Annotated in this window: 47 protein-coding genes and 1 pseudogene (1 of these 48 only partly in view); 20 read left to right on the top strand and 28 right to left on the bottom strand. The window is 61.1% G+C overall.

What is annotated here, in order from left to right; genetic code table 11:
* Positions 1-122: pseudogene (locus tag ACQ4WL_RS07665) on the top strand (IS481 family transposase); the annotation flags it as partial.
* A gap of 671 nt (positions 123-793) precedes the next feature.
* On the opposite strand, the gene ACQ4WL_RS07660 reads toward ACQ4WL_RS07665, so the two are convergent.
* The 10 genes from ACQ4WL_RS07660 to ACQ4WL_RS07615 form a co-directional block, all read right to left on the bottom strand.
* Positions 794-1,261: a phage virion morphogenesis protein gene (locus tag ACQ4WL_RS07660; protein ID WP_436509087.1), complete on the bottom strand. Its 468-nt coding sequence runs from the start codon at positions 1,259-1,261 to the stop codon at positions 794-796.
* A complete protein-coding gene (locus ACQ4WL_RS07655) occupies positions 1,258-1,746 on the bottom strand; it encodes a phage tail protein (protein WP_436509085.1) in 489 nt (162 codons plus the stop codon). Before ACQ4WL_RS07655 ends, ACQ4WL_RS07660 begins: the two co-directional genes overlap by 4 nt.
* Positions 1,730-2,242, bottom strand: coding sequence for a lysis system i-spanin subunit Rz (locus ACQ4WL_RS07650; protein WP_436509083.1), 513 nt, complete (start codon positions 2,240-2,242; stop codon positions 1,730-1,732). The genes ACQ4WL_RS07655 and ACQ4WL_RS07650 overlap by 17 nt, the downstream gene beginning before the upstream one ends.
* Positions 2,239-2,799: a glycoside hydrolase family 108 protein gene (locus ACQ4WL_RS07645; protein ID WP_436509081.1), complete on the bottom strand. Its 561-nt coding sequence runs from the start codon at positions 2,797-2,799 to the stop codon at positions 2,239-2,241. The genes ACQ4WL_RS07650 and ACQ4WL_RS07645 overlap by 4 nt, the downstream gene beginning before the upstream one ends.
* The gene (locus ACQ4WL_RS07640) at positions 2,799-3,170 is read right to left on the bottom strand and encodes a hypothetical protein (protein ID WP_070224671.1); all 372 of its coding nucleotides are present in this window, start codon (positions 3,168-3,170) and stop codon (positions 2,799-2,801) included. Before ACQ4WL_RS07640 ends, ACQ4WL_RS07645 begins: the two co-directional genes overlap by 1 nt.
* A gap of 47 nt (positions 3,171-3,217) precedes the next feature.
* On the bottom strand, positions 3,218-3,427 hold the full coding sequence (locus ACQ4WL_RS07635; RefSeq protein WP_436509079.1) for a tail protein X: 210 nt from the start codon (positions 3,425-3,427) through the stop codon (positions 3,218-3,220).
* On the bottom strand, positions 3,427-3,930 hold the full coding sequence (locus tag ACQ4WL_RS07630; protein WP_436509077.1) for a head completion/stabilization protein: 504 nt from the start codon (positions 3,928-3,930) through the stop codon (positions 3,427-3,429). The genes ACQ4WL_RS07635 and ACQ4WL_RS07630 overlap by 1 nt, the downstream gene beginning before the upstream one ends.
* 107 nt (positions 3,931-4,037) lie before the next feature.
* Entirely contained in the window at positions 4,038-4,754 is a 717-nt protein-coding gene (gpM, locus tag ACQ4WL_RS07625) for a phage terminase small subunit (protein ID WP_436509076.1), read from the bottom strand.
* Positions 4,754-5,773 (bottom strand): phage major capsid protein, P2 family, encoded by a 1,020-nt coding sequence (locus ACQ4WL_RS07620; protein WP_436509075.1) that lies wholly within the window; start codon positions 5,771-5,773, stop codon positions 4,754-4,756. Before ACQ4WL_RS07620 ends, gpM begins: the two co-directional genes overlap by 1 nt.
* Positions 5,774-5,820: 47 nt before the next feature.
* Complete coding sequence (locus ACQ4WL_RS07615; RefSeq protein WP_436509074.1) at positions 5,821-6,609, bottom strand: GPO family capsid scaffolding protein; 789 nt, start codon at positions 6,607-6,609, stop codon at positions 5,821-5,823.
* A 181-nt stretch (positions 6,610-6,790) separates the two neighbouring features.
* On the opposite strand from ACQ4WL_RS07615, the gene ACQ4WL_RS07610 reads away from it, so the two are divergent.
* The 5 genes from ACQ4WL_RS07610 to ACQ4WL_RS07590 all read left to right on the top strand — a co-directional run bounded on the left by ACQ4WL_RS07610 (position 6,791) and on the right by ACQ4WL_RS07590 (position 13,664).
* Positions 6,791-8,557 (top strand): terminase ATPase subunit family protein, encoded by a 1,767-nt coding sequence (locus ACQ4WL_RS07610; protein ID WP_436509114.1) that lies wholly within the window; start codon positions 6,791-6,793, stop codon positions 8,555-8,557.
* Positions 8,554-9,609, top strand: a complete 1,056-nt coding sequence (locus tag ACQ4WL_RS07605; RefSeq protein ID WP_436509072.1) for a phage portal protein — start codon at positions 8,554-8,556, stop codon at positions 9,607-9,609. The genes ACQ4WL_RS07610 and ACQ4WL_RS07605 overlap by 4 nt, the downstream gene beginning before the upstream one ends.
* Complete coding sequence (locus tag ACQ4WL_RS07600) at positions 9,606-9,821, top strand: hypothetical protein (RefSeq protein WP_436509071.1); 216 nt, start codon at positions 9,606-9,608, stop codon at positions 9,819-9,821. The genes ACQ4WL_RS07605 and ACQ4WL_RS07600 overlap by 4 nt, the downstream gene beginning before the upstream one ends.
* 553 nt (positions 9,822-10,374) lie before the next feature.
* Entirely contained in the window at positions 10,375-12,747 is a 2,373-nt protein-coding gene (locus ACQ4WL_RS07595; RefSeq protein ID WP_436509070.1) for an ATP-binding protein, read from the top strand.
* The gene (locus ACQ4WL_RS07590; RefSeq protein ID WP_436509069.1) at positions 12,744-13,664 is read left to right on the top strand and encodes a hypothetical protein; all 921 of its coding nucleotides are present in this window, start codon (positions 12,744-12,746) and stop codon (positions 13,662-13,664) included. The genes ACQ4WL_RS07595 and ACQ4WL_RS07590 overlap by 4 nt, the downstream gene beginning before the upstream one ends.
* Here ACQ4WL_RS07590 and ACQ4WL_RS07585 read toward each other — a convergent pair.
* A complete protein-coding gene (locus ACQ4WL_RS07585; RefSeq protein ID WP_436509068.1) occupies positions 13,661-14,929 on the bottom strand; it encodes a DNA cytosine methyltransferase in 1,269 nt (422 codons plus the stop codon). The genes ACQ4WL_RS07590 and ACQ4WL_RS07585 overlap by 4 nt on opposite strands.
* 460 nt (positions 14,930-15,389) lie before the next feature.
* On the opposite strand from ACQ4WL_RS07585, the gene trmB reads away from it, so the two are divergent.
* Entirely contained in the window at positions 15,390-16,070 is a 681-nt protein-coding gene (trmB, locus tag ACQ4WL_RS07580) for a tRNA (guanosine(46)-N7)-methyltransferase TrmB (RefSeq protein ID WP_436509113.1), read from the top strand.
* A gap of 150 nt (positions 16,071-16,220) precedes the next feature.
* Positions 16,221-17,240 carry a UDP-glucose 4-epimerase GalE gene (gene galE, locus ACQ4WL_RS07575; protein WP_436509066.1) on the top strand — a complete coding sequence of 340 codons (1,020 nt, stop codon included), beginning with the start codon at positions 16,221-16,223 and terminating at the stop codon, positions 17,238-17,240.
* Positions 17,241-17,435: 195 nt separating this feature from the next.
* On the opposite strand, the gene ACQ4WL_RS07570 is transcribed toward galE, so the two are convergent.
* From ACQ4WL_RS07570 to ACQ4WL_RS07535, 8 genes are all read right to left on the bottom strand, one after another.
* Complete coding sequence (locus ACQ4WL_RS07570) at positions 17,436-18,722, bottom strand: Glu/Leu/Phe/Val family dehydrogenase (protein ID WP_436509065.1); 1,287 nt, start codon at positions 18,720-18,722, stop codon at positions 17,436-17,438.
* A gap of 147 nt (positions 18,723-18,869) precedes the next feature.
* The gene (locus ACQ4WL_RS07565) at positions 18,870-19,850 is read right to left on the bottom strand and encodes a LysR family transcriptional regulator (protein ID WP_436509064.1); all 981 of its coding nucleotides are present in this window, start codon (positions 19,848-19,850) and stop codon (positions 18,870-18,872) included.
* Between the two features lie 44 nt (positions 19,851-19,894).
* Positions 19,895-20,377: a hypothetical protein gene (locus tag ACQ4WL_RS07560; RefSeq protein WP_436509062.1), complete on the bottom strand. Its 483-nt coding sequence runs from the start codon at positions 20,375-20,377 to the stop codon at positions 19,895-19,897.
* Complete coding sequence (recQ, locus tag ACQ4WL_RS07555; RefSeq protein WP_436509060.1) at positions 20,377-22,200, bottom strand: DNA helicase RecQ; 1,824 nt, start codon at positions 22,198-22,200, stop codon at positions 20,377-20,379. The genes ACQ4WL_RS07560 and recQ overlap by 1 nt, the downstream gene beginning before the upstream one ends.
* A 6-nt stretch (positions 22,201-22,206) precedes the next feature.
* Positions 22,207-23,052 carry an undecaprenyl-diphosphate phosphatase gene (locus ACQ4WL_RS07550; protein WP_436509059.1) on the bottom strand — a complete coding sequence of 282 codons (846 nt, stop codon included), beginning with the start codon at positions 23,050-23,052 and terminating at the stop codon, positions 22,207-22,209.
* A 167-nt stretch (positions 23,053-23,219) separates the two neighbouring features.
* The gene (locus ACQ4WL_RS07545) at positions 23,220-24,368 is read right to left on the bottom strand and encodes an MFS transporter (RefSeq protein WP_436509058.1); all 1,149 of its coding nucleotides are present in this window, start codon (positions 24,366-24,368) and stop codon (positions 23,220-23,222) included.
* A 33-nt stretch (positions 24,369-24,401) separates the two neighbouring features.
* Positions 24,402-25,172 (bottom strand): DeoR/GlpR family DNA-binding transcription regulator, encoded by a 771-nt coding sequence (locus tag ACQ4WL_RS07540; RefSeq protein WP_436509057.1) that lies wholly within the window; start codon positions 25,170-25,172, stop codon positions 24,402-24,404.
* 58 nt (positions 25,173-25,230) lie between these two features.
* On the bottom strand, positions 25,231-25,362 hold the full coding sequence (locus tag ACQ4WL_RS07535; protein ID WP_436509055.1) for a hypothetical protein: 132 nt from the start codon (positions 25,360-25,362) through the stop codon (positions 25,231-25,233).
* Positions 25,363-25,401: 39 nt separating this feature from the next.
* Between ACQ4WL_RS07535 and ACQ4WL_RS07530 the strand changes: the two genes are divergently transcribed.
* Positions 25,402-26,385: a DUF5655 domain-containing protein gene (locus tag ACQ4WL_RS07530; protein WP_436509054.1), complete on the top strand. Its 984-nt coding sequence runs from the start codon at positions 25,402-25,404 to the stop codon at positions 26,383-26,385.
* Between the two features lie 22 nt (positions 26,386-26,407).
* Here ACQ4WL_RS07530 and ACQ4WL_RS07525 read toward each other — a convergent pair whose 3' ends face one another.
* The 4 genes from ACQ4WL_RS07525 to ACQ4WL_RS07510 form a co-directional block, all read right to left on the bottom strand.
* On the bottom strand, positions 26,408-26,689 hold the full coding sequence (locus tag ACQ4WL_RS07525; protein ID WP_436509053.1) for a YkgJ family cysteine cluster protein: 282 nt from the start codon (positions 26,687-26,689) through the stop codon (positions 26,408-26,410).
* A gap of 69 nt (positions 26,690-26,758) precedes the next feature.
* Complete coding sequence (locus ACQ4WL_RS07520; RefSeq protein ID WP_436509051.1) at positions 26,759-27,631, bottom strand: head GIN domain-containing protein; 873 nt, start codon at positions 27,629-27,631, stop codon at positions 26,759-26,761.
* 180 nt (positions 27,632-27,811) lie between these two features.
* Complete coding sequence (locus ACQ4WL_RS07515) at positions 27,812-29,059, bottom strand: sensor histidine kinase (RefSeq protein ID WP_436509050.1); 1,248 nt, start codon at positions 29,057-29,059, stop codon at positions 27,812-27,814.
* Positions 29,049-30,401 (bottom strand): sigma-54-dependent transcriptional regulator, encoded by a 1,353-nt coding sequence (locus ACQ4WL_RS07510; RefSeq protein WP_436509049.1) that lies wholly within the window; start codon positions 30,399-30,401, stop codon positions 29,049-29,051. Before ACQ4WL_RS07510 ends, ACQ4WL_RS07515 begins: the two co-directional genes overlap by 11 nt.
* Before the next feature lie 257 nt (positions 30,402-30,658).
* Here ACQ4WL_RS07510 and ACQ4WL_RS07505 point away from each other — a divergent pair, with 257 nt between their 5' ends.
* The 8 genes from ACQ4WL_RS07505 to ACQ4WL_RS07470 all read left to right on the top strand — a co-directional run bounded on the left by ACQ4WL_RS07505 (position 30,659) and on the right by ACQ4WL_RS07470 (position 41,019).
* Positions 30,659-31,954, top strand: a complete 1,296-nt coding sequence (locus tag ACQ4WL_RS07505; RefSeq protein ID WP_436509048.1) for an efflux RND transporter periplasmic adaptor subunit — start codon at positions 30,659-30,661, stop codon at positions 31,952-31,954.
* Positions 31,955-31,985: 31 nt separating this feature from the next.
* Complete coding sequence (locus ACQ4WL_RS07500) at positions 31,986-32,666, top strand: ABC transporter ATP-binding protein (RefSeq protein WP_141170895.1); 681 nt, start codon at positions 31,986-31,988, stop codon at positions 32,664-32,666.
* Entirely contained in the window at positions 32,663-35,056 is a 2,394-nt protein-coding gene (locus ACQ4WL_RS07495; RefSeq protein WP_436509046.1) for an ABC transporter permease, read from the top strand. The genes ACQ4WL_RS07500 and ACQ4WL_RS07495 overlap by 4 nt, the downstream gene beginning before the upstream one ends.
* A gap of 16 nt (positions 35,057-35,072) precedes the next feature.
* Positions 35,073-37,481, top strand: a complete 2,409-nt coding sequence (locus tag ACQ4WL_RS07490; protein WP_436509045.1) for an ABC transporter permease — start codon at positions 35,073-35,075, stop codon at positions 37,479-37,481.
* A 247-nt stretch (positions 37,482-37,728) separates the two neighbouring features.
* Complete coding sequence (locus tag ACQ4WL_RS07485; protein ID WP_436509044.1) at positions 37,729-38,379, top strand: TetR/AcrR family transcriptional regulator; 651 nt, start codon at positions 37,729-37,731, stop codon at positions 38,377-38,379.
* Between the two features lie 170 nt (positions 38,380-38,549).
* On the top strand, positions 38,550-39,200 hold the full coding sequence (locus ACQ4WL_RS07480) for a protein-L-isoaspartate O-methyltransferase family protein (protein ID WP_436509043.1): 651 nt from the start codon (positions 38,550-38,552) through the stop codon (positions 39,198-39,200).
* 13 nt (positions 39,201-39,213) lie between these two features.
* Positions 39,214-39,537 (top strand): rhodanese-like domain-containing protein, encoded by a 324-nt coding sequence (locus tag ACQ4WL_RS07475; protein WP_034745954.1) that lies wholly within the window; start codon positions 39,214-39,216, stop codon positions 39,535-39,537.
* Between the two features lie 141 nt (positions 39,538-39,678).
* Positions 39,679-41,019, top strand: a complete 1,341-nt coding sequence (locus ACQ4WL_RS07470; protein WP_436509041.1) for a TolC family outer membrane protein — start codon at positions 39,679-39,681, stop codon at positions 41,017-41,019.
* Between the two features lie 69 nt (positions 41,020-41,088).
* Here the strand turns inward: ACQ4WL_RS07470 and ACQ4WL_RS07465 are convergent, their stop codons facing one another.
* Positions 41,089-41,556, bottom strand: coding sequence for a DMT family transporter (locus tag ACQ4WL_RS07465; RefSeq protein WP_436509040.1), 468 nt, complete (start codon positions 41,554-41,556; stop codon positions 41,089-41,091).
* Between the two features lie 92 nt (positions 41,557-41,648).
* Between ACQ4WL_RS07465 and ACQ4WL_RS07460 the strand changes: the two genes are divergently transcribed.
* Entirely contained in the window at positions 41,649-42,554 is a 906-nt protein-coding gene (locus tag ACQ4WL_RS07460) for a LysR substrate-binding domain-containing protein (RefSeq protein WP_436509112.1), read from the top strand.
* A gap of 4 nt (positions 42,555-42,558) precedes the next feature.
* Here ACQ4WL_RS07460 and gloA read toward each other — a convergent pair whose 3' ends face one another.
* The 4 genes from gloA to ACQ4WL_RS07440 form a co-directional block, all read right to left on the bottom strand.
* Positions 42,559-42,966, bottom strand: coding sequence for a lactoylglutathione lyase (gene gloA, locus ACQ4WL_RS07455; RefSeq protein WP_010401713.1), 408 nt, complete (start codon positions 42,964-42,966; stop codon positions 42,559-42,561).
* Between the two features lie 124 nt (positions 42,967-43,090).
* Positions 43,091-43,513 (bottom strand): OsmC family protein, encoded by a 423-nt coding sequence (locus ACQ4WL_RS07450; protein ID WP_436509039.1) that lies wholly within the window; start codon positions 43,511-43,513, stop codon positions 43,091-43,093.
* A gap of 113 nt (positions 43,514-43,626) precedes the next feature.
* Positions 43,627-44,937: a PQQ-dependent sugar dehydrogenase gene (locus tag ACQ4WL_RS07445; RefSeq protein WP_436509038.1), complete on the bottom strand. Its 1,311-nt coding sequence runs from the start codon at positions 44,935-44,937 to the stop codon at positions 43,627-43,629.
* Positions 44,938-44,976: 39 nt separating this feature from the next.
* On the bottom strand, positions 44,977-45,243 hold the full coding sequence (locus tag ACQ4WL_RS07440) for a hypothetical protein (protein ID WP_436509037.1): 267 nt from the start codon (positions 45,241-45,243) through the stop codon (positions 44,977-44,979).
* 262 nt (positions 45,244-45,505) lie between these two features.
* Here ACQ4WL_RS07440 and ACQ4WL_RS07435 point away from each other — a divergent pair, with 262 nt between their 5' ends.
* Both ACQ4WL_RS07435 and recN read left to right on the top strand, forming a co-directional pair.
* Positions 45,506-46,477 carry an NAD kinase gene (locus ACQ4WL_RS07435; protein ID WP_232730743.1) on the top strand — a complete coding sequence of 324 codons (972 nt, stop codon included), beginning with the start codon at positions 45,506-45,508 and terminating at the stop codon, positions 46,475-46,477.
* Positions 46,478-46,524: 47 nt separating this feature from the next.
* A protein-coding gene (gene recN / locus ACQ4WL_RS07430) for a DNA repair protein RecN (protein ID WP_436509036.1) crosses the window boundary here: on the top strand, positions 46,525-46,594 show its 5' end (the start). Its footprint extends 1,598 nt past the window's final position; the window shows 70 of its 1,668 coding nt (coding positions 1-70); the start codon lies at positions 46,525-46,527; the stop codon falls past the right edge of the window.

Below are 46,594 nucleotides of genomic sequence, written 5' to 3'. Positions count from 1 at the left end.
ACAACATCCCACAGCGTGCTCTCAACAACGAAACGCCGATTCAGGCAATGAAGAAATGGCAGGCAAAAAAGCCACAATTATTCGTTAAACGTGTTTATAACCAGGCGGGTCTTGACACGTAGCAGGCACCACCCGGAGAGGTTAGACAGGAACCAGCTACTTGGGTTGTAGTGCAGCCAGAAACAGCAACAGCGAAAAGAAATGCCAGTGGCGACTTCAGTAGTATCATCAGATGCCTCGTTTGTGAGTTGCGAATTAAAAACTAAAACTCTGTCTGTGAGATAGATTTATTCTTCTCGAATGTCTGCTTGTGGCCGTTTGCTGACGATTGAAGCAACACCATACTAGTCGTGTTGGCTTCCGTCCTTGGCCAAGCTTACACACGCGTGTTCTGGGGTAATTCGCCGCCATTGCTACTAACTCTCTTTCGGATGCTTTTGCCCAGCAGCACCCCTATAAAACCGATGAAGGTGTACAAGATTGTTAGACCGATAAGATGCAGACTAACAAACAGCATGCTTGTCGATGGGAAGCCTAACCCTGCAAGGGATAGTACAGCGGGCGCTATCGCTATAAGACAAACCGCAGGCCAGACTCTTGTGTTCCGGAAACCTAGGAACACAGACAATGTGAATGCACCCGCAATAAAGAAGTAAGCTTTGTCCAATGGAGAACTCCTGAGTTAATTAATATGTGTTTAAGCGCCCGAGCGCTCTTGGTCAGTCGCGGTCGGCATTATGCGACTCTAACTCATTTGATAACTAATGTCAGTTGAAGATCGCATTGAAGCATCTTAGTTTTTTTCCATGTGACGCAGCAACGATTCGCGTATCAAGGTCCGATCCGGTTCACCCAAGCCCAGCAGCAACCGCTCCGGGTACTTGTACAGTGGCCCTTTTTTCGACAAGCGGTCTTGCTGGCCAAACTGATGCACCCGCGCCACGCGCGCCACCCAGCCAAAGAAACCGACCTCGATCTGGTCGCCGGTCGCCTTCACTTTCAGGTGTTTGGCGGTGCGAATCTTGGCGAACATGGCCGCCTTCTGCCGCTTGATCCGTCCATTCTTCCCCTTGAATTCCTTGCGCCGCTTGCGCGCCGGATAGGCCGTGCCGTCCGGTCCCTGCTGCGCCTTGATGCGCTGCGCCTGGCTGCGGCGCAGGTCGATGGCCACTTTGTGATTGATGGCGCGGCGCTGGGCTGGCTGCAGCTTGGCCAGTAGGGCGCCGGCCCAGGCTTCCAGCGCGTGCAGGTTGTCGCTCATGGCGTGGCCTCGGGCGTGCGCCATTCGGCCAGCAGGGTCTCGCCTGCGTACAGCTTCCAGAACTCGTCAGCATAGGCGGGCATGTGCTGTATCTCGGCCAGGTGCTTGATGTCCAGGCGGCCCGATTCGCCGGTCTTGACGGCCACGCGTTCGGTCAGGTCCAGCTTGATCGAAATATCCACCGTTTCATGGTTGTTGAAGTCCACCTCGAAGGCGATGCCATGCTTGCGCGTTTCCTCGTTGGCCATCATGTCGAGCTGGTGGATTTTCAGCCAGGCGATCAGGGCCACCATGATGGCGTCGGCGTCGCCCGCGTAGTCGGTGACGATCAGGTTGAGCTTGAAGCGGTATTCGAAGGAGAGGGAGGCGGTGGCCGACGCCACCACGTTGCCCTCGTCGGCGAAGACCAGCAGGCGGTCGGGGTCGCGCTGCAGGTCGGGGATGGCGGCGGCCAGGTGCTGGCGCAGGCTATTCGGTTTGTACATGGTAGGTGTCTCGCACGGTGTTGTAGGCGTCGATGCAGGCGTTCAGCTGGCGGGTGGCGTCGTCGCCGTCGCCGGCAATGGCATCAAGAGCTGCCGCAGTCGCTGCGTCAAGTTCGGCGCGCGCTTGATGCCGATCGCCTGCGGCAGCGGTGGAATCTGCAGTGGCGGCGCAGTGGCCGCTGGCGACGGTGATTGACAGGCGCACAGCGCCGCTGCGCACGTCAGCATTGAAATGGTCACGTTCGGTTTTCGCATGGGTTTGTTCCTGGGTGAGGTGGTCGGCGCGCTGCGCCAGGGCGCCGCCGGCGGCGCGCTCCAAGGTGAGCACGCGAGCGGTGGCCTGGGCCACTGCGGTGGCGGCATTGGTCTTGCTGGTGGCGGCCGCTCGCTGCAGTTCGGCGATGCTGGCGTCCTTGCGCCAGCCCTGCGTCGTCCAGCCCGCGATGGCGCCGCACAGCAGGCAGGCGGCCAGCGGACGCCAGGTGGTCGCGGTCACATGGCCACCCGTTCCTTGATCCAGCCGAACAGGAAACGGCGCTGGGTCTTGTTGGCCTCGGTGATTTCCAGGTAACGCGCCGCCTGCAGACCGTTCAAGGCGCGCAGTAGCACGGTGGCGCCGTCCTGGCCGCGCCATTTCAGGAAGGATGCAAGGGCGCCCAGCGACTGCGCGCCCAGGCGACCGTCGACGAACAGGGCGGGATAGCGGGCGCCCGTGTCATTGAAGCCGTTCAGCCAGCGCTGCAGGAACTCGGCCGCGCGGTGCGGCCCCATGTTCACGCCCGTGTCGATCACTTCGGTGCCGATGCCGGCATGCAGGGCCAGCACCTGGTCGAACTTCGGTTCCGTGATGTAGCGGGCCGTGTAGATGGCGCGCGCCACCGTCACGGGAAGGTCGCGCATCGGTCCCGTGTAGCCGTTGGCGCGCGCCACGGCGACAGTGATGCCGTAATTGGTTTCGCCGCCCTTGTCTTGCGGGTCGTTCACGTAGCCACCTTCGGCGCGCAGGATGGCGTCAATGGTGCGCGCGATCAGGAGATTTTCCGTGGTGGCCATCAATGCTCCTTCGCGTCTTTGACCAGTTCGGCGATGTCCTTGTCGCTGCGGCGCTGGAACCACAGGGCCACGGCACGCGATACCCACCAGCCGGGGGCGCCGACAATCAAGTCGATGGCGCTGGCGTTGACCATGGCGCCGATGGCGGGGAGCTGGGCGCACAGCAGTTGATACACAGTGCCGCCCAGCAGGCAGGAGAACACGCCGGCGCAGGCCAGGCGGGCGACGAATTCGCCCTTGTTAAAGGTGCCATCGGCATTCAATGGAGGCAGCACGATGTACAGCATGGCGGCGCCGACCATGCCCAGCGCCGCCTTGAAGCCGTACAGTTTGACCAGGGTGGCGAAACCACCAAACGATTCTGCGGACATTGCTTGTTTCTCCATGATGAGGATAAGTAGAGGTGTTGTTAAAAAAGTTAGTCCCATAACTGCACAAGATCGGCAACGGCGGCCACGTTGGCGGCAGGTTCCGGCAGGGTGACGACCAGGCCGGCCGGCAGCACGGCGCCGTGGCGCGCCAGCGCGGGATTCATTTCCAGGGTTTGCTCGACGTATCCCGCGCCGTCGCCCAGGTAGCGCCAGACCAGGGCGTCCACCGTGTCGTGCTGCTGCGTGCGCACCTGCATCAGATCAATTCCACGGTCAGGTGCGTGCGGCCGACGATATCGGCGATGGCCCATTGCGCATTGCGCCGCTGCGCGCCTGGGGCGTCGTCGAGCCACTCCATGCTTTTCTTGTCGCTCACGGACGTGGCGGTGCTGTCGTAATCGCGGTAACGCTCGATCAGATCCGCTTTCGCCGTGCTGTAGACGGCGCGCCGGTACTGCGCCAGCAGGCGGGATTCGCGGTTGATGCGCGCGGCAGGCACGTCCACCAGGGCGGCGATACCTGCAGCCGCCTGCTTGCCCTGCCAGTCGGTCAGCTCGCGGTTGACCTGCAGGATGGCATCGACCACGGCTTGCACCAGGCGCGCGTCGGTGACGGTGCCGTCCAGGCGCATGGCGTCGCGCATATCGGTGAGAAGGATGTCAGGAAACCAGCCGTCGTTCTCGATGACGCCGGCGGCCGGTGCTGGCGGCGCGGGCGTGGTGCCGGGCGGGATGGACGGGGGCAGGGCCATGAAGGACATACGGGGCGCTTTCAAAATGGGGCGGTGGACGGGGTTCATCAGGTCAGCATCGTTGACTATGCGTTGGCCAGAATCCCCCCGTGCCGCCGTGCTGCGGGGGATGCTCTTTACGTGGAACCGGCCGCGCGCTTGAGGCGCCGCTCCAGCCGTTCCATATCTTTCTTGACGCCGCACGACTCGGACAGGGCGCGCGCACGTTTCAGCTGGGCCATGGCCGTTTCCGCCTGCGCCACCAGCGCCGGGGCGATCTCCGTGTCATCGGCTTGATCCAGCACGGCGATCATGGCCAGGCCAATCGCCTTGTACAGTTTGGCGCGCGCCTGGTCGGGCGCGTCGCTGGCGGCCGTCAACTGTTCGACGGTGCCCAGCACGGCCACGGCATGCTGCGAATTGTCGCCCAGCTTGCCTTGCAGGTAGGCGGCGGAAAATTCGTCCAGCATCATGGTCGGAATGTCGCGGCTGTAGCCATCGGGCAAGGTAAACTTGTGTTCCATGCAGTAGGCGGCAATGACCAGGGCGCGGTCATATTCGCCCGTGTCGATGTGCCATACCAGCAAGGTGGCCACGACATCGTCTTGCGCGCCCTTGCCGCCGGCCAGCACGCCGTCGATCCACTGCGCATAGGTCGCCAGCATGGTGGCCTTGACCTCGATCTTGCGCTGGACCGACTGAATGGATTTCAGCTGGCGTCGATCATCGGACAGCTTGTAGAGCATCAGCTCATAAGCACTGCCGGTGGTCACGCCCAGCGGCGCGGCGGCGCCGGCCGTGCGCTCGGCCAGCATTCGCGCGCGGTGGCGGAGGGCAGGGGAAAGATTGCCCATCACTTGTCTTTCAGCTCGATGTTTTCCACCAGCGCGGCCAGGCCCAGGTCTTCGATCACGTAGGCGTCATTCGACGACTCGTAGTTTTCGATGCGGTCGCGTTTGGGCACGTCCTCCACGCGGCGACGGCGCGCGCCTTCCTGGAAGTAGATCGACAGATTGTCGAAGCGCGTAATCAGGATGGCGTTGTCCGGGAAGAACGGCACGCGCGCCGCCGGCAAGCCGCCGATGCGCTTCTGGCTGATGATGATGTCGGCCGCCAGGGTTTCCGTGGGCGCCTGTTTGGTGTTGACCAATGGAAAATACTTGTCGTTCAACAGCTTGCGCCCGACGATGGCCACCAGGTTGGTGTCTTCCTGATACCACGGGTCCAGCAGGTTGACGGCATCCGTGACGGCCGCGTCGAGGTTGGCATAGTCCGCATCGGCCGCGTCGCCGATGATGACCTTGCCCGGCATGCCGCTGGCCACCAGGCCCAGCACGCGCTCAGGCGCCAGTTCGCGCAGGTGCTGCAGCCAGCCTTTATTCACGTCCTGCAGCAGCGGGTTGGCGTCCAGATCGGTGTCGGCCATGGCTTTCACGCCATTGAATCCGATGACGATGCGGTCCAGCGCCTGGCGCGTCAGGATGGCATTGGCCACGCGCGACTGAAAATCGGCGAACTTGGCCCAGGCGTCCAGCTTGGCATAGTTCAAATGCGTGTCGAAGTTGGTTTGCTCGCAGCGGTACTTGGTGCCGTCCAGGGTGGACAGGTCGCGCGTCTTGCGTTCCTTGTCCTTGGTGTTGGTGCGGCCGGCAATCGGGCCGGACACGCCCAGGCCCAGTTTTTCGCCTTCCTGCTCGGTCACGCCGATGATGTTCACCTTCGACAGAAACTCGCTCGATTCCTGCATCTTCGTTTCCAGCTTTTGCTGCACGCTGGGCGTGACGCTGAACGTCTTGGCCACGTTGTCCGTGTCGTTCAGTTGGCCCAGGCGGGTTTCATACTGGGAAAATACCTGGCGCGTTTGCTTTTTCATAAATCATTGCTCCGTTGTTGAATGGGGTGTTGGTGGATGGCGCGCGCTTAAAACTCGGTCTGCACGGCGCCGTCGTTGCCGGTGGCGGCCGGGCGGCGCGGGCCGTTGCCGGGCGCCTCGTCCATTTGCGCCTTGAAGGCGGCCAGCTCTTCCTGCGTTGCCTTCAAGGCTGTTTCGGTTTTTTCCAGGCGGGTCACGGTGCCCGCGTAGTTGTCGTTGACGGTGACGACGTGGCCGGCCAGCGCCTGCACGGCTTCGCTGACGTCGGCGAATTGCGCGGCGTCGGCGCCGGATTTATTCGAAAAGCGCGACAGCAGGTTTTTCACGGCGTCGGCCAGCTTGATGCCCTGCGGCTCTTCAAATTCCAGCGTCACCTCGACGGCGGAGGTGAACAGGTTGGTGCTTTGCTGCTTGCGGCTGGCCGAGAATTGCAGCGCCTCGGTGCCCAGGCTGGCAGGGCTGTCCGTGACGCCCAGGCCGACCAGGTAGGGCTGCGACGAGTCGGCAAAGTCGGGCTGAATTTCCAGGCTGGTGTACAGCTTCTGTTTCGCCTTGTTGATGGCCACCAGTTCCGGCGTGGGTTCGATCTGCGCGAACAGGGCCAGTTTCTTGCCGCTGTCGGTGTCCACTTCCTCGGCCTTGACGGCGATCACGTCGCCGTAAGCCTTGAACTGGCTGTCGGGCAGGATGCCGCGAATGTGCTCGAGCCAGATGCGCGCGCCGTAGGTCTTCGGGTTGTAGGTGGCGGCGATCTGCTCGATGGTGGCGCGGTCGATGTTGCGGCCGTCCGTGGTGGCGCCTTCGGTGGCGACGCGGAAAAATTTCGATTTGGACATGGTGGGCGTTCTCGGTTGATCGGATAACGCCATGGTCAACGTCTTGGCGCCGCGATTCAATGCGGTGCGGGTTGCTATGGGCCATAGCGACTTTTGCCTTCCCCCGCTCCGCGCGCGCGCGGCCTACGCTGGCGGCATGCTGACAATCGAGAAAACAAGCGAACAAACCGTCGATGGAATCATCGGCGAACTGACCGTGCCCGAATCCGAGCCGCGCCGTGCCGCGCGCGCCCTGTACTGGAAGGGCTGGCGCATTTCCTCCATCGCCCGCCACCTGGGGATCAAGCGCAGCACCATCAATAGCTGGAAAGAGCGCGACGAATGGGACAAGGCACGGGCCATCGAGCACGTCGAGGCGTCTGCCGAGCTGCGCCTGGTGAAACTGATCGAAAAAGAGGTCAAGAGCGGCAGCGACTACAAGGAAATCGATTTACTCGCCCGCACCATCGTGCAGATGGCGCGCGTGCGCCGCTATGAACAGCCGGGCGGCAATGAGGTCGATCTCAACCCCAAGCTGGCGAACCGCAACGCGGGGCCGAAGAAGAAACCGACCCGTAACGATTTCAGCGAAGAACAGAAAATCCAGCTGCTCGATGCCTTCCAGGATTCGCTGTTCGATTATCAAAAGGTCTGGTATCGCAACGGCGACCAGCGCACGCGCGCCATTTTGAAGTCCCGCCAGATCGGCGCCACCTGGTACTTCGCGCGCGAGGCGCTGGCCGATGCGATGGAAACGGGGCGCAATCAAATCTTCCTGTCCGCATCGAAGTCGCAGGCGCACGTCTTCAAGCAGTACATCGTGCAATTCGCGCGCGAGGCGGCCGGCATTGAGCTGACGGGCGACCCCATCGTGCTGCCGAACGGTGCGCACCTGTATTTTCTGGGCACCAATGCGCGCACGGCGCAGGGCTACCACGGCAATTTCTACTTCGATGAATTCTTTTGGACACAGAATTTCCAGGAGTTGAACAAGGTGGCCTCGGGCATGGCCATCCACAAGAAGTGGCGCAAGACCTACTTTTCAACGCCATCCTCGACCACGCACCAGGCTTACCCGTTCTGGACGGGCGAGCTGTTCAACAAGCGCCGCGCCAAGGCGGACCAGGTGAATATCGATGTGAGCCACGGGCGCCTGTCGTCAGGCTTCACGGGCGAAGACAAGATCTGGCGCCAGATCGTCACCATCCTCGACGCCGAGCGCGGCGGCTGCAACCTGTTCGACATCGACGAGCTGCGCAACTTCGAATACAGCCCCGACCAGTTCGACAACCTGCTGATGTGCAATTTCATCGACGACTCGGCCTCGGTCTTTCCGCTGGCCGAGCTGCAGCGCTGCATGGTCGATTCCTGGGTGGAGTGGGACGACTACAAGCCATTAATGGGGCTGCGTCCGTTCGGCAACCGGCCCGTGTGGATCGGCTATGACCCGGCCTTGAACGGCGACAGCGCCGGCTGCGTCGTGCTGGCGCCGCCCATGACGGCTGGCGGCAAGTTCCGCATCCTGGAGCGCCACCAGTGGCGCGGGCAGAGCTTCGAGGATCACGCCGACGCCATCCGCCAGATGACCCAGCGTTACAACGTCGAATATATCGGCATCGATACCACGGGCATGGGTATCGGCGTGCTGCCTATCGTGCGCGGCTTCTTCCCGGCCGTCACGGCCCTGAATTACTCGCCCGAAGTCAAAACCCGCATGGTGCTGAAAGCCAAAAACATCATCAGCAAGGGCCGGCTGGAGTTTGACGCCGGCTGGACGGACATCGCGCAATCGTTCATGGCCATCCACAAGACCCTCACCCCAAGCGGGCGGCACGTGACCTATGTCGCCGGCCGCAGCGACGAAACCGGCCACGCCGATCTGGCGTGGGCCTGCATGCACGCCCTCGATCACGAACCATTCGAAGGCACCACCGACAACCACCAATCTTTCATGGAGATTTATTCTTGAGAAAAGCACGACACTTGCGCGGCCGGCAGGCCGGGAGCGCACCACCACCCGCCACGGCGCCGGCCGCCGCCGGCATCGAGGCGTTTTCCTTTGGCGACCCGACGCCCGTGCTCGAGCACGCCGACATTCTCGACTGCTTCGAATGCTGGAAGAACGGACACTGGTATGAGCCGCCCGTCAACCTGGCCGGCCTGGCCAAGTCGTTTAACGCGGGCGTGCACCACAGCAGCGCCATCCACTTCAAGGCCAACGTGCTGGCGTCAACCCTGATCCCCAGCAAGTACCTCTCGCGCGACGCCTTCAAACGCATGGCGCTGGACTTCCTGACCTTCGGCAATGCTTACCTGGAAGACCGGCCCAGCCGCAGCGGCAAGGCGCTGGCGTACCAGCATGCGCTGGCCAAGTACATGCGGCGCGGCGTCGATCTGGATACCTATTTTTTCGTCAACGGCTACCAGGCCGTGCATGAATTCGACAAGGGCCGCGTGTTCCACCTGATGGAACCGGACGTCAACCAGGAGCTGTACGGCGTGCCGCAGTACCTGAGCGCCCTGCAATCGGCCTGGCTCAACGAGGCGGCGACCCTGTTCCGCCGCAAGTATTACAAGAACGGCTCGCATGCGGGCTTCGTCTTTTACATGACGGACGCCGCGGCGAACACGCAGGACGTGGACAACTTGCGCCAGGCCATGCGCGACAGCAAGGGGCCGGGCAACTTCCGCAACCTGTTCATGTACGCGCCGAACGGCAAGAAGGACGGCATCCAGATTCTGCCCGTGTCGGACGTGGCCGCCAAGGACGAGTTTTTCAACATCAAGAGCGTCACGCGCGACGACCAACTGGCCGCGCACCGCGTGCCGCCGCAGCTGATGGGCATCCTGCCGAACAATGCCGGCGGCTTCGGCGCCGTGGAACCGGCCGCGCGCGTCTTCGCGCGTAATGAGCTGGTGCCGCTGCAGGCGCAGTTCGAAGCGATCAACGAGTGGGCCGGCGTGGAAGTGGTGCGCTTCGCCCCGTATGACCTGGCCACAGGCGGGGAAGGTGCGGCATGAGCGATCACATCGACAACACGGACAAGATCATCTTTGCCGAAGTGGCGCGCGGCCTGGCCGCCGTGCGCAGCCGGCCCGCCCTGGGGGCGCACGGCTGCTGCCACTACTGCGACGAGCCGCTGGCGCCCGCGCTGCTGTTCTGCGATTTGGACTGCCGCGACGACTACGAGAAGGAGCAAGCGGCCAAGGCGCGCGCCGGCCGCGCAGGATGAGCGCCACTCCGCGATAGCCGGCAGGGCGGGGCCGCGATAGCCCAGCCGCGCCAGAGCGCCCCAGCCACCGCGCAAGCCGCCCATGAGGCGGCTTTTTCACGTCCCGACGAATGGCATTGCTACAGAGGCAAGAAAAAGCCCCGTTTCGGCCCGGCGCGCGCAGTTGTCCCCCCTCCACACCTGCCCGCTATATAGGGGTCTTTTGACTCAAATTTGCACCATGGCCGAAGGCGCATGAGGACTGGCGCGGCGGGGCGAGGTGGGGGTATGCGATTTGACTCATTTTGACGCACTTTGTGTGATCTTTGTCGCCGAGCTTAGGTTTCTCAACGACGAGCTATATTTTCGGTCTACAGCTTATTTCCGGGCGATCATCCGCCATGTAAGGCTATCGATCCTCGTTGATCATTAATTGCACGTATTGGGACAAGTTGGAACGATGAAAATTCAACAGCGTGGAGGACTGGTTTAGATATCGCCAACCCTCGAAACCTGGAATATAATGCATCTTTGTTAAATTGTTGCTAATAACCAACTTCTGTATTGGAGTGCTATGAAGAATGACGAGCAAACAGACTTGCATTTTGACGTCAGTAGTGGGCTTAAGAGCGTGCTGGGTAGTGACCTCATTACCGATGATGAGGTCGCAATATTTGAGTTGGTTAAAAATTCATTTGATGCCGATGCTAGTCAGGTCGATCTTTACTTCGGCGATGGAAAGATCGTAGTCGCTGACAATGGAATCGGAATGACTTATGAGGATATTCGCAATAAATGGCTGTTTGTTGCTTATTCCTCAAAGCGAGGCCAAACTAGATCAAGTGGCTTCCGGGACGATATCGCTGAGCGTCATCACTACGCGGGAAGCAAAGGTATTGGTCGTTTTTCATCGGATCGTTTAGGACAAATAGTTAAGCTTCAGACACGACACATGACTGAAGTCAGTGGTGAGGTGCATTCGTTAGTGATTGATTGGAATCTTTTTGATCGTGATCATAAAGAACGTTTCGAAAATATTGAGGTTGCGTATTCATCAAAATTAATTAATTTCGAATTGCCAATAGAAATAGCTGAACGTCCTCACGGAACTATATTAACCATAGAAATAACTCGTCGCGACTGGAATAGAGACTCTATTCTCAGATTGAAATCAGCGCTTGCAAAATTAATAAATCCTTTCGGCGCAGAATCTGACGGATTCAGTATTGTGGTTCACGCGCCAGCAGAAATAATGCAAGATCAGGTTGAAATTGCAAATGCTGAGCGAAAAGATATTGAAATTTCACCTAATTCAATAGTAAATGGATCAGTCGGAAATTTCATATTTTCGACGCTTCAGGAAAAAACTACATTCATCGAAGTTCGAATAGATCCGAGTGGAAACTTTATAGAAAGTTCACTTACTGATCGAGGTGAGTTAATTTATAAAATTCGTGAACCTAATGAGTATCCATTACTTCTTCGATCTGGCTTTCGCTGCCAAATATTTTTTCTAAACCAATCAGCAAAACTAACATTTTCTCGGCGTATGGGCGTACCGTCGGTACAGTTCGGTGCAGTTTTTCTTTTTAGAAATGGATTTAGAGTTTTTCCCATTGGCGAAGAAGGCGATGACTGGTTTGAAATGGACCGGCGCAAGCAACAGGGCTATGCTCGATTTCTAGGTACAAGGGATGTGATTGGCCGAATTGATGTGTCAGGAGCAGACGATGATTTTCATGAATCATCTAGTCGTGATACGGGATTAATTGAAACACCAGCAGTAGCCCAACTAAAAAAGTGCTTTCGTGAGCATTGTTTAAAGAGGCTTGAACGTTACGTTGTGCCTGTAACATTTATTGATAAAGAGGATAAAAATACGAGCGACATATCGAGATTGCTTACTGATCCAGGTAAAGCCCGTGTGGCATCCGCAGTAGCTAAGCTTGTGGATAGTGATGAAATTGAGTTAATTGAATACAGTAAAAAATTAATTAATATACTTGATGAACGTTCCTCCCAATTTGAAGGGTCCTTGGGGAGTTTGAGATCTATCGCCGAAAAGACCAAGGATGTAGAGCTCTTTCAAAATATTGAGTCAGCAGAACGCAAATTCGATGAACTACGGAAATCTGAAGAAGCCGCAAGACGACAAGCTGATGAGGAACGATCTGCAAAAGAGCTCGCTCTGGAACGAGCCAAGATTGCTGAGCACGCATCAGCAACTGTACGGGAACAGTTAGTCGAGGAAAAAAAACGTAACCTCTTTCTCGCTTCTATTTCTACGCTTGATACAGACACTATTCTTAACTTACATCATCAAGTAACTATATATTCGGTAGACATAAACCAACAGATAGAAAACTTTTTGGTAAGCATTGCTGGGAAGCCATCAGTTTCTTCCAGCGATGTAATAAATGCACTTGAACGGATAGCTCTTATTAATCGCCGAATTATGGGGGTTTCAAAATTTGCTACCAAGGCAAATTTCAGATTGGCGTCTGAGAAAATTGAGGCCGATATCGGAAATTACATAGAGCAATATATTGAAGGGGTTGCACGAGACTTTCTTCATGGTCCTATGGAAATTAAAGTGGAAAATGATGGAAAGCAGTTTATTCAAAGATTCAAGCCAATTGATATTTCGGTAGTTATTGATAATCTTGTTGCAAATGCAAAGAAGGCTCGCGCAGGAACTATTACTTTTAAAATTAGCCATCCTAATAAAAATGGTCTACACATTGAAGTATTCGATGATGGAAAAGGCTTTAATAATAAGATTGAGCAGCTTGATAGAGTCTTTGAAAAAGGATTTTCGACCACTGATGGATCAGGACTCGGTCTCTACCATGTAAAGCATGTTTTAGGTGAAATGAACGGTTCAATTGACGTCTCTAGCGGACCTAATGGTCGAGGCGCACACTTCTTAGTTAGGATTTCAAAATGAGATTAGACTTTAACATTCTATGGGTTGAGGATTTGCAGGAAAGTGTACAGGCCCAGAAAGAGAAGTTAGAGCGACTAATAAGGGCGGAAGGATTTCGATTAAAAGTACAATTTGCTATTTCAGTCGAAGAAGCAAAAAGGTACATATCGGACAATGTATTTGCTGATCATGTTGATTTAATATTGATGGATTATAATTTGGATGCTGGCCCAAACGGAGATGAAGGTTTAAAAGAGGTGCGGCGAGTTCTTCCTTATAAAGACGTCATATTTTATTCGGCACAGGCTAATAATTTGCGAGAATATCTTAAGGCGGCAGATGTAAGCGGTATATATTTATCTAGTCGTGATGACTTGCCTGATACCGCAGATGGTATTTTTCAAACTTTGGTAAAGAAAGTTCTTGATATAGACCATTCAAGAGGATTGGTTATGGGGGCAACTAGCGATATTGATCATTATGTGAATGATAGCTTGCTGCATTTGTTTGAAAATAACGATGTCGAATTTCAAAAAGAAATTGTAAAGAAGATTATTGAAAGAGTCGCAAAAATAAAAATAGCCTTCGATGCAAATGTAGAAGAGCTTCAAAAAATAAATCATATTTCAGAATTATTCGATAAGCACTTGGTTTACACAAGCTCTGATAGGCTGCATTTACTGCGTAAGGCATTAAAACTTGTAGGTGGATATGTTGAGCAGGATAAAATAATGCTGGAGTATGCGGAAAAAATAATGCCAAAAAGAAATGATTTGGCGCATGTGCGCGTCGCAATTGATGGCTTCTCCAGAAAACTCTTGAATAAGAAAGGCGAAGAGTTCACATGTGAAGAGATGCGTGGATTACGGCTTGCGTTACTAGAGAAGCAAGAAATATTTGAGCAGATTTTCTCTTCACTGCAGGTGAAGCCAAATTAGACGGAAAAATAGTAGTTTAAAAGCGATACGCCGATAGCTTCAGCAATTAAGGGAGGGACCGCATTTGCTACCTGGGTAAATCGCGGTACTTCTTTCCTACGGCGTTCACCGCCAGACGTATATTTTCCTTTAAATTCGAACCAATCAGGAAAGCTTTGAATGCGAGCATTCTCTCGCACTGTTAATGTGCGAGGCTCGCTGAAATGGATTAAATCATCTGGCATACTTGTAATGGTCGGGGATGGGCTGTCTGGGTCCATTACTCTTATCGCGCGCTTTCTCAGCCCAAAACTTTCTCTAACTTCCGCTGATAAGGAAACATTTAGTCTTCCACTATCTTGGCATATCTTAATTATTTTTTTGAATCGGTCTTTAATTTCAGTTTTATGTCGAGCCAAACGAGTATCGGAGGGATTTTTTATGTCCCCTGAATTCATTAATTTTTGATAAGAAGTTAGGGGGCCATTATATTGAATTTCTTCAAACCCTTCAGTATCTCGGCTTTTTACTTTTCCGCAACGCTCTAGTGTTAAATCAGAAATCGCAGTTTTTGCGGAAATCGGTACACTGGAAATATTTTTTGATCTTAAAAATGAAATTCTGTCCGATTCAATGAGGTTTATAGGGTTTTCTTCTAGGTTTTTGGCGATATCTTTTCTTATGGCAATAATGAAGAATCGATGGCGTTTTTGTGGTACTCCAAACTGTGACGTATCAATAAGTTTCGATGATACGATATAGTTATCTGATAATTCTAAAATTATTTTTTTTGCATAGTTTACTTTGCTTGATTCTTCACTTTCCCCATTTTTTTCATCAAAATCAAGAGTTATCCCTTTAACGTTCTCGATAAGAACGATTCGTGGTTTTATCAGATTTACCAGGCGAAAATACGCCTCTACGAGCTTATTTCGTGGATCGTTTGGATCTCGACGTCCGGCCATTGAAAAACCTTGGCATGGAGGACCGCCAACAAGCATATCCACATTGTTTTCCAAAGACTGAAAGTTTGAGAGGTAATTTTCCAATATATCTATTGCACTATGGGGTTTCTTTGGCAGCCACTCTGGCCAACTAAACTGATATTGGTTATTTTTTTCAATAAGATTGTGTTGTAATGTTTTAAATGCATTTTCGTCATGTTCAACAGCGAATAGCCCATCCCATCCAGATTTCATAAGCCCTAAGCTAAGGCCTCCGCAACCGGCAAACACGTCAATAAAAGTAGGTTTACTGATTTGATTCTTTACGCTTGTTTTTTCCATGTTTCAACCTGTAACCTATTTTCTTACTCACCGGAATATTGTGAGAGTGTCTGAGAGTGAAGTGGCAAAATTTTCTCAGCCGTATCATAACCGGCAAGTCATCTCTCGACAATAACTACCGTTCTTACAAGACTTATGTGAGGTAGCCATAAAATTTTCGATGTAAATAGTTCAACTTTTCTTCTGGCCGCTATGTGTTTATTTTTCGCACCACAAACACAAAATACATCGCATGGATGGCCGCTTGTACGGCTGCTATAATGTCACCTTTGCGGAGCAGAAACGGGCCGCAAGCCCGCATGGTTGTTGAGTTCCTTGTCGAGCTTCCCAAGCTTACGACGAGGGTTCGATTCCCTTCACCCGCTCCATTTTTCGCTGGCGCCTGGTTTTATGCGGCGCGGCCACTTATTTCTTCATTCCCATGTCTTCTGATACCCCAGCAAACGGCCCGGCGCGGCCGATGATGTACGATCCGACCGAACACCGCATCCGCAGCTTCGTGACCCGCGCGGGACGGCTGTCTGTCGCGCAGGCGCGTGCGCTTGAGACCTTGGGGCCGCAGTTCCTGTTGCCTTTCGGCAAGGAATCGATGGACTTCGAACAGGTGTTCGGCCGCAAGGCGCCGGTCATCCTGGAAATCGGTTTTGGCATGGGGGCGACGACTGCGCATATCGCCAAGGCCATGCCGGAGAAGGATTTTATCGGCGTCGAAGTGCATACACCGGGTGTCGGCAGCCTGCTGAAACTGATCGGCGAAGAGTCGCTGACGAATCTGCGCCTGCTGCAGCACGATGCCGTGGAAGTGCTGACACACATGATTCCTGCCAATTCGCTGGCCGGTATCCACGTGTTTTTCCCCGATCCATGGCACAAGGCGCGCCACAACAAGCGCCGCCTGATCCAGTCGCCGTTCGTCAAGCAATTGACCGATCGCCTGGCGCCGGGTGGCTATCTGCATTGCGCCACCGATTGGGAAGATTACGCGGTGCAAATGCTGGACGTGCTGGGCGCCGAGCCCCAGTTGCACAATAGCGCCGACGGTTATGCGCCGCAGCCGGCGTACCGTCCGCTGACCAAGTTTGAAAACCGTGGCTTGAAGCTGGGCCATGGCGTGTGGGATCTGGTGTTCATCAAGAAATAAACCTGGCGGTTTGCCCACCTGTGCCGTTTGCACGAGAACAAGCCTGCCGCAGCGACGCCGCAGGCTTTTTTAATGCGTGCGTTAGCGTGTACTGGCTAGGCAAGGTGGGTGAATTACGGTAGCCTTATCTTTTTTGCATTGATTGATATTATGTCCAAGAAAATACTCGTGACCGGCGCATCCGGTTTCATCGGCTCGCACACGTGCGTCGAATTGCTGGCTGCCGGCTTTGAGGTCGTCGCGGTGGATAATCTGTGCAATAGCGCGCGCGAAGCAATGGCGCGCGTGGAGCGCATTTCCGGAAAAAGCGTGCCTTTCTACGAGGCTGACGTGCGCGACCGTGTGGCCATGGCCACCGTCCTGCGCGAGCATGCCATCGATGCCGTGATCCATTTCGCGGGCTTGAAGGCGGTAGGCGAATCCGTGGCGCAGCCGCTGATGTATATGGACAACAACGTGTCGGGCACCGTAGCGTTGCTGGAAGTGCTGGCTGCGGCGAATGTGAAGCGTTTTGTCTTCAGCTCGTCGGCCACTGTGTATGGCGATCCGGAAGCCTTGCCGATCCTGGAATCGTCGCGCCTGTCCGTGACCAACCCATACGGCCGCTCGAAACTGATGGTCGAGCAGATCCTGGCCGATCTCGTGCATGCCGATGCTCAATGGCAAGTCGGTGTGTTGCGCTATTTCAACCCAGTCGGTGCGCATGCCAGCGGCTTGATCGGTGAAGATCCGGCCGGCATCCCGAACAATCTGATGCCTTTCATCGCCCAGGTGGCAGTGGGCCGCCGCGAGCGCCTGGCCGTCTTTGGTAACGACTACGCTACGCCGGATGGCACGGGCGTGCGCGACTATATCCATGTGGTTGACCTGGCGCTGGGCCATGTGGCCGCGTTGAACCGCCTGTTTTCCACCGAGGGCGGCTTTACCGTCAACCTGGGAACGGGTCACGGCTACAGCGTGCTCGATACCGTGCGTGCCTTCGAGGCGGCCAGCGGCCGCACCGTGCCGTACGACATCGTGCCACGCCGCCCCGGCGACATCGCCAGCTGCTACGCCTCGGCCGACAAGGCGAAGGAATTATTGGGTTGGCAAGCGCAGAAAAACATCGACGACATGTGCCGCGACCACTGGCGCTGGCAGCACCAGAACCCGCAAGGCTACGCGGCGTAAAAAAGTCCGCCAGATACAAAAAATCCCGCTCACACAAAAGTGTGGCGGGATTTTTTTAGAGCGCCATTAAACCAATGGCGTCAAAGGTAGCAATGGCGTCTGAAAAATGTCGGGGGCTAGGCGCCGCCCCGAAGACAGTACGCCAGTACGGCGAGGGGCAGGCAACAACGCCCCAGGCATTTTCTCAGGCAGCCATTATGGATACAGGCCGCGCACTTCGCGAGCTTGCAACACGCGTGTGCACGCCAGGATGAAGGTGGCGGTACGCATCGACACTTTCTTCTCTTGCGACACTTGCCATACCGCGTCGAACGCTTCGCGCATAATGCGCGTCAGGCGGCTGTTGATTTCTTCTTCCGTCCAGAAGAAGCTCGAGAAGTTCTGCGCCCACTCGAAGTAGCTGACGGTTACGCCGCCGGCGTTGGCCAGCACGTCCGGCACGATCAGCACGCCGCGGTCGGTCAGGATGTCGTCCGCTGCCGGCAGGGTCGGGCCATTGGCGCCTTCCAGGATGATCTTGGCGCGGATGACTTGTGCGCGTTCGGCCGTGATCTGCTGTTCCAGCGCGGCCGGGATCAGGATGTCGCAATCGATGCCCCAGAAATCTTCGCGTGGCACGAATGCCTCGGCGCCCGAGAAGCCTTCGACGCTGCCCACTTCGGCCACGTGTGCCAGCAATTGCGGGATGTTCAAGCCGCCGGCATGTACCACGGTGGTCTTGTGGTCTTGTACCGCGACGATTTTCGAACCGGCTTCAGCGAACATGCGTGCAGCGACGCCGCCCACGTTGCCGAAACCTTGCACGATGACTTTCGCGCCTTCGAGCGACATGCCGACTTTGGCGGCCGCATCGCAACCGACGACGAACACGCCGCGGCCCGTCGCATCGCGGCGACCCAGGCTGCCGCCCAGCGAGATTGGTTTGCCCGTCACGACGCCGGTCGACATATTGCCGCCGATCATCGCGTAGCTATCCATCATCCACGCCATGACTTGTTCATTCGTGTTGACGTCCGGCGCAGGAATATCCTTGTTTGGTCCGATGATCATGCTGATCTCGCTCGTGTAGCGGCGGGTCAGGCGCTGCAGCTCGTTGCGCGACAGGGTCTTCGGATCGACACGGATACCACCCTTGGCGCCGCCGTATGGCACGTTGACGGCAGCATTCTTGACCGTCATCCAGGCCGACAGGGCCATCACTTCCGACAGGGTCACGTCCTGGTGGAAGCGCACGCCGCCCTTGCCCGGGCCGCGCGACAGATTGTGTTGCACGCGGTAGCCTTCGTAGTGAGCAATGGTGCCGTCATCGCGCTCGATAGGCACGTCGACCGTCAGGATGCGCTTTGGACGCTTCAGCGTTTCCACCCAGCGCGACAGGTTGCCCAGGTAGGGCGTAACGCGGTCGATCTGCTCGAGGTAGACGCCCCATGGGCCCAGGTCTTCAGGATTGAGGTAGGAAGGAAGTGCGTGCTTGCTGGTCATGCTTGAAAGCTCCTGACAATACGAATACGTTAGAGGCGCAACCGGGATGCAGCTGCGCGCAGCGGAACCGCATCGTAGGCGATAGCTTCATGCCCCGGCCAATGCTTTGTGCGCATCCGGTTATGCATTTATTGCATAGTTTGGAGGTCAGGATGGAATTGTGGTGACAGCCGCGCGCCGGCGTTTTTTTCCGCCGCGCGCGGCGCTTTCCTGCGCCTGCACCAGGTACTGCCACAGGCTTTCGACGATCTGCTTGCCGGGACGCAGGCTCGATGGGCGTTCGCGGTACAAACGGATTTCCAGCTCGATTTCCCAGCCCGGCGCGCCGCCGTCGGCGCGCGCCAGGTGCTTGTATTTGACGTCGCGCATGACGGCCGATTCGGGCAGGAAGGCGATGCCGCGCCCCTCCAGTGCCATCATTTTGAGGCCTTCGGCCATGTCCGTTTCGTAGCAGGTTTCCAGGAACAGGGGAGCCTTGGCGTCGGCCACCAGCAGTTCCACCATGCGTCCCAGGTAGGCATTGCTGGTGTAGGAGAGGAAGGGCAGCGGCTCCTTGGCACTGCCAGGCAGGACGAAGTCCGGCACCTTGTCCTGGCCGCAGCGCGCATAGGCGCGCACGGTTTCGCGGCCCATCACCAGCATGTCGTAGCGGCCCGGGTCTAGCTGCACCGGCTGGCGCGGATGGTGATAGCACAGCAGCAGGTCACAGCCGCCATCGACCAGCTGCAGCACCGCGTCGTGCACGTTCAGGGCCATCAAACGGCTGTTGATGGGCGCAAAACCGTCTTCCAGGGCCGTCAGCCATTTCGGCATGAAGGTCAGCGACAGGGTATGCGGCACGGCGAAATCGACACTCGTTTGCGTGGCCGCCCGCTTGCCGCGCAAGAGGGCGCGCACGCCGTTGATCTGCCCCAGCATTTCCAGCGCCTGCTCGTAGAACACGGCGCCAGCCGGCGTCAAGCGCGTGGGATACGAAGTGCGGTCGACCAGGTCGATGCCGAGCCAGTTTTCCAGCGACTGTATGCGCCGCGAAAAGGCCGGCTGCGTGACGTGGCGCAGGGCCGCAGAACGGCTGAAATTATGCGTTTCAGCGAGCGAGATGAAGTCTTCCAGCCATTTGGTTTCCATCGCGGGACCGTTCTCTTATCAAGGGCGCATGCAAGGTATGGTGGTCAAGCCTTGCCGGTCGATGCCGCCGGCTGGTACAGCGAAGCGGGCAGGCCGAAGAAGGACGGCGGGCCCAGGGTCGTGCCGTCGAGCGAGCCGCCCGCGTTCAAGCCCTTGTTGATGGCCGACAGCAAGGAGCTGCGGTCGGCCAGGTTTTGCATCAGCGCGCGCGGGCCATTGTGGAAGGTATGCTGGGCGATATCCGCAGCGACAACAAAGATCGGTTCGCGGCGCAGGGGGAACTCCACCCATTCGCCGTCGTCGTCCTGGGCGCAAAAGGTGTCGGGCAGGGTCATGTTTTCGGCGCCGGGAAGGTGCGACGCCAGCACCAGGCCGAAGGCTTCCGGCACCACGTCGGCCAGGCGGCGCACGGTGAGGTCATCCTGCACCAGTGCACGTACTTGCGCTTCCACCGCGTCGTCGGCGTCAGGCTGGGCGCCGAGAATTTTCACCGCCTGATAGATCAGGTCGGGCGAGAGTGCTTCCATCAAATCATCTCCAGGATCATGGCGACGATTTCGTCGCCGTACGAGGCCAGTTTTTTCTCGCCCACGCCGCTCACGCCGCGCATCTGCTCCAGCGAGGTGGGTTTGGCTTTGGCGATTTCGCGCAAAGTGGCGTCGACAAAAATGACGTACGCCGGCACATTGTGCGTGCGCGCCGTCTCCACGCGCCACCAGCGCAGTTTGTCGAAAATCGCTTGCTCGCTGGTCGACAGATCCGTTTCGACATAGCCTTTCGCCACGCTGGTGCTGCGCTTGCTGGTTTTCACCGGTTTCTGGTACTGGCGCAGCTGCACTTTCTGGCCGCCCTTGAGCACGGGGCGCGAAGCGTCCGTCAGTTTCAGCGAGCTGTATTGTTCATGGTCGACCGAGACGAGGCCCAGTGCGATGGCCTGGCGCAAAATCGATTTCCACTCCGCCTCGCCCAGGTCCGAACCGATGCCGAAGACCGACAGTGTATCGTGGTGCCAGGTCTTGATGCGTTCCGATTCCACGCCGCGCAGCACGTCGATCACATGGCCGCCGGCGAAGCGCTGGTCGACGCGGTAGATGGCCGACAGCAGTTTTTGCACGGGCACGGTGCCGTCGAAGGATACGGGCGGCACCAGGCAGGTATCGCAATTGCCGCACGGCGAAGCCGGTTCACCGAAGTATTCGAGCAAGCGCATGCGGCGGCAGCTGAGCGTTTCGCACAGGCCCAGCATGGCGTCGAGTTTCACCCCGAGCACGCGCTTGAAGGTGTCGTCCGCTTCCGATTCGTCGATCATGCGCCGCTGCAGCACCACGTCCTGCAAGCCATACGCCATCCAGGCGTTGGCGGCCATGCCGTCGCGACCCGCGCGGCCCGTTTCCTGGTAATAGCCCTCGATGCTTTTCGGCAGATCCAGATGCGCCACGAAGCGCACGTCGGGCTTGTCGATGCCCATGCCGAAGGCGATGGTGGCGACCATGACGATGTTTTCTTCGCGCAGGAAGCGCGCCTGGTTGGCGCTGCGCTTGGCGTACTCCATGCCGGCGTGATACGGCAGGGCGCGAATGCCGCTCTGGTTCAAAAATTCTGCCGTCTCTTCCACCTTTTTGCGCGACAGGCAGTAGACGATGCCGCAGTCGCCCGTGTGTTCCGTGTTGATGAAGTCGAGCAGCTGCTTGCGGCCGTTCGCCTTTTCCACGATCTGGTAGCGGATGTTCGGACGGTCGAAGGAAGAGACAAACTGGCGCGCGTCTTCCAGCTGCAAACGCAGGGCGATTTCGGCGCGCGTCTGCGGGTCGGCCGTGGCCGTGAGCGCGATGCGCGGCACGTCCGGGAACTGCTCGTGCAGCACCGACAGCTTGATGTATTCGGGACGGAAGTCATGGCCCCACTGGGCCACGCAATGCGCCTCGTCGATGGCGAACAGGGAGATTTTTGACGCCTGGAACAGGTCCAGGCAACGCTGCGTCATCAGGCGTTCGGGCGCCACGTAGACGACGTCGATGCCACCCGTGCGCACCAGGCGCTCGATGCGGCTCGCTTCTTCGTAGGTTTGCGTGGAATTGAGGAAGGCGGCGCGCACGCCCACTTCCTCCAGCGCATCCACCTGGTCCTGCATCAGCGCGATCAGCGGCGAGACGACGACGCCCACGCCATCGCGCAGCAGCGCGGGAATCTGATAGCACAGCGACTTGCCGCCGCCCGTGGGCATCAGCACCAGCGCATCGCCGCCATGGCTGACATGGTCGACGATGTCGGCTTGCTGGCCGCGGAAGGCCGGATAGCCGAAAACGGTTTGCAGCAGGTGCAGCGCGCGCTGGTTAAGATCTTGATTCATAGTGCCTTATTCTGCCCAAACAACCCAGCCGTAGTGGGCGCTGGCCAGGACCAGCAAGCCAAACACAATGCGGTACCAGGCAAAAAACGTGAAGTCGTGCGAGCTGATGTAACGCAGCAGCCAGCGCACGCACAGGAAGGCGGAGATGAAGGCGGCCACGGTGCCCAGGCCGAACAGGGGCACGTCGGTGGCCGACAGGATGTCGCGCGCTTTGTACAGCGAGTAGAAGGTGGCGGCCAGCAACGTCGGGATGGCCAGGAAGAACGAGAATTCGGTGGCCGTCTTGCGTGACAGGCCCAGCAGCATGCCGCCGATGATGGTCGAGCCGGAACGGCTGGTGCCGGGAATCAGCGCGAACGCCTGCGCGCAGCCCACTTTCAAGGCGTCGAGCGGCGTCATTTCATCGACCGAGTTGACGCGCACGGTGACGGGATTGGTGCGCGCGCGGCGCTCCACCAGCAGGATGATGACGCCGCCGATGATGAAGGCCATGGCCACGGGCACGGGCTTGAACAGCGCATGCTTGATCATCTTGCCTATGGCCAGTCCTATAACGGCCAGCGGGAGGAAGGCGATGGCCACGTTCAGCACGAACTTGCGCGATTTGACCTCGGTGCCGAAGGTGGACAGCACGCTGCCGATGCGCTGACGGTATTCCCAGCAGACGGCCAGGATGGCGCCGGCCTGGATGGCGATTTCAAATACCCCCATGACTTCTTTCGAGACATCCTGTGTAAAGTCGAGCAGGCTGCCGGCCAGGATCAGATGTCCCGTGGACGAAATCGGCAAGAATTCGGTAAAACCTTCGACCAGCCCCATGATGATGGCTTTTAACGCAAGAATGAGATCCATAGATGTATAAAAGGGTATAAGTACGGGTATAAGTGACAGGATGGGGTGAGCGCGTGGCGCCAGCAATGTGCGCGGGGTCGAAGCTTACCACGACAGAGGCTTGCCGACCTTATTTGGGCGCTGACGGGCGGCGCTTTTTTAGCACCGTCCGCCAGGCAGAAGGGGGATCAGGATACCTGTTTTGCCGGCGCCACCAGGCGCGCGCTGGCCGCCACCAGCAGCAGGGCGGCGCCCAGCATGGCGAAGGCGATATTCAGGCTGGTGGCGTGGGCCACGAAACCGATGACGGCCGGACCGGCCAGGATGCCCGCATAGCCGATGGTGGTGATGGCCGCCACCGCCAGGCTGGCCGGCATGGCGTGCTGGTTGCCTGCGGCCGTGAACAGGATGGGCACGATGTTCGCCGCGCCCAGGCCGATCAGCACGAAGCCGGCCATGGCCAGGCTGGCGTGCGGCGCCAGCACGGCCAGGAAGAAGCCGGCGGCTGCGCACAGCCCTCCAAAAGTAAGCACACGCTTGCCGCCAAAGCGGCTGACCACCTTGTCACCGGTGAAGCGGCCCAAGGTCATGGCGATGGCGAAGGCAGCGTAGCCGAGGCCGCCCTTGGCTTCTTCCACGCCGCGCGTGGTGGTGAGGAACAGGGCGCTCCAGTCGAGAATCGCGCCTTCGGCCAGGAAAACGATAAAACACAGCAAGCCGATGAGAATGACGGCGCCATGGGGCATGACGAACAGCGGCGTCTTTTCGCCCGAGGTGGACGCTGTCGGCAACAGATGGCCTTGCGCCGCGCCCAGCACGCCGCACAGCAGCAGCATCACCACCACGCACGACCAGGCCGGTGTCAGGCCCAGCCACAGCAGCAGGGCCATGCAGGCCGCACCGGCAAAGCCGCCCACGCTGAACAGCGCATGAAAACCCGACATCATGGCGCCGCCATTGGCCTTTTCGATGATCACCGCCTGGATGTTGATGGCTACGTCGAAGGTACCCATGGCCGCGCCGAACACCAGCAGCACCAGGCCCAGTTGCAGCGGTGTGGCGGCCAGCGCCAGGCCGGGCAGGATGGCGATCAACAACAGGCCGGCGCCGACGATGACGCGGCGGCAGCCGAAGCGGCTTGACAGCATGCCCGTAAACGGCATCGCGCACAGCGAGCCGGCGCCCAGGCACAGCAGCAAAATGCCGAGGGTCGCTTCATCGAGGCCCAGGCGCGACTTGGCGTAGGGAACCAGCGGCGCCCAGGCCGCCATGCCGAGGCCGGCGGCGAAAAAGACCAGGCGCGTGGCGCGTTGTTGCAGGGTGCCAGTGAGATGCATGGGAGAGCTTTTCAAGAGTCGGGGTGGATAAGGTCAGGCGCGGGCGCGCAGCACTTGCACGCCCAGTCGTTCAAAGGCGGCAATGTAGGCCGCATCGGCATCGGCTTCGAGCACCAGGTGCTGCAGCAAGCCCGTGGCCAGTACGCCGAAGGGAGCGGCCGTGCCCAGCTTGTCGCTGGTGACGGCGACGACGACGGCCTTGCTGGCGCCGGCGATGCTGCGCTTGAACTCGGCCTCGTCGTAGTTGAACGCCGTCACGCCTGCGTCCGCGTCGGCGCCGCAGGCACCGAGGAAGCACAGGTCGGGATGCATGCGTTCGACGGTGCGCAGCGCCTGCGGACCCAGGCTGGCGCCGGCGCGGCGGTCGACCCTGCCGCCAGCCATGATCAGCTCGATTTCCGGGCGTTCCATCAGGGCCATGGCGATGGCTGGGGCGTTGGTGATGACAGTGAGCGCCAACTCTGGCAAGGCGCTGGCGATGGCCAGGTTGGTCGAGCCCGCATCGAGAAACAGCACCTGGCCCGCGCGCACGAGGGAGACGGCAGCCTGCGCCAGGCGCGCCTTGCGTTCCGGCGCTTCCTGCTTGCGCTGCGTCAAAGTGCCGCCGTCCGGCGCCAGCGGCAGGGCGCCGCCATACACGCGCTGGCACAGGCCAGCCGCCGCCATCTCGCGCAAGTCGCGCCGTATCGTATCTTCGGACACGTCCAGTTGGCGCGCCAGGTCCAGCGCCAGCACGCGGCCGTCGGCGTGCAATTGTTGCTGGATCAGCGCGTGACGTTGTTTGAGGAGCAGGGTGGCGGACATGGGGTAGTGTTAAATCGTGCAGGAATGCGTATAAATATACGCAAACGTGCAAAGTCCGTCAACGTTTACCTGATGCAGCATCGTGCTCAGGATCGACGCGGGCGGGGACTGCCCACGGCATGCCTGTTGCAAATGAATTTGCAAAAAAGATAAATTTACGTTTATGCTCATCGCCGATATCTTGATGCACCTTGGTGTTTGCTTGCCGAGGAATAAGGGAAACAGACGAATGAGCGACATTAAACTGTTCAAGTTAGCCCATGGCCAAGCCCAGGAACTGCAAGGTAGCGCATCGGACCTGGAAAAACCATTGCAGACCTTGATTGAGGCAAACCTCGATACTTTGCTGAGTATCCGTTTTCTGGCGAGCGAGTATTCGACCGGCAAGACGCATGCCGGCCGCATCGATTCCCTTGGATTGGATGAGAACAATTGCCCGGTCATTCTGGAGTACAAACGGTCGGTTGGTGAAAATGTCATCAATCAAGGTTTGTACTACCTGGACTGGTTGATGGACCATCAGGCCGACTTTCAACTGCTGGTCCTCGATAAGCTGGGCAAGCTGGCATCGGAGGCAATCGATTGGAGCGCGCCGCGGGTGATTTGCATTGCCGCTGACTTTACCAAGTTCGATAGCCATGCCGTCCAGCAGATAGGCCGGACGATCGAACTCATCCGCTATCGTCGATTTGCAGAGGATCTGTTTCTTCTTGAGTCCGTAAGTGCCGGCATGGATCCCGCAACAAAGAAAGGCCCCGCCAAGCGGCAGACGTCGGCGCCAGCCAGGTTGGACACAATGGCTGCAGGAGCCACAGACGTGGGGATGAACAAGCCGACGGGACCAGACAGAGCATTTGTGGAAGTGCTGGCAGGTCTGTCGGAGCCCATGCGTCAGTTGTTGGCCTCGCTGGAGGATTACACGATGTCGCTGGGCGATGATGTTGAACGTAAAGAGCTGCGCTTGTACCTGGCCTTCAAGCGCCTGAAGAACTTTGCGACGGTGGTGATACACAAGAAGAACTGCCTCGCGCTGTACTTGCACATCGACCCGGCCCCCGTATTGCACGTCCTGCCAAAAGCGCGCGATGTGACCGCCATCGGGCATTGGGGCACGGGTAACCTGGAGATCAGCATCAGTACGCTGGCGGAACTTGATGCGGCAAAGCCGTTCATTTTTGCCGCGTATGCAGGTCAGCGTGGTGTGAAAACGTAGCCGATGGTGGCCTGTGCGCGTATCAGTTGTGCGGTGTCGTTGCCTGTTCCAGCTCATCCAGCCAGCGGATGGCATGTTCGCGGCTGCTGCCGCACATGTCCTCGGACGGCTGCAAGCCGCCGCAAAAGGCGGGCCGCTCCGGCCGGCCAAAGATCTTGCAGCGGTTGTCGTCGGCCAGCTGCACGCAGCGCACGCCCGCAGGTTTGCCATCCGGCATGCCGGGAATCGGGCTGGTGATGGACGGTGCGGTGCAGCAGGCGCCGCAGGATGGGCGGCATGCCAGGGAAACGGCGGGGGACGGCATGGCGATGAGTGAAAAGGGACAGGGGCCGACAGTATAGCAAGCCGGCCCGCGTGCTTCGCCAGAGCGCGATTAGCGCACGATGCTGACGCGCTTGCCCGACAGGGTGCGGCGGGCCGGATCGCCATGCACGGTGATGCGGCCGGAACCGCTGGCGCGGGCATTGACCTCACTCTGGACGGTGACATCGATGTCGCCGGAACCATTGCTCGCCAGATAGGCAACGTCGCTGTGCAAGGCGGCCAGGTTGATGTCGCCCGAGCCATTCACGTTGGCGTCGAGGCGCTGCACGGTGCCGCTGGCGCTGATGCTGCCCGAGCCATTGACGGCCACGTTGATGCGTTCACCGCGCAGGCTGCCCAGCTGGATGTTGCCCGAACCGTTCTGCACTGCATCTGTATTGCCGCTGGCGAGGGCCGCCGCGTTGATGCTGCCCGAGCCATGGTTGGCCACGTCGAAGCGTCCCACCGTGCCCGACAGTTCGCTCTTCATCGAACCGCGCTGGACCAGGCTGAAATCTTCGCCATTGAAACCACTGACCACCAGGCGGCCGGAGCCGGAAATGTTGATTTTCTTCAATTGCGGCGTCGTGTAGATGACGTGGATGCCATTGCTGCTGCGAATGTTCGTATCGCTCCAGATGCGCAAGGTATTGCCGCTCACTTCGCTATGGATGCGCGGCTGCAGATTGCTGTCCGCTTCGATCACCAGCGAGGTTGCCGGCCCGACGCGCACGTCGATCTTCATATCGATGCGCTTCATGCTGTCGATGTCGAGCGTGTTGATGGTGCTGACCTGGCGTAGGTCGCGGCTCACTTGCTCGTTGCCCTGGATGGTATTGCCGCCCGCCTCGCTCGCATAGCGCACTTCGCCATCGTTGGGGTTGATGACGATGGCGCAACCGCCAAGGGTAACGGCACAGCACAGGGCCAGCAAGGTACGCATGGTGTTTCCTTTATGATTGTTGTAGTTCAGGACAAGAAAAAGCCGGCTGCCGCGCTGCGGCTGCCGTGCTGTCGATAGCAAGATAACAAAGCGGCATGCTGGCTGGAAGGGAAATGCGATGAACTGCGTAAAACGCGGCGTGAACTGCAGGCGTGTGTATCTGACGCGGTGCCGTCCGGCTTAAAAGCTGAGCAGGAAACAGGCGCCGGCACCGACCGGGCGCGCATGGCGCAAGGTGCCGCCGTTGGCGTGGGCCAGGTGGCGCACCAGCGCCAGGCCGATGCCGCGCCCCTGTTTCCTGGTCGAGAAAAACGGCATGAAAATGTGCGCAGCCAGCGTATCGGGCACGCCATGGCCATTGTCGCGTACTTCGATGCGCAGCCGCGCGCCCCGGCTCAGGCGGGCGCTGACCGTGACGCGCGGCGCGGCAACATCCTGCGTGGCTTCGGCGGCGTTCTTGAGCAGATTGATCAGCGCCTGTTCCAGCTGGCCTGCATCGATCCGCACTTCCAGCGATGCCGGTTCGACGGAAAATGCCGCCGTGCCACCGCGCGTCTGCCAGGCCGGTGCCAGCAGCGCTTCCAGGCGCTGGAACAGGTGTTCGAGGCGCACCGTTTCGGGCTGCGGCGCGGGCACGCTGGACAGGCTGCGGTAGCTGGCCACGAAATCGGCCAGGCTGGCGGCGCGGCGCGCGATGGCGTCGAGCGCCGTGGCCAGGTCGGCATGGATGTCTTGCGGCAGCAGGGGGCGCACGTCCGCCAGCAGGTCGCAGGCCGTGCGCGACAGCGAGGCGACGGGCGTCAGCGAATTCATGATTTCATGCGTCAGCACTTGCACCAGTTCGCGCCAGGCATTGAGCGCCTCGGCTTCCAGTTCGCTTTCCACCGGCATCAGCGCGGCCAGGTGCTGTGGCGCGCCTTGCAAGGTCAGCGCCGCCACGGCCACGAGCGCCCGTTCCACGCCCCGCTCCGTGTCAAAACTGAGCAGGCGGCGCTGGCCGGGCGGCTGCGCCGCCAGCAGTTCCTGCCACCGCTGCGGTACGCTTGCGTGCCCTGGCGCCAGCTGGCGCCGGGCGCTTGCATTGAGTGGCGTCACGCTGCGTTCCACGGTGCCGTTCTGGATGCGGAACAGGGCGATGGGCGCGTGTTCGAGACAGGCTTCGAGTGCCCTCAGCGATTCTTCATCGGGCGTTGGCGACGCTGCCGCCGCCATGGCCGCTGCCATTGTCGGCTCCTGGCGCGACACCCGCGGCGCGAGGCGTGTCAGGCAGCGGCACAGCAGCCACGCCGGCGGCATGGCCAGCAGCAGGCACAGTACGCTCAGGCGCGGTGACGCCAGGGCGAAAAAATAGCCGGCGCCGCCAGCCAGCGCCAGCATGGCGGCGATGCTGGCGCTGGCCGTCGTCTTGAGGCTGCGTTCAGATGCCATGTTTGTTCAGCTTGCGGTACAGCGCGGCGCGACTGATGCCCAGGGCCTTGGCCGCATGGCTGATATTGCCGTCGACCTGTTCCAGCGTGCGGTGAATGGCGTCGCGTTCCAGCGCGCCGAGCGTCTGGCGTGCATAGGCGGCTGTCGCGGGCGCCGCTGCCGCCTGGCCGGGGCTGTCGAACAGGCCGAAATCGCCGCGCGTGTAGTGCGCTTCGTGTCCCAGTATGACGGCTCGTTCGCAGGCATGGCGCAGCGCGCGCACATTGCCAGGCCAGTCATGCCGCTGCAGGTAGTCGAGCGCCTCTGCTGCAGGCGCGCGCGCGGGGCGCTGGTACTGGCTTTCGTAGTGCGCCAGGTAGTGCCGCAGCAGCATGGCGATATCGTCGCGGCGCGCGCGCAGCGGCGGCACGCGCAGCACGATGGTATTGAGGCGGAACAGCAGGTCGGGCCGGAACACGGCCGGATCGAACAGCCGCGCTTCATCGACATTGGTGGCGCTGAGGATGCGCACGTCGATCGCTTCCGGACGGTCCGCGCCCAGCGGCGTCACTTCGCGCCGTTCCAGTGCCGTCAACAGCTTGGCTTGCGCCGCCAGCGGCAGGTTGCCGATTTCATCGAGAAAGAGCGAGCCGCCGCGCGCCGCCTGGAAGCGTCCTGCGCGTTCATGTTTGGCATCGGTGAATGCACCTTTGCGGTGGCCGAACAATTCGCTTTCGAAGGTTGCCTCCGGCACGGCGCCCATGTCCACCGCCAGCAGGGGACCGGCGGCGCGGTGCGAGGCCTGGTGCAGGGCGCGCGCCACGAGTTCCTTGCCGACGCCGTTTTCACCCAGCACCATCACGTTGGCTTCGGTGGGGCCGACGCTGGCGACCATCGCGCGCAGCTCGCGCATGGCCGGGGAGTCGCCCATCAGGTCCGGCGCGGCAGTGCCTGGCGTGGCCATGCCGGCGCGGCGCGCCAGTGCATGTTCGACGGCGGCGGCCAGGCGCCCATTGTCCCAGGGTTTGGTGATGAAATCGCCGGCGCCGCGCTGCAGCGCCGCCACGGCCAGCGGCACGTCGGCATACGCCGTCATGGCGATCACGCAAGGCGGTTGCGGCAGCGCGCGCAGCAGGTCGAGCAAGGCCAGGCCTTGTGCGCCATCGGTCTGGCCGGGCTGGAAATTGAGGTCGAGCAGGACTACGTCCGGCACCGCCCGTGCCAGCAGCGCGGGCAGTCCTGCAGGGTCGCACAGCGTATCGACTTTGCCGTCGCGATAGCGCCGCCGCAGCAGCAGCTGTGCGGCGCAGGCGACATCGATATCGTCGTCGAGGATCAGGACGTGGGCTGCGGTGTGGGCCATGGAGAGCATAGTGAGCGTCGGTCGGTGGCGCATTCTAGCAGCCGTGCTGGCGTCGTGGCGGCCGCTGCGGGCATGCCTGTTCGCCGGCGCTGTGCGCTTGCGAACAGCCGCTGTCCGGAAATGGACACTGCAGGACACCGCGCCGCACCACCCGCGCCGGAGAACGGCTGTGGGGCGCATGTCCGCGTGGCGTCCGCTGCTGGCACGCTGCTTGCTGATACACGAAGAAACCTTGTGCGAAAGACGTGAAAATAAATATGCCGGTTCCCCGAACTTTGATACCTCCTTTGCCGGCCAGCGGCGCGGCCATGGATACGCGCGTGCCGCGCAGCCGCCGCAAGCTTGTCGTTACCGGCCTGGCGGGCATGCTGTTGCTGGCCGCGCTTGCCACCGCTGGGTGGTGGGCCATGCCACGCGGCTTGCAGGTGCCTGCCGCCGAATTGCGCATCGGTGTCGTGGCGCGCGGTGTTTTCCTCGATGAAGTGGTGGTGCGCGCCAGCGCCGAGCCGCTCCATTCCGTGCTCCTCGATTCGGTCGAGTCGGGCCGCATCGAAGAGGTGCTTGCCAGTGATGGCGCACTGGTGAATAAGGGCCAGCTGTTGTTCCGCATCTCCAATCCGCAGCGCAACCTGGAGCTGCTGGCCCGCAAGGCTGAACATGCGCAGCAGATTTTCAACTTGTCCAATTTGCGCGTGGCGCAGCAGGCCAGCGCCAGCGAGCATCAACGCCGCCTCGATGACCTGGCCTTCGCGCTGCAGCAGGGCGGCAAGCAGCATGCGCGCAATGTCAGGCTGGCGGCGCAGGGCTTCATTTCCAGCGTGGCGCTGGAGGAATCGGCCGACACGCTGCTGCAGCAGCAGCGCGCGTTGGCGCAGGAACAGCAGGCGGCGCAGGCGGAATCTCGGGTGCGCCGCGATGCGGCCAGCCAGCTTGGCGCGTCCATCGCGGGCCTCAGTTCGGGCTTACTGCTGGTCGGCGCCACGGTCGATGCCCTGGCCGTGCGCGCACCGTCCGCCGGCCGGCTGACGGACTTCCGGTTGCAGGTGGGCGAGTCGATTGCGACGGGCAAGAATGTGGGCCGCATCGACGACCCTGTGCGCTACAAGCTGTCGGCCAAGGTGGACGAGTTTTACCTGAACCGCATGGCGGCGGGACGGCAGGCCAGCATCGTCCAGGCTGGACAAAGCTACGCGCTGAGCGTGCAGACGATTTATCCGCAGATCAAGGAGGGCCGCTTCACGGTGGAACTGGTGTTCCTGCAGGGCCAGCCGCCCGTGCTCAATCCTGGGCAAAGCCTCGATGCGCAGATCACCCTGGGCGAGCCGGCTGCCGCGCTGCTGCTGCCGAACGGCGCCTTCATCAACGACAGCGGTGGCGCCTGGGTCTACGTGCTCGATGCGTCCGGCGGCCAGGCGCAGCGGCGCGCAGTGCGCATCGGCCGGCGCAACAACAGCCAGCTCGAAGTGCTGCAAGGGCTGCAGGCAGGCGAGCGCGTGATCCTGTCGGCCTACGCAGCCTATGGAAATTCCCCCAGATTGCATATAAACCGGTAAATTCCCCTCATCCTCCATACAGGTACCATCCATGCTCAAACTAGTCGGCGTCAGCAAGATGCATCAGTCAGGCGATATCCAGACCAAGGCCCTGGATCGCATCGACCTCGAGATCGAGGCGGGCGAATATGTGGCCATCACCGGCCCCTCGGGCTGCGGCAAATCGACCCTGCTGGGTCTGCTGGGTTTGCTCGATATTCCCAGCCATGGCGAATACTGGTTCGAGGGCCAGAATGTGGCAGGTTGGAGCGAGGCAAAGCTCAATGCGCTGCGCCGCGGGCGCATCGGCTTCATCTTCCAGAGCTTCAACCTGATCGAGGAACTGAGCGTGTTCGAGAACGTGGAGCTGGCGCTCGAGTACAACGGCACGCCGGCGCGCGAACGGCGCCAGCGCGTGGCCGCCATGCTCGACAAGCTGGGCGTGGCGCATCGCGCCGGACACCGGCCGTCGCAACTGTCCGGCGGCCAGCAGCAGCGCGTGGCGATCGCGCGCGCGCTGGTGGCCGGGCCGGCCGTCTTGCTGGCCGATGAACCGACGGGCAACCTCGATACGGCGCACGGCAATGAAGTCATGCGCCTGCTGCGCAGCATCAATGCGGAGGGCACGACGGTGGTGATGGTGACCCACTCGCCCGACCATGCGGCGCAGGCGTCGCGCACCCTGCATTTGCTGGATGGCCGCGTCATGGTCGACGCCTTGCAGGCCGCATGAAGGCGGCCGATTTTCGCATCGGCTGGCGTCTGCTGGCGCAGCAGCGCGGCGCCTCGGTGGCCGTCATCCTGGGGCTGGCGGTGGGTTTCGCAGCCTGCTTCCTGCTGCTGGGCTTTGTCGGCTACAGCCTGGGCTACGATAGCCAAGTGCCGCAGCGCGAGCGCGTGCTGCTGGTCAAGCAGCGCATCAATCTGTTCATCCGCCCCGAGTGGCAGAATTTTGCCTATCTGTCGCTGCGCGATGTGGCGCGGCGCAGCGGCGCGGTTGCCATGGCGAGCATCGTCAAGGAACTTGATGTGCCCGTGCAGCGCGGCGAGCGCCCATATGCGCTGAACGTGCAAGCGGTCGATGCGGATTTCGCCAGCCTGTTCGGCGTCACGGCGCTACAGGGTGATCTGCGTTCGGCGCTGGCGCAGCCTGATGCCGTGGCGCTGACGCAGACGGCGGCGCGCAAGCTGTTTGCCGACGCGCCCGCGCTGGGCCAACTGCTGCAGATCGGCGGCGTCACGCTGAAGGTGCGCGCGATTCTGCCTGACCATCAGCGCAACACCAGCGTGCCGTATGAAGTGCTGGTGGGGACGCACAGCACTGCCTGGCCGGCGGCGCAGCGCGAGGCCGCTTTTGCCGGCAGGGGGCGCGGCGCGATTTACCTGCAGATGCGTCCGGGCGCGGCACCCGACGCGCTGGCGGCGCTGCTGCAGCAGGCGGTCAACGACTCGCCGCAAGACCGGCAGGTGCGCGGGGCATCCATGGGACGCGCGCTCGCGGGGCGCAACGTCACCGACATCGCGCTGCTGCCGCTGGCACAGGCTTACTTCGATGCGGACCTGTACCACAGCCGCGCGGCGGCGCGCCATGGGCAGCGCGCCAGCGTGGTGGGACTGGCCGTGCTGGCGCTGCTGATACTTGCCCTGGCTGTCATCAATTATGTGAACCTGGCCACCGTGCGCACCTTGCGCCGCCAGCGCGAAATTGGCGTGCGCAAGCTGCTCGGCGCCGGTGCGGCGCGCCTGATGCAGCAGTTCCTGGCCGAGTCGGTGCTGACGGCGCTGCTGGCGGCCGCCGCCGGCTTGCTGCTGGCCTGGCTGGCGCTGCCGCTCTTTGCCGAACTGGTACAGCGGCCGCTGGACGATATGTTCACCGCCTGGCGCTGCACCGGCGCCTTGCTGTTTGGCGTGCTCACGGGCTTGTGCGCGGGCGCCTATCCCGCCTGGTGCGCGCTGCGCGTGCGACCCGGTCCCGCGCTGGCGGGCCGCGGCAATAGCGAAACAGCGGCTGGCCTGTGGTTGCGTCGCGTGCTGACGGTATTGCAGTTCGGCGCCGCCATGGCGCTGTGCGCCGCGACCCTGGCGGTCGGCTGGCAATCCTGGTACGGCAGCCATGCGTCGCCCGGCTTTGCGCCGGACGGTTTGCTGGTGCTGGACTTGCCGCCCGGGAGCGAAGAGAATCCGCAGGCGCGCGCCTTCGAAGAGGCGCTGGCGCGCCTGCCCGGCATCGCCGGCGTGGCGGGCATCCTGGAAGCGGTAGGGCGCGATAGCAGTAAGGTCGTCGGCAGCGTCAGGACGCGCGACGGGCGCGATGTGCGCCTGGAATACAAACCCATGACGCCGGGCTGGTTTGCGCTGCACCGCATCGTGCCCTTGCACGGGCGCCTGTTCGATGTGGCGCAGGACCGGATCGGCAGCCAGGTGGTGGTGCTCAATGCGGCGGCAGCGCTGGCGCTGGGCTATCCCACGCCGCAGGCCGCCGTGGGGCAAGCGATGCCGGACGGGCAGGTGATTATCGGCATTGCGCCACCGATTCGCTTCCAGGACATGCGCCAGGCGGCCCAGCCGATGCTGTTCGATCTGCGCCATGGCGGCGCGCTGTCCTTGCGCAGCAATGATGATGTGGCAGCTGCCCACGCGCGCATCGAGCCGCTGTGGCGGCGCTATTTTCCGGAGCGGATGCTGGAACTGCGCACAGCGCAAAGCCTGTTGACGGCGATGTATGCCGAGGACCTGCGCCTGGCGCGCATGCTCGGCCTGGCCAGCCTGATCGCCATGCTGCTTGCCGCCTTCGGCATCTACGTGCTGTCGGCCTACAGCGTGCAGCGCCGCAGCCGTGAAATTGTCCTGCGCAAGTTGCATGGCGCAGGCCGCGCCGCCATTGCCCGCCTGGTGGGGCGCGAGTTCATGCTGCTGCTCGCAGCTGGCGCCGTATTGGGGCTGCCGCTGGCGGCCCTGGGTATCGCGCGCTATCTGGCCGGCTTTGTCGAACGCGCGCCGGTGGGCGCCTGGCCCCTGGCGGCGGCATTGCTGCTGGCCATGCTGGTGGCCTTGCTGGCCACCGTGCGGCACACCTGGTCGGCCATGCGCATGGCGCCAGCGCAAGCCTTGCGCGCTGACTGATACTTCAAGGGATAGCATGATGTCTGCACGAGATTTTCGCATCGGCTGGCGCTTGCTGGCACAGCAACCGGCGTATTCCGCCGCCGCGCTGGGCGGGCTGGCGACGGGTTTTGCGCTGTGCCTGCTGCTGCTTTGCATGGTCCGCTATTCCTTCAGCTTCGATGCCGCCGTGCCGCAAGCCGAGCGCGTGTATGTACTCAAGCACAGGCTCAACTTCATTCCGCAGCCGCAGTGGCTGGAGTACACGCCATTTGCCCTGCGCGAGGTGGCCCTGCGCAGCGGTTTTCCCTTGCAGGCCAGCGTGTTCTGGCCGCGCAAGGCGACCTTCGAGCAGGCTGGCCGCCAGCAGGAGCTTGAGATCACGGCCGTCGATCCCGCCTTTGCCGCCATCTTCCAGCCGCGCGTGCTGGCTGGCGACTTGTCGACGGCGCTGAGCCGGCCCGATGGCCTGGCCGTGACGGAGTCGATGGCGCGCCGCCTGTTCGGCCGCGACGACGTGCTGGGGCGTGATATCGTGCTGGACCGGCAACGCCTGCGCGTGCGCGCCGTGCTGGCCGATCCGCCACTGGCCAGCACGGTGTCCTATGCGGTGCTGGCGGGGACGGGCAGCGTGCTGTGGCCTGCGCGCCAGCGTGACGCGGCCCTGGCCAACTGGATGGGCATCGCCGGCAAAATTTATGTCAAGACGGGAGCGGGCGTGAGCGCCGAAGCCTTGCGCGGCGTGCTGCAGGCTGCCACGGACCGGGGGCCATGGAACAGCCTGGTGCCGCCGCAGCAGCGCGCCACGCTGGGCGAGCGCAAGCCGGTCGAGATCGCGCTGGGTCCCCTGCGCGACGCCTATTTCGATACCACGGTGGCCAACACCATCGGCGGCGGTCCGCGCGCCGACCGACGGCTGGTGCTGGGCCTGGGCGCCATCGGCCTGCTGATCCTGCTGCTGGCCGTGTTCAACTACATCAGCCTGGCGGCCGTGCGCACCTTGCAGCGTCAGCGTGAAATCGCCGTGCGGCGCGTGTTGGGCGCTTCCTCGGGGCAGTTACTGGCCCAGTTCATGGCCGAATCCCTGTTGCTGTCGCTGGGAGCCACGGCGCTGGGCGTGCTGCTGGCCTGGCTGATGCTGCCCCTGTTCGCGACGTTGGTGGCGCGGCCGCTGGATGACATCTTTGCGCCGTGGCCTCTGCTGCTGTGCGTGCTGGCCGGCGCGGCGGCGGGCGCCTACCCGGGCTGGCTGGCCTGTCGTGTCGACATGCGCCAGGCGCTGGCGCAGCGTCGCGGCGACACCCGCGGCAGCGCCGGCCTGCGCCGCGTGCTGACGGTGCTGCAACTGGCCTTGGCCATGGGCTTGGGCAGCGTGGCGCTGGCGGTGGCCTGGCAGACGCATTTTGCCAGCGAGGCTGCGCGCGGCTTCGATGCGGCGCCGTTGCTGGTGCTGGAACTACCGCAGGAACAGGATATGCGCCAGCCGGCCAGTGCCGCCTTCCGCGACGCCGTGGCGCGCTTGCCCGGCGTGGCGGCGGTGGCGCACAGCCGCGACGTGCCTGGCCGCGACGGGGGCGGCGGCACCCGTTCAAGCGATATCGTGCAGCGCGGGGACGGCGGCAGCATCTCGCTGGAGATCCGCGAAGTCAGTGCCACGTTTTTTGATGTGTATGGCGTTTCTGCGCTGGCCGGGCGCGCGTTTGATCCCGCTATCGAACGTGAGCCGGGGGCCAGCGCCATCGTCATCAACATGGCGGCTGTACGCGCGCTGGGCATGGCCACGGCGCAGCAGGCGCCGGGACGCTGGTTGAATGGCAAGGCGCTGCAGATTGTCGGCGTCGTGCCGGACATCCGCTGGCAAAGCTTGCGTGAGCCGCTGCTGCCAGTGATGTACCGGCTCGACGCCGCCAATGCGATGCTGACGCTGCGCCTGGCGGCGGGGACGGATGGCACTGCCGTGGCGCAGGCCATCGCACCCCTGTGGCAGCGCTATTTTCCGGGGCAAGTGTATGCGCCCAAGCCGCTGGCGGCGTATGCTGCCAGCGCGTATGCCGACGATCGCCGCATGGCCAGCCTACTTGCCTGGGCCAGCGCCGCCATCTTCGTGCTGGCGGCCTTTGGTGTGTATGTGCTGGTGGCGCACAATGTGCAGCGGCGCGCGCGAGAGATCGTGTTGCGCAAGCTGCATGGCGCCGGGCGCCGGGCCATCGGGGCGCTGGTGGTGCGCGAATTTCTGTGGCTGGTTGCCATCGCCGGCGTGATCGCCTTGCCGCCGGCAGCGTTGGCTATCGCGCGCTACCTGGCGGCCTTCAGCGCGCATCCGCCCATCGGTGTCTGGCCCTTGGTGCTGGCGCTGCTGGCGGCCTCGCTGGTGGTGGCCCTGGCGACCGCGCGCCACGCCTGGCTGGCCATGCGCATGGCGCCAGCGCAAGCCTTGCGCGATTGAGGTGGGCTTGCGGAAGGCGTCAGCCCCAGGCACTCCCGGCCTATGGACGCCCTGCAACTGCGACGCGTTACAATGGCGAGCGTGCACGTCAGCCAGCAGGCGCGGTGCTGATACTTATATGTATACGTGCCAGTGTACTTCTGCGCGCCGCGCCTGGGAGCAGGATGGGCCTGGCGGCCTGCGCTTGACCTTGGCGGTAGACAGGTCTACTATTAATGACTCAAAAGTAAGTTACTTGGAAAGACACATGCAAGCCCCGATTGATACCAAGCCCCGCTGGGAGCGGCGCAAGGATGCCCGCCCGCAGGAGTTGCTCGCCGCCGCCCTCGACCTGTTTGTCGAACGGGGGTTCGCATCGACGCGCCTGGAGGATGTGGCCAAGCGGGCCGGCGTGTCGAAAGGCACCCTGTACCTGTACTTTGAGAATAAACAAGAGCTGTTCAAGGCCGTGGTGCGCGACAATATCGTGCAGTCGATCGGCGAGGCGGAAGATAGCATGGCTGCCTCGGACAGCAGCAGCGCCGAGTTGTTGCGCAAGGTGATGATGCAGTGGTGGGAAGAATTCGGCGCCACCAAACTGGCCGGTTTGACCAAGCTGATGCTGGCCGAAGCGAATAATTTCCCGGAACTGGCGCAGTTTTACAACGAAGAAGTCGTCACGCGCGGCAATGCGCTGATCGTCAGCCTGCTGGAACGGGGCATGCAGCGCGGCGAATTTCGCCAAGTCGATCCCGTGCTGGTCAGCACCATCCTCAGCGCGCCCGTCACCATGCTCATGATGTGGACGCATTCCTTCCTGCCATGCGAGGTCAAGGATATCGATCCGCTCGCCTACATGGATGCCTTTATCGACATGAGCTTGCGCAGCCTGCAGGTGGAGGCGCCCAGGAAAAGCTGATGCGCCGGGCCTGGCCAATACCGTTCAGTTGCCCCTTTTCCAAGGTTCGCCCCCCCAAATCTGCAGATCGTCGCAAATTTCCTCCATTCCCCGCCTTTATGGTTAACATGTGCTTTCAGCCAGTTCAACGATAAAATGGCGGATTATTACTTCACTTACCGAGTCCAAAGATGAATATCGAACAAGCCCGCTTCAATATGATCGAACAGCAGATCCGTCCATGGGACGTACTGGATATCGACGTACTGGAGCTGTTGAACGTGGTCAAGCGTGAAGATTTCGTGCCAGCCGCCTATAAAAACCTGGCCTTCGTCGATACCGAAATTCCACTGGGCGGTGGCGAATACATGTTCACGCCGAAGCTGGAAGCGCGTATTTTGCAAGACGTAGCCGTCAAGAAGCATGAAAATGTGCTGGAAATCGGCACCGGTAGCGGCTACATGGCCGCTTTGCTGGCGCACAAGGCGCGTCATGTGACGAGCGTGGAAATCGTTCCTCAATTGAAAACCCTGGCCGAGCAGAACCTGGCCGCCAATGGCGTGACGAACGTCACCGTGGAACTGGGCGACGGCGCCCAGGGCTGGAGCAAGGGCGCACCGTACGACGTGATCGTCGTGTCCGGCGCCCTGGCCGTGTTGCCGGAAGCACTGTTGCAACAAGTGAAAGTCGGCGGCCGCATCCTGGCCATCATCGGCGAGGCGCCGATCATGTCGGCGCATCTGATCACGCGCAGCTCGGAGAAGGCTTACGACACGCGCAAGCTGTTTGAAACCAATGTTACACCGCTGCAAGCCGTGGCACCGTCGCATTTCCAGTTCTGAGGCGACCGATTCGATGGAGCATTTGAGTGCACCGCAGCTGGCCGCCTGGCTGGCTGACCCTTCCCGCCCGCGCCCGTTGTTGCTCGATGTGCGGGAACAGTGGGAGTTTGACCTGTGCCACCTCGATGGCGCCACCCTGATGCAGATGAACTCGATTCCTGCGCGCATCGATGACCTCGATGAAGATGCCGAGATCGTCTGCATCTGCCATCACGGCATGCGCAGCATGCAAGTGGCGGCCTTCCTGGAGCGCAATGGTTTTGGCAAGATCAGTAATTTGACGGGCGGCGTGCATGCCTGGGCGCTGCAAGTCGACAGCGCGATGCCTAAATACTAAATTATGTTGCAGTAGATGCACCCAGGCATGTTTTCCTGCATGCCTGCGGAGGCCTGTACCCCGCTCACCCGGCGGGCGCAAGGCAAGCGGTAGCAGATTTTTGATTCCATCAACTTTTGACGACTCCAACGGAGAAATGCAATGCGGAAACCCCTTATCGCCGTGCTGATGACCAGCGCCTTTGTCTCGATGACATGCTCGCTGCAAGCGCAGGCGGCCGATCTCATCCAGGTGTACCAGCAGGCGCTGGCCAATGACGCACAGTATGCCAGCGCGCGCGCGGCCCTGTCGGCCGGGATGGAGCGGGTTCCGCAAGGGTTGGCAGGCTTGCTGCCGCAGATCTCTGCGTCGGGCAGCAATACGCGCGGCAATACCGAGCAGATCGTCCAGAACAATGGCGGCAACAAGATCACCTCGCCGTCCGTTAACGTCCGTACGAACAGCTACAACCTGACCCTGGCGCAACCGCTGTTCCGCTGGGACCGTTGGGAAACCTATCAGCAAAGCAAACTGGCGCAAGCGATCGCCGAAGCGCAATTTGCGCAAGTCCAGCAAGACTTGATCACCCGCGTGGCGCAGGCGTATTTCGACGTGCTGAGCGCGCAGGACAACCTGGGCGCCACGCAGGCGCAAAAAGTCGCCACGACGGAGCAGCTGGCATCGGCCAAGCGCAATTTCGAAGTCGGCACGCAAACGATTACCGACACGCACGAAGCGCAAGCGGCCTACGACCTGGTGGTGGCGCAGGAATTTTCCGCCATCAATGACCTGGCCAACAAGCGCAGCGCCCTGCAAACCATCATCGGCGAGGCGCCAACGAATCTGGCGCCGATGCGCACGGGCGTGGTCATCAGCGCGCCCGAACCGGCTGCCATTGAGCCGTGGGTGTCGTCCGCCGAAGAGCAGAACTATGGCGTCGTCACGGCCCAGTTCAACGTGGAATCGGCCAAGCGCGACATCGGCCGCAACCGCGCCGGCCACTACCCGACCCTGGACCTGATCGCCAACACGGGCCATAGCTACACCTCCGGTGGCGGTAATGGCAACGGCAATAACAACAATGCCATCGGCGTGCAGTGGAGCATCCCGATCTTCAGCGGCTTTGCCGTCACCAGCAAGGTGCGTGAATCGATCGCGCTGGAAAACAAGGCCCGCAACGACCTGGAAACGGCACGCCGCACGGCGTCGCAAGGCGCGCGCCAGGCTTTCCTCGGCGTCAACAGCGGCCTGGCGCAAGTCAAGGCGCTGGAAGCGGCGGAAGTGTCGAGCAAATCGGCGCTGGAGTCGAACCAGCTCGGCTACCAGGTGGGCGTGCGCATCAATATCGACGTCTTGAATGCGCAGAAACAATTGTTCTCGACGCAAAAAGACTTGTCGAAAGCCCGCTACGACACGATCATGAACGGCTTGCGCCTGAAGGCGGCGGCCGGCACTCTGAAGGAAACGGACTTGATGCCAGTGAACGCCTTGCTCGACAAGTAAGCGCGGCCTTGCTGAAAATTAAAACCAGCACCGGTAGCGGCGCTGGTTTTTTTTCGTCTGGAAGTGTTTTCACATGGTCCGGCTGTTGGCGATCTGTGTGAGCACGACACCGGCCACCACCAGGCCCGCGCCCGCCCAGTGCAGCGGAAAAATATGCTTGACGGCAAAGCCCAGCAAGCCGTAGCGGTCGATGGCCAGCGCGGCCAGCATTTGTCCACCGATGACGGCAGCCATGAAGGGGCCGGAACCCATGCGCGGCGCCAGCATCAGCGCCGCCGTAATATAAAACACGCCGGCCGCGCCGCCCAGCCAGGACCAGCCGGGTCCGCGCACGGCGAGGTGGAAATCGGGCGCCGGCACGCGCCAGACCAGCATCACCAGCGACGCCAGCACGGCGCTGACGGCCAGCGAGGCGAGGGTAGCCCACAGCGGGTGGCCCAGGTTGCGGCCCAGCGCGGCATTCGCGCCCGCCTGGAAAGGGACGACGGCGCCGGCCAGCATGGCCAGTGGGGCAAATACGGTAATCCATCCATGCATGTGTGACTCCATCTCTTTGAGTTGATGGCGTCATCGTATTATGCAGTCATGATTAAATCCAATTCGTAATTTGTCATTAAACTATGCACCAAATAAATAATCTGCGCGCCGTCGATTTGAACCTGCTGGTGATCCTGGAAGCGCTGCTCAGCGAACGCCATTTGTCGCGCGCGGCCGAACGCTTGCACATGAGCCAGCCTGCCGTCAGCCATGCGCTGGCACGCTTGCGCCACTTGCTCGACGATCCCCTGCTGTTGCGCGGCAAGGGTGGCTTCCAGCCCACGGCGCGCGCGCTGGCGCTGGCGCGGCCGCTGGCCGAGGCCCTGCAAAGCGTGCGCTCCGTGCTGGGCGGCGCCGTCTTTGAGGCGGCCACGGCGCAGCGCGTGTTTCGCCTGGCCATGTCGGATTACGGCGCGGCGTTGATCTTGCCCGCTTTGCTGCGCCGCTTGCGCGTGGAAGCGCCCGGCATCGACCTGGCCGTCAGCTATGCCAGCCGTTCTGCCGTGGTGGCCGGTGTGCAGGATGGCGAGATCGACCTGGCGCTGGGCGTGTTCCCGCAATTGCCCGAGCAGTTACACAGGGAAACCTTGTTTGAGGAAACGTTCGTGTGCGCGCTCGATCCGGCCAGTTTGGCAGATGGTGAAACATTGAGTTTGGAGACCTATCTGGCGCGCCCGCATGTACTGGTGGCGTCCAGCGAGGGTGGCATGGCCGCCGAAGTCGACGCGGCCCTGGCCCAGCTGGGCCAGACGCGCCGCATCGCCGTGCGCGTGCCGTATTGGACTGTGGCACCGGATGTCGTGCTGGGGACGGACATGATCCTGACGGTGGCGCAGCGGGCCCTGCGCGGCAGCGCGGCGCAGGGGCTGGCACAGCATGCTGCGCCATTTGCCATCGCGCCATTTGCGTTTGAAGTGATACGACACCGCCGCACAGACGGCGATGCGGGGATAGCCTGGCTGCGCGCGGCCATTGCACAGGCCACCGAGCCAGGCTGAGGAATTACAGGCCGCCGCCCTGGCCGTCGAACTTGCGTTCGATCAATTCGATCTTGTAGCCATCCGGATCGGTGATGAAGGCGATGACCGTGTTGCCGCCCTTGACGGGGCCCGGTTCGCGCGTGACGTTGCCGCCATTCGCGCGTGCCGCGTCGCAAGCGGCGACGATGTCGTCGGCCGAGATGGCGATGTGGCCATACGCCGTGCCCAGCTCGTAGCTGGTGGTGCCATAGTTATACGTCAGTTCCAGTTCCGCATGGTCGGGATTCGAGCCGTAGCCGACGAAGGCCAGCGTGTACTGGTATTCCGGGTTGTCGCTGGTGCGCAGCAACTTCATGCCCAGGACCTTGGTGTAAAAATCGATGGAGCGCTGCAGGTCGCCGACCCGTAACATGGTGTGCAAAATACGCATCGTGAATCCTTGATGATGATGGGGGAATGGCAGGATTTTATGCGCTTTATGGCTTTCTTGCCGAGACCGCCCCGGCTGCCCTGGTGCAGGACAGCAGCGGACGGTGACGTTCGTGCCCCTGGATTTACTCCAGATGGGCGTCCAGCGTGATTTCCGTGGCCAGCAACTTGGACACCGGGCAGCCCAGCTTGGCGCGCAGGGCCGCATCCTGGAACGCTTCGTCGGTGGCGCCGGGAATGGTGGCCACCAGCGTCAGGTGCACGGCCGTGATGGCATAGCTGCCATCGATTTTTTCCAGGCTGACATCGGCCGTGGTTTTCAGGGCCGTGGCGTGCAGGCCCGCCTCGCCCAGCTGGCCGGACAGGGCCATGGTGAAGCAGGCGGCATGGGCGGCGCCGATCAATTCTTCCGGATTGCTGCCGGGACCGTCTTCGAAGCGCGTGTTGAAACCATATGCCACGTTGTCGAGCGCGCCGCTTTGGGTCGAAATAAACCCTTTGCCATCTTTAAGGCCGCCACTCCAGACGGCTGATCCTGTTTTTTTCATGATGTACTCCTTGCGTGGTTTGAGCGTCCATCATGCGCGCCCCGCCCTTGCGCTTCCGTTCGTTGCGTCACACAGGGGGCGCATGCAGGGGCGTATGCGCGGCGCGAGTACGCTCACGGCGCCGGCGTCACGCGCCAGATGACATTGCCCACGTCGTCTGCCACCAGCAGCGCGCCCGCCTTGTCGACGGCCACGCCGACGGGGCGCCCTTGCGCCTTGCCGTTCTCGTCCAGGAAACCGCTGACGACATCCTGCGGCGGGCCGCTGGGCAGGCCATTGGCGAAGGGCACATGGATGACTTTATAGCCGCTGAAGGGCTTGCGGTTCCATGAGCCGTGCTGGCCGATGAAGGCGCCGCCCCGGTAGCGGGCGGGCAGCAAGGTGCCGTCATAAAACGCCAGTCCCAGCGAGGCCGTGTGCGCGCCCAGCGCGTAGTCGGGCGCAATGGCGGTGGCCACCAGTTCGGGGCGCGGCGGCTTGACCCGCGCATCGACGTGCTGGCCGAAATAACTGTAGGGCCAGCCATAGAAGGCGCCTTCCTTGACGGACGTCATGTAGTCGGGCACCAGGTCGTTGCCCAGCTCGTCGCGTTCATTGACGGCCGTCCACAGGGCGCCCGTTTTGGGTTGCCAGGCCATGCCGTTCGGATTGCGCAAGCCCGTGGCGTACACGCGTGCCTTGCCCGTCGCCCGCGTGACTTGCCAGATGGCGGCACGGCCGTCTTCGGCCGCCATGCCGTTTTCGCCCACATTGCTGTTCGAGCCGACGGAAACATAGAGAAATTTGCCGTCGGCGCTGGCGACGACGTTCTTGGTCCAGTGGTGATTGATGGGTCCGCCCGGCAAATCCATCACCTTCACGCCTGGCGCCGTGATGGCCGTCTGCCCGGCGACGTAAGGAAAGCGCAGCAGCGCATCGGCGTTGGCGATATACAGCTCGTTGCCGACCAGGGCCATGCCGAACGGCGAGTTCAGTCCTTGCAGGAACACGCTACGCGTCTGCGCCACGCCATTCGCATCGATGCCGCGCAGCAAGGTAATCCGGTTGGCGCTGGGCGTGGCGGCACCCGCCTTTTTCATTTGCATCTGCATGATGGCGCCCTTGATGCCCTTGCTGTCATCGGGTTTCGGCGGGGCATTCGTTTCCGCCACCAGCACGTCGCCATTCGGCAGCACATACAGCCAGCGCGGATGGTCGAGGTCGCGCGCATACGCATGGATGGCCAGGCCCGCCGCGACGACGGGGCGCTGCGTGGCCGTCCAGCGCTGCACGGGCGCCACCTTGACGGTGGGAATGAATTGCTTGTCTGGCGCGGGCAGGGCGGGTTGCGGGCCAAAGCCGACGGGCATGGCGGGCGCCTGGGCATGGGCGAGCGTAGTGCTGCAGGCGGCTGCCAGCAGGAATGAACAGACGTAGCGGTGCATGGCGTACTCCGGAAAAGAAGTAGTGCGTGAGGGTTAGAGTCAGCGCGCCTTCTTTGGTTCCAGCTGCGCGTCGGGACGGGCCTGCTGCGGCGCGGCGGGCTTGACCTTTTCCACGCCGGGCTGGGCGTGGCGGTCCGTATCGACCAGGCCCTGTTCCAGGTCGCTGGCCGCCTGCTGCATGATTTTGCGCGGACGCACGTCTTGCGCATCGGGCGATTCATCGCGCTCGTGTGGCAGGCGGTCGACACCGTCATTTTTGACTTTTTCATCGGTATTGATCTTGCGTTCACTTGGTGGGGTACGCATATGGCCTCCTGACAGTAACGTTGACGTGGCACCAGTGTCCCGCCGCGGCAGTCCGTGTGCAAGCGGATTTGTCCCAGCTGGGAGCGCTGGCGCACGCATGGACGATTCTTTTTCTGCGCTACACTGCGTGCAACACCAAGAACACCCCTTGCAGGCAAACAGCAGCCGCACTATACTGTGCATATATACAGTATCATGCGATGGCGGCGTGCGACGCGACAGCCTGGGGCGGCTTGCCACTGAATTCACTTGCGAGACTCTTATGCCCGTCGATACACACGCCGAACAGCGTGCCGAACAGCCAGCCGCGACCTTGCCAGCCCCGGGCGAGCGCTTCAACCTGGGCGCCAAGACCATTGCCCTGGTCGTGCGCCAGAATACGGATGGCATTGCCGAGCCCGTTAAAAGCATCGTCGATTTCCTGCAAGTGCTGGGCCACACGGTGGTCTTTGAGGCGGAGACGGCCGCGCATCTGAACCTGGCGTTTCCCGGCGTGCGTGCCATGTCTCCGGCCGAGATCGGCGCCGCCGCCGATTGCGCCATCGTCATGGGCGGTGATGGCACCATGCTGGGCATTGCGCGCCAGCTGGCGCCATTCGACGTCCCCTTGATCGGTATCAATCAGGGGCGCTTGGGTTTCATGACGGATATCCCGCTCGAGCGCATGCTGCCCGTGCTGGCGCAAATTCTTGGTGGCCGTTTCAAGGCCGAACGCCGCACCTTGCTCGAAGGCAGTGTGCTGCGCGATGGCGAGTCGATTCACGTGGGCATGGCCGTCAACGATGTCGTCGTCTCGCGCGGGGGCGGCGCCGGCATGGCCGAATTGCGCGTCGAAGTCGATGGTCACTTCATGTACAACCAGCGTTCGGATGGCTTGATCATTTCCACCCCCACGGGCTCGACCGCGTACTCGCTGTCGGCCGGCGGCCCCTTGCTGCATCCGACCCTGGGCGGCATCGTGCTCGTGCCGATCGCCCCGCATGCGCTGTCGAACCGGCCCATCGTCCTGCCCGACTCCAGCCAGATCGTCGTGGAAATCGTGCGCGGGCGCGATATCAGCGTCAATTTCGACATGCAGACCTTTGCCAGCCTGGTGCAGCAAGACCGCATCCTCATCCGCCGTTCGCCGCACACGATTACCTTCCTGCATCCGGAAGGGTGGAGTTACTACAACACCCTGCGTGAAAAATTGCACTGGAATGAGTACCCGTCGGGCGAGGGCAAGCTCAGCTAACATTTTCTCCACGCTAACCCGCGGCACGCCGCCTAACCACAGAAGCCATGCTCCATACACTGTCCATTCGCGATTTTGTCATTGTCGATACCATTGAACTGGAATTTTCCGCCGGCT

The sequence above is a fragment of the Janthinobacterium kochi genome (assembly GCF_051380715.1).
Classification (GTDB): Bacteria; Pseudomonadota; Gammaproteobacteria; order Burkholderiales; family Burkholderiaceae_D; genus Janthinobacterium.
The sequence above is the reverse complement of the archived record's forward strand: the minus strand, read 5'-3'. Positions and strand labels throughout refer to the sequence as shown.

What these genes read in the sequence shown, in the direction of transcription:
- ACQ4WL_RS07615 (WP_436509074.1), bottom strand. Translation starts at nt 6,609, where the DNA reads ATGTCCAAATCGAAATTTTTCCGCGTCGCCACCGAAGGCGCCACCACG.
- ACQ4WL_RS07515 (WP_436509050.1), bottom strand. Translation starts at nt 29,059, where the DNA reads ATGGCATCTGAACGCAGCCTCAAGACGACGGCCAGCGCCAGCATCGCC.
- ACQ4WL_RS07450 (WP_436509039.1), bottom strand. Translation starts at nt 43,513, where the DNA reads ATGAAAAAAACAGGATCAGCCGTCTGGAGTGGCGGCCTTAAAGATGGC.
- ACQ4WL_RS07645 (WP_436509081.1), bottom strand. Translation starts at nt 2,799, where the DNA reads ATGGCCACCACGGAAAATCTCCTGATCGCGCGCACCATTGACGCCATC.
- ACQ4WL_RS07635 (WP_436509079.1), bottom strand. Translation starts at nt 3,427, where the DNA reads ATGCAGGTGCGCACGCAGCAGCACGACACGGTGGACGCCCTGGTCTGG.
- ACQ4WL_RS07660 (WP_436509087.1), bottom strand. Translation starts at nt 1,261, where the DNA reads ATGAGCGACAACCTGCACGCGCTGGAAGCCTGGGCCGGCGCCCTACTG.
- ACQ4WL_RS07540 (WP_436509057.1), bottom strand. Translation starts at nt 25,172, where the DNA reads ATGTCCGCCACCCTGCTCCTCAAACAACGTCACGCGCTGATCCAGCAA.
- ACQ4WL_RS07495 (WP_436509046.1), top strand. Translation starts at nt 32,663, where the DNA reads ATGAAGGCGGCCGATTTTCGCATCGGCTGGCGTCTGCTGGCGCAGCAG.
- ACQ4WL_RS07465 (WP_436509040.1), bottom strand. Translation starts at nt 41,556, where the DNA reads ATGCATGGATGGATTACCGTATTTGCCCCACTGGCCATGCTGGCCGGC.
- ACQ4WL_RS07585 (WP_436509068.1), bottom strand. Translation starts at nt 14,929, where the DNA reads ATGGAAAAAACAAGCGTAAAGAATCAAATCAGTAAACCTACTTTTATT.
- ACQ4WL_RS07550 (WP_436509059.1), bottom strand. Translation starts at nt 23,052, where the DNA reads ATGGATCTCATTCTTGCGTTAAAAGCCATCATCATGGGGCTGGTCGAA.
- gloA (WP_010401713.1), bottom strand. Translation starts at nt 42,966, where the DNA reads ATGCGTATTTTGCACACCATGTTACGGGTCGGCGACCTGCAGCGCTCC.
- ACQ4WL_RS07485 (WP_436509044.1), top strand. Translation starts at nt 37,729, where the DNA reads ATGCAAGCCCCGATTGATACCAAGCCCCGCTGGGAGCGGCGCAAGGAT.
- ACQ4WL_RS07505 (WP_436509048.1), top strand. Translation starts at nt 30,659, where the DNA reads ATGCCGGTTCCCCGAACTTTGATACCTCCTTTGCCGGCCAGCGGCGCG.
- ACQ4WL_RS07445 (WP_436509038.1), bottom strand. Translation starts at nt 44,937, where the DNA reads ATGCACCGCTACGTCTGTTCATTCCTGCTGGCAGCCGCCTGCAGCACT.
- trmB (WP_436509113.1), top strand. Translation starts at nt 15,390, where the DNA reads ATGATGTACGATCCGACCGAACACCGCATCCGCAGCTTCGTGACCCGC.
- ACQ4WL_RS07545 (WP_436509058.1), bottom strand. Translation starts at nt 24,368, where the DNA reads ATGCATCTCACTGGCACCCTGCAACAACGCGCCACGCGCCTGGTCTTT.
- ACQ4WL_RS07520 (WP_436509051.1), bottom strand. Translation starts at nt 27,631, where the DNA reads ATGCGTACCTTGCTGGCCCTGTGCTGTGCCGTTACCCTTGGCGGTTGC.
- ACQ4WL_RS07530 (WP_436509054.1), top strand. Translation starts at nt 25,402, where the DNA reads ATGAGCGACATTAAACTGTTCAAGTTAGCCCATGGCCAAGCCCAGGAA.
- ACQ4WL_RS07565 (WP_436509064.1), bottom strand. Translation starts at nt 19,850, where the DNA reads ATGGAAACCAAATGGCTGGAAGACTTCATCTCGCTCGCTGAAACGCAT.
- ACQ4WL_RS07480 (WP_436509043.1), top strand. Translation starts at nt 38,550, where the DNA reads ATGAATATCGAACAAGCCCGCTTCAATATGATCGAACAGCAGATCCGT.
- ACQ4WL_RS07435 (WP_232730743.1), top strand. Translation starts at nt 45,506, where the DNA reads ATGCCCGTCGATACACACGCCGAACAGCGTGCCGAACAGCCAGCCGCG.
- ACQ4WL_RS07590 (WP_436509069.1), top strand. Translation starts at nt 12,744, where the DNA reads ATGAGATTAGACTTTAACATTCTATGGGTTGAGGATTTGCAGGAAAGT.
- ACQ4WL_RS07470 (WP_436509041.1), top strand. Translation starts at nt 39,679, where the DNA reads ATGCGGAAACCCCTTATCGCCGTGCTGATGACCAGCGCCTTTGTCTCG.
- ACQ4WL_RS07570 (WP_436509065.1), bottom strand. Translation starts at nt 18,722, where the DNA reads ATGACCAGCAAGCACGCACTTCCTTCCTACCTCAATCCTGAAGACCTG.
- ACQ4WL_RS07655 (WP_436509085.1), bottom strand. Translation starts at nt 1,746, where the DNA reads ATGTACAAACCGAATAGCCTGCGCCAGCACCTGGCCGCCGCCATCCCC.
- ACQ4WL_RS07600 (WP_436509071.1), top strand. Translation starts at nt 9,606, where the DNA reads ATGAGCGATCACATCGACAACACGGACAAGATCATCTTTGCCGAAGTG.
- ACQ4WL_RS07510 (WP_436509049.1), bottom strand. Translation starts at nt 30,401, where the DNA reads ATGGCCCACACCGCAGCCCACGTCCTGATCCTCGACGACGATATCGAT.
- ACQ4WL_RS07475 (WP_034745954.1), top strand. Translation starts at nt 39,214, where the DNA reads ATGGAGCATTTGAGTGCACCGCAGCTGGCCGCCTGGCTGGCTGACCCT.
- ACQ4WL_RS07560 (WP_436509062.1), bottom strand. Translation starts at nt 20,377, where the DNA reads ATGGAAGCACTCTCGCCCGACCTGATCTATCAGGCGGTGAAAATTCTC.
- ACQ4WL_RS07640 (WP_070224671.1), bottom strand. Translation starts at nt 3,170, where the DNA reads ATGTCCGCAGAATCGTTTGGTGGTTTCGCCACCCTGGTCAAACTGTAC.
- ACQ4WL_RS07440 (WP_436509037.1), bottom strand. Translation starts at nt 45,243, where the DNA reads ATGCGTACCCCACCAAGTGAACGCAAGATCAATACCGATGAAAAAGTC.
- ACQ4WL_RS07620 (WP_436509075.1), bottom strand. Translation starts at nt 5,773, where the DNA reads ATGAAAAAGCAAACGCGCCAGGTATTTTCCCAGTATGAAACCCGCCTG.
- ACQ4WL_RS07630 (WP_436509077.1), bottom strand. Translation starts at nt 3,930, where the DNA reads ATGTCCTTCATGGCCCTGCCCCCGTCCATCCCGCCCGGCACCACGCCC.
- ACQ4WL_RS07490 (WP_436509045.1), top strand. Translation starts at nt 35,073, where the DNA reads ATGATGTCTGCACGAGATTTTCGCATCGGCTGGCGCTTGCTGGCACAG.
- recQ (WP_436509060.1), bottom strand. Translation starts at nt 22,200, where the DNA reads ATGAATCAAGATCTTAACCAGCGCGCGCTGCACCTGCTGCAAACCGTT.
- galE (WP_436509066.1), top strand. Translation starts at nt 16,221, where the DNA reads ATGTCCAAGAAAATACTCGTGACCGGCGCATCCGGTTTCATCGGCTCG.
- ACQ4WL_RS07500 (WP_141170895.1), top strand. Translation starts at nt 31,986, where the DNA reads ATGCTCAAACTAGTCGGCGTCAGCAAGATGCATCAGTCAGGCGATATC.
- ACQ4WL_RS07595 (WP_436509070.1), top strand. Translation starts at nt 10,375, where the DNA reads ATGAAGAATGACGAGCAAACAGACTTGCATTTTGACGTCAGTAGTGGG.
- ACQ4WL_RS07525 (WP_436509053.1), bottom strand. Translation starts at nt 26,689, where the DNA reads ATGCCGTCCCCCGCCGTTTCCCTGGCATGCCGCCCATCCTGCGGCGCC.
- gpM (WP_436509076.1), bottom strand. Translation starts at nt 4,754, where the DNA reads ATGGGCAATCTTTCCCCTGCCCTCCGCCACCGCGCGCGAATGCTGGCC.